Here is a 56,123-nt window from a genome sequence, read left to right on the forward strand (position 1 = left end):
CGCCTATCCCGAGCTGTTGCAGAATACGCGCATCGATCTGGTGACAAGTGCCGCCGCCAATGGCGACGGCACGACGGGACTGGCGGTCAGCGCGCAAGGCAGGGCAGGCGGCTCGGCGTTTTCAGCATCGCTGTCCGGCAAAGGACTGGCCGATCGGCTTCTCGAGGCGCCGGTGTCGGTGACCTTCAACGCCAGGAATACCGACGCCACCGCGCTTCTGGCGCTTTACGGCCTGCCGGCGCTGCCGCTCGGCATGCTTGGCGAGGCGACTACTGATGTTTCGGCGAAAGGCACGCTTGGCGGCGGCATGGCGACGAGCTTCAACCTGACCGGCGACGATTTCAAAGCCGGTTTCGACGGAACGATCGCCAGCGCGCCACAAGGCGCCACCGCCAAGGGCAAGATCAGCCTGGAAGCCGCCGATATCGAGCCGTGGCTGATGACGACAGGCGTCGGACTGCCGGGCCTGGGGACAGGCATGTCGACTTGGCTTGCGGCCGACGCCGACTTCGGCAACGGCCGTCTGGTGCTGTCCAGCCTCAGCGGCGCCATCAACGAGGCTGCGGTTTCCGGCGACCTCAATGTCGGCGTCGCCGACGGGCTGCCGCATCTTGCCGGCGCGCTGGCGCTCGATGATCTGGATCTCGACCCGATGGCGGTGGCAGTGTTTGGCGACCAGGCCTTTCTGGGCTCCGGCAAGGCTTGGCCGGCCGCCCCATTCAGCCAGAAACCCATCCTGCCGTTCACCGCTGAACTCGAGTTGACCACGGCGTCGCTGGTCGCCGGCCCGTTGGCCACGGCCTATGACGCGGCGCTTTCGCTGAAGCTCGACCACGAAGGCATCCGCGTTTCGGACCTCAAGGCAAAGTTCGCCGGCGGCGCGCTTTCCGGACTGTTCGAGCTGAAGAACAATGACGGCACCGGGTTTTTCTCCGGCCAGCTGAAACTTGCCGGCGCCGATCTGGCCACCGTGCTGCCAGAGACCGGCATCAGCGGAACCGGCGATTTCTCGGCGGCGCTCTCGACCAGTGGCAAATCGGTCGATGCGATGGTTGCGGCGCTGTCCGGTTCCGGCACGGCGGCGCTGAAAGGCTTGACCATTGCCGGCGTCAATCCCGACGCCTTTGGCGCCTTCATCGCCAAGGCTGACGCCATTGGGCGCGATATCGACGCGGCCAAGACCGCCGGCTTCGCGCCGCAGATCGCCGCGGATGGCAGTTTTCCGGCTGGGGATGCCGACATCGCCTTCACAATCGCCGGTGGCACGCTGAGGGCACCGCCGGTCAATCTTGAAAATCCGGCGGCGACGCTGTCGGCCGACATCACGGCGGACCTGAAGGCCAGCATGGTCGCTGCCATTGGCTCGATCACTTATCGGCCCGGCGACGAAGCGCTGGTCGGCTCCGATCCGACCGTGAACTTCAGCGTTGACGGGCCGTTCGGCGCCGCGAAGCGGCGGTTCGACAGTGAGCCGCTGGCGCAGTTCCTGACCCAGCGCGCGCTGGAAAAGGAGCAGCAGCGTGTCGAGGCGATGCAGGCAGCGCTGCTTGAAAAGCAGCGGTTGCGGCGCGAGGTGCGTTACTACGCGGCCCTGCAAGCCGAGCGCGTCAGGGCAGCCGAAGAATTGCGCAAGCAGCAGGAGGCGGCGCGGCTGAAAGCTGAGGCAGATGCCAGGGCGAAAGCCGAAGCCGAGGCAAAGGCTCGAGCTGAAGCGGAGGCAAGGGCCGAAGCGGAGGCGAAGGCCAAGGCGGATGCCGAGGCCAAGGCTAAGACGGATGCCGAAGCGAGAGCCAGGGCGGTGCAACAAGCGGTGGACGAGGCAGTGAAGGCCGAAGAACAGCGACGCCGGAAAGCGGAAGAGGCGAGGCGGACGGAAGAGGCGGCGCGGATCGCCGCGGAACAAAAGGCAAAGCTCGACGCCGAGCGCAGGGCCGCCGCTGAGCAGGCGCAGAAATTCGAGCGCATGCGTCAGCCGCCGGCCAATGACAACCCGGGGCCATCAGAATCCGCGCCAAAACCCACGCTTGAACCTTCGGCGATCGACAATCTGCTGAAGTCGCTGGGCGGCGGATAGCTCTGCTTAGTGTGAGATATCCGGGCTAGACCGGTTTCATCCCTCGCTTCGCCCAATCCAGGACGTAGAGCCTGAGCGCCGAGGACAGGTTGGCATCGCGCGGCCGGGCCTCGTCGATTTCGGCGACGAGGGCGGCGAGAGTCAGTTTGCGTGCGGCGGCGATGGCGACGAGATCGTCGAAAAACGGCTTTTCGAGCGAATAGCTGGTGCGATGGCCGCGAATGGTCACCGAGCGTTTCTCGACCGGGCTCACCGGACCTGACTCATTGCACTTCAAGCATCGGACTTATCCGAAAACCCGGCCGCATTTTTCGGGTTGAAATCCGGGGAATCCGGATCGCCCAAAACTTCGCGGCGATGGCCGGCGACAAATTTTTCTGCCTTGTCGGCGATCGAACGGTCACGCTCCCGGTTGGCCCTGGAGCGGCCGTGCAGCGCCCGGTTCTGTTCGGCCAGGCGCTTCTGCTCGGCTCGTGCCTTCTGCTTGCGGGCCTGGCGGAGGTTGACGATGTCGGCCATGTCGCGCGGCCCCGTCGGATTACTTCTTGCGGAAGGCGTCGAGCGACACCACTTCGGCGCCCTTGGCGGCGGCGTCGGCCGCGGCCGGCTTCTTTTCGGCCTCAGCGGCCTTCTTCTTCTCGGGCTTCTTCTCGGCGACGACGGCCAGCGGTTCGGAATCGGGCTTGCCGGCCAATTCCGCTTCTGCCGAGGTCTCCGTCTTCACGTCGAATTCGAGCTCGAAATTGACGGACGGGTCGTAAAAGCCGCGCACGGCCGAGAACGGGATTTCCAGCTTTTCCGGCACGTCGGAGAACGACAGCCCGACCTCGAAGCCGGTGTCGGTCACCTTCAGGTCCCAATACTGGAACTGGATGACGATGGTCATCTGTTCGGGATAGCGCTCCCGCAAGCGGGAAGACACGCGCACGCCGGGGGCGCCGGTCAGGAAAGTGATGAAGAAATGATGGTTGCCGGGGAGGCCGGTGCGCGCGACTTCGGCCAGGACCTTGCGCATGACGCCGCGCAGTGCCTCCTGGGCCAGAATGTCGTAGCGAATGTGGTCGTCGGCCATGTCGCTGTCGGGTTCCGTTGAATCGTCCGCATAGCTGTAATCAAGCTTGAGCGCGGCGTAAACCGGATATAGATGCCGGCAGCACAGATGCGAGAGGGCATGCCTCAGATTTGATCGCTCAGGCGCCAGCGAGCGCGCTGTGCTTTTGCGCATCGGCCGCCGGCTGCCGCTTGGCGAAGGCGCGCAGGAAGGTGCGCACGCCATGTGTCGCGGATTGCAGCACTTCATCATCGGTCGGCGTGCCGCCGAGCATGAAGGTCGTCTGCAATTCGGCATTGGCGAGGGCCTGGAACTGGCGCGCCGCGACATCGGGGTCCTCGATGTCGAGGAAACCGGCATGGGCGAGGCGGGCGAAACGGGCGGCGATCGCCGGCCATGTCCTGCCCGGTCCCAGTTCGCGCCATTCGGCAAACAGCTCGGGATAGCGCTCGCCCTCGGTCTGGATCAGCTTGCGCAGGAACTTTCCGTCGCGGCTGCAGATACAGTTGCGGGTCATCCGCACGGCGAAGGCGATCAGATCGGCCTCGAGATCCTTCGGCTGGTCGGGAAAGGTTGAAATGGTGGCGAAGATGCCGGCATTGCAGCGCTCGGTGAGGTCACGGACGATGGCGACGAAGAGTTTCTCCTTGTCGCCATGGTGATTGTAGATCGTCTGGCGCGACACGCCGGCCTCGGCGGCAATCATGTCGATATTGGCGCCGGCGAAGCTTTCGCGGCAGAACACCGCGCCGGCAGCGTCCATGATCGAGGCGCGCTTTGCCTCATGGCCGCGTGGCGGGATGCTGTCAGGAGAAACGTCGTGCTTCATGAAAACTATATAGAGGTGATTGACGAATTAGACAAGAGTGTCTAAATTTATGGACTTAGATTTAGAGGAATTCCCCCTGCAGGAATTCCACGGGATGGGACGTCCAGGATTACACGCCGGTCGGCAAACCAGATTGAAAGAAGCCCGCTATCATGAATCCCCAATTCCTCCGCATCGCGGTTGTGCTCGGCCTGTTGTCGGCCATCGGTCCGTTCGCCATCGACATGTATCTTCCCGCACTGCCTTCGATCGGCGCAGATCTGCAGGCCAGCACCGCAGCCGTGCAGATGAGCTTGCTGATCTTCTTTCTCTCCATGGGTTTTGGCCAGATCGTCGTCGGACCGATCTCCGACATGGTCGGGCGCAAGCTGCCGCTCTATGGCGGCCTCGCCCTGTTCATGGTCGGCGGCATCGGCTCGGCGCTGGCGCCCTCGGTCGAATGGCTGATCGCCTTCCGTTTCCTGCAAGGGCTCGGCGCCAGTGCAGGCATGGCGGTGCCGCGCGCCATCGTGCGTGACCTGCACACCGGCACCAAGCTGCCAAGCTGATGTCGCTCCTGATGCTGGTGTTTTCGGTGTCGCCGATCCTGGCGCCGCTGACCGGCAGCGTCATTATCGAGAATTTCGGCTGGCGTGCGGTGTTCTGGACGGTGACCGGCGGGGCGGTGCTCGCCACCATCCTGCTGGCGACCTCGCTGAAGGAGACGCGGCCGGTCGAGGCGCGTGCAGGCAGTTCGTTCGGCACCGCGCTGTCGGCCTATCGCTTCCTGATCGGCGACCGCAACTTCCTTGGCCTGGCGGCCATCGGCGGCTTCGGGCTGGCGAGCTTCTTCGTCTATCTGTCGAGCTCCTCCTTCATCCTGATAGAACACTACGGGCTGTCGCCGTCGGTCTACAGCGTGTTCTTCTCGATCAACGCGGTCGCCTTCATCGGCATGTCGCAATTGACGGGAACGCTGTCCGAAAGGTTCGGGCTGAGGCCGGTGGTGCGGGTCGCGGTGGTCGGCTATGCGACGACGATGGTGGTGCTGTTCGCGGTGATGGCGTCCGGCGTCGATCGGCTCGACGTCATGGCGGCGCTGCTGTTCGTCGGCTACGGGTTCCTCGGCCTGGTGATCCCTGCGACTTCGGTGCTGGCCATGGAGGAGCATGGCGCGATCGCCGGCACGGCCTCGGCACTGATGGGCACCCTGCACTTCGCCATCGGCGCGGTCGCCATGGGCATCGCCGGGGTGTTCTTCGACGGCACGCCGCTGCCTATGGTGGCCGGCATCATGCTCTGCGCGGTGATCTCGTTCACGCTGGCCAAGGTGACGCTCGGCCGCGGACGGCAGGTTGTCGAAGCGCCGGCAGAATAGATGCTTTCCAGTGAGAGCAATGAAAAAGGCCGGGTCAGTCCCGGCCTTTTTCACGTCTGGGCGCGGCGGCGCGGCCAGCAAGCCTGCTGTCGTCACAGTATCGAGGTGAGATGGGGATCGGAGGGAAAGTTGGAATCGAAGCAGGAGAAGTGGAGGTTTCTGTTGCCAGGTACCTCCGAACCCCGCCTAGAAGTGCGAACCGCTAGGGCTTGATTTGAAGCTGTCGCACCGCTTACGCGGCGAGACGTGCTTCCGCATAGTTGTCGTTGGCAACTATAAGTTCAGCCCGATAACGGTGGTACAATGCCGGGCAAAAGTACGATCTTTACACCTTCGTCGATCCTATTTCGCCCCCAGCAAAAGCCGCTCTTCGCAGAGCGGTTTTTGGTGGAGGCGCCGGGTACCGCCCCCGGGTCCGAACGGCTTATTTCATCGCCTGTTTATCGCCATAGTCGGTCGAGCCGACGAAACAGATATAGGGACCGATCGTGAAAAATGAAAGGCCTCAATGATGCTTTGTCCGCTGTCTCAAACAGCATCGCCAAAGGCTTGACTTGTCAAGGCTCTCAACCGAAGCTTTGCGGCGGTGAGGAGTTACCGACTAGCGCACATTTTGCGGCAGCGCGCCACAACCCTCATCGACTGGATCCCGTGGCGCCGACGAGGGGAAAATTCGATGGCCGATTATCTCGCAGACGTGAAGAAGTACGACGCCGCGGCGGATGCCGACGCGGTCGCCAAGATCGTGAAGCATTTGGGCATTGCGCTCAGGAATCGTGATTCCTCGCTGGTCTCCTGCACGGATCCCGACGAACTCGGTCGCGTCAAGGCCAGCTGGGTTGCCAAAAAGCTCGGCGTCGACGACGGCGGCAAGGCGGACGCCGCCATCGAAAAGACCTGCAAGGCGATGGAGGCCGATAACACCAAGAGCCGGGTGACCTTTTATTACCTGGTCGCCAAGGAGTTGGGCAAGCTCGCCAGCCTCTGAGCATCGCATGTCAATTTGCGGATGCTGACGCGGGCAGCTCTTTCTCCCCGTCACTATACGGGGAGAAATGCCCGGCAGGGCAATGAGGGGCGGCGCAAACGACCGGTAAGAGAAAGCGACTCTGGTGCCGTTTTGACATATTCGGTCGGCAGCCAGTCGGTTATGATTGCCTAACCCGAATCGAGCCCCCGAATCGCCGATGCGCCAATATCTCGACCTGTTGAAGCACGTGCTGGAAAACGGCGCCGATCGCGGTGACCGCACCGGCACCGGAACGCGCTCGGTGTTCGGCTACCAGATGCGCTTCGACCTCGCGCACGGCTTCCCGGTCACCACCACCAAGAAGCTTCACCTGAAGTCGATCGTGCATGAACTTCTGTGGTTCCTGGCCGGCGACACCAATATCAAATATCTCAACGACCACGGCGTCTCGATCTGGGACGAATGGGCCGACGAGAATGGCGACCTCGGCCCGGTCTACGGCAAGCAATGGCGCTCCTGGCCGGACGGCTATGGCGGCGCCATCGACCAGATTGCCAATCTCTTGAAGGAGATACGCAAGAATCCTAATTCCCGACGGCTGATCGTTTCGGCGTGGAACCCGGCCGAAGTGGAAGCCATGGCGCTGCCACCCTGTCATTGCCTGTTCCAGTTCTATGTCTCGGAAGGCAGGCTCTCCTGCCAGCTCTACCAGCGTTCCGCCGATATCTTTCTCGGCGTGCCGTTCAACATTGCTTCCTATGCGCTGCTCACCATGATGGTGGCGCAGGTCACGGGGCTGAAGCCCGGCGATTTCGTCCATACGCTGGGCGATGCGCATCTTTATGCAAACCATTTCGAGCAGGCGCGCGAACAGTTGCAGCGCACGCCCAAGGCGCTGCCGACGCTATGGATCAATCCGGAGGTGAAGGACCTTTTTGCCTTCCGCTTCGAAGATTTCCGGCTGGAAAACTACCTCGCCGATGCGACGATCAAGGCGCCCATCGCGGTGTGAGCCGCAACATCGGGCTTTTTGCTTTGTCTCAAATTGCTCGCCGGTGCTGTGTCGTCCGCCCGCGAGCGGTGGCGGTGTCATGCAGTGCCGTCGGCGGGCTATTGGGCTAAGTCAGGCAAAGAGCCTTCCCTTGTTATATTCAGGCGGATATATCGACTGGCAGGGTCGCGCCGATCGGATTTCAAGCCCCGGGAGAGTTTCATGCTGGTGCGCAAGGGTTTCGGATTGAAGGCGGCCGCCATTGGCGGTCTTGCGATATTGATCGCCGCCATGCCGGTTGCCCATGCCGATGACAGGCTGATCGTCTTTGCCGCCGCAAGCATGAAGAACGCACTGGATGCAGTGAACACCGCCTGCGCCGCCGATGTCGGCGAGGCGGCGACCATTTCCTATGCGGCAAGCTCCGCATTGGCCAAGCAGATCGAGGGCGGCGCGCCGGCCGACGTCTTCATCTCGGCCGATCGCGACTGGATGAACTATCTGTCCGGCAAGAAGCTGACCAAGCCGGGTTCCGAGGTGAAATTGCTCGGCAACCAGATCGTGCTGGTGGCGCCGAAGGATTCGACGGTCGAAACCAGGATCGAAAAGGGTTTTGATCTTGCCGGGCTGATCGGTGACGGCAGGCTTGCCATGGGCGATTTCAAGGCGGTGCCGGCCGGCAAATATGGCAAGGCGGCGCTTGTATCGCTCGGCGTCTGGTCCTCGATTGAAGACAAGTTGGCGCAGGCCGAGAACGTGCGTGCCGCGCTCAAGCTGGTCTCCACAGGTGAGGCAGCGCTCGGCCTCGTCTACGCCACCGACGCGCATGCCGAGCCCGGCGTCAAAGTGATCGGCACCTTCCCGCAGGATTCGCACCCGCCGATCGTCTACCCGGTTGCCCAGATCGCGGATTCGAAGGACAAGCATGCGTCGGCATTCCTAAAGTGCCTGCAATCCGCCGAGGCAGGCGAGCTCTTCAAGGCGCAAGGTTTTACGGTCCTCACGCCGAGCAACTGAGGCACGCCAAAAGATGGATTGGTTGCTGGACCTCACTCCCGACGAATGGAACGCGGTCCGGCTGTCGATCAAGGTGGCGACAGTGGCGATGGTCGCCAGCCTGCCGCCCGGCATATTGATCGCGCTTGTGCTTGCCCGTGGCCAATTCTGGGGCAAGACGCTGCTCAACGGGCTGGTGCATCTGCCGTTGATCCTGCCGCCGGTGGTTATCGGCTATCTGCTGCTGCTCTCCTTCGGCAGGCGCGGCCCGGTCGGGGCGTTTCTGGCCGAGCATTTCGGCATTGTCTTCTCCTTTCGCTGGACGGGTGCCGCATTGGCCTGCGCTGTCATGGGCTTTCCCCTGATGGTGCGGGCGATCCGGTTGTCGATCGAGGCGGTCGACCGCAGAATCGAGGCGGCGGCCGGGACGCTTGGCGCCAATCCGTTGTGGGTGTTCGGGACGATCACGCTGCCGCTGATCCTGCCCGGCCTGATTACCGGCGCGATCCTGTCTTTCGCCAAGGCGATGGGCGAATTCGGCGCAACGATCACTTTCGTTTCCAACATCCCCAACCAGACGCAGACGCTGCCGTCGGCGATCTACACGTTCACGCAGGTGCCGGGCGGCGATGCCGGAGCGCTCAGGCTGACGCTGATCTCGATCGTCATCTCGATGGCAGCACTTGTCGCATCGGAGGTGCTGGCGCGGCGCGTCGGCAGGCGGATGGATATCGAATGACGGTTGTGGTCGACATCAGCCATCGGCTCGGCGACTTCGAGGTCGACGCCCGCTTCGAGAGCGCCGGGCGGCTGACCGCGCTGTTCGGGCCCTCGGGCTCCGGCAAGACGACGCTGATCAACATGATTGCCGGCCTGATCCGGCCGGACAAGGGGCGGATCGAGGCCGACGGCCGCGTGCTGGTCGATACGGATGCGGGTCGGTTCGTGCCGAAGCACAAGCGCCGCATCGGCATGGTGTTCCAGGACGCGCGGCTGTTTCCGCATATGAGCGTGGCGAGCAATCTGCGCTACGGCCGCTGGTTCACGCCGACGGCCGAACGCTATGCGGACATCAATGCTGTGGTCGACCTTCTCGGCATCGGTGGTTTGCTGGACCGGCGGCCGGCAAAGCTTTCCGGCGGCGAGAAACAGCGCGTGGCCATCGGCCGGGCGCTGCTCGCCAGCCCGAAACTGTTGCTGATGGACGAGCCGCTGGCTTCGCTCGACGAGGCCCGCAAGGCAGAAATCCTGCCTTATATCGAGCGGCTGCGCGACGAGACGAAAATCCCGATCGTCTATGTCAGCCATTCGATTTCAGAGGTCGCGCGGCTGGCAAGCAACGTCGTTGTGCTGGCGCAAGGCAAAGTCGCTGTTTGCGGCCCGACCGGGGCGATCATGCAGCGGCTCGACCTGTTGCCGGCGGAGGAGCGCGGCGAGGGCGGCGCGGTGCTGGATACCGCGGTGCTGCGCCACGACAATGTCTTTGGCATGACCGTGCTCGGCTCGGTGGCGGGCGAGATCCGCGTGCCGCTTCTGGCGGTGCCGGTCGGTGCGCCGATGCGCATTCGCATCCGTGCCCGCGATGTGATGATCGCCACCGAACAGCCGACGGGTCTCAGCGCGCTCAACATCTTGCAGGGCATGATCGTGACGATGGCGCCGGGCGAGGGTCCCGCAGTCGAGATCGGCATCGACTGCCATGGCGCAACCGTGCTTGCCCGGATCACCGAGCAATCGCGACAGACGCTGAAACTCCGGCTTGGTCGAGAGGTCTACGCGGTGGTCAAGACGGTTAGCTTCGACCCGGCGAACATGAGCGCCGGCCTGCCAGTCGAGGCGGATGGATGACCCGCGGATGATCGTCGCTATATCATTTTGGAATAGCGGTAGCGCCGGAGAGCTTCTAGGATGGATGGCGGGACTGCGGAGGAGAGAATGCCGTCGCTGAGCTTGCGGATAAACCTCGATCCAGAAGGGCGGATCGGGCCGGGCAAGATCGAGCTTCTGGAGCAGATCGCCGCCTTCGGCTCGATCTCGGCGGCGGCGCGCGGCATGGAAATGTCCTACAAACACGCCTGGGATCTGGTCGAGGACATGAACCGGGTGTTCGGCAAGCCGCTGGTCGCGGCGCAGACCGGTGGCAAAAAGGGCGGCGGCGCGCAGTTGACGCCGGCGGGGCTTGCGGTGGTCAGCCGCTTTCGCGCCATCGAACGGGCTGCGGCTTCCGCGGCGGCGGCGCATCTGGAAGCATTACAGGCGGAGATCGATGCCGGGTGAGGTCGGTGGAACCTGTATCGGCGGAGCCTACTCCTCCGGCTCGCCGGGCTTGCGCAGCAGATAAGTGTCCATGATCCAGCCTTTTTTCCGACGCGCCTCGTCGCGGGTCCTGACGATCTCGTCGCCGACGTCGCCAAGGCGGCCGGAAATGAGGATCTCGTCGGGCGTGCCGAGATAAGCGCCCCAGTGGATAAGGAGGTCGTTGTCGTCCAGCGTGTTGAAGGCGCATTTGCCGTCCAGCATGACGACGGTGCTGCCGGCATTGTCGGGCAAACCTTCCTCGGTGAGCCGGCGGCCGGTGGTGATCTGAACCGCATCGCCGATGCGGTTCAGCGCCATCTTGTGGCTGGCGGCGAGCGCCTGGACGGCAGTGATGCCGGGAATCACCTCGAGCTCGAACGTGACATTGCCTCTCATGCGCACCCGCTCCAGGATGCGCAGCGCGCTGTCGTAGAGCGAGGGATCGCCCCAGATCAGGAACGCACCGCAGCCATCTTGCGAAAGCTCGTCGCGGATCAGGCTTTCATAGATCGCGGCGATCGCCTCGTGCCAGTCATCGACGGCCGAGCGATAGGAGGGCGCTGGCTCGGCCCGCACCGGCACGTCGAATTCGACCCGGCGCGAGTTTGGATTGGTGACGAATCGATCGCAGATCTGGCGGCGCAGCTCTGCGAGATCGTTCTTTTTTGCGCCCTTGTCGGGAATGAACAGCACGTCGGCGCGGTTCAAGCCGTCGACCGCCTGCACGGTCAAGTGGTCGGGATTGCCGGCGCCGATGCCGATGACGAGAAGCTTGCGCATGGGCGAACTCCTGCCCGATCGGAGCGTCGCTGTCCAGACTGGCCCGGCAGGTCGGCATGGCATGTGCGCAAGCGCGGAAGGGCTTTGAAACTCCGCATTGAAACGTCTAGAGCGACGCGCGTCCACTTGGACGCGCAAAGTACGCTCCAGCACCTTTAATCGTCGCATCGTGCTTTCCGAAAATCGATTCCGATTTTCGGGCCGATGCGATAGAGCGACGTTCGTCCACTTGGACGCGCAAAGTACGCTCTAGCACCTTTAATCGTCGCATCGTGCTTTCCGAAAATCGATTCCGATTTTCGGGCCGATGCGATAGAGTCATAGCGGCATCTCGCCCAGGGAGCTTCCATGTTCCGTTATGTCCTGACCGCCGCGCTGGCGCTTTCGGCCACGCCCGTGTTCGCCAATGATTCGATCGCCGAATTGGGGACGGGCGGCCTGATCCTGTCGCGCAGCGACGCGGTCGCCATGGAGAGCGAGGACCTCTACATCTCACCGGAAAAGGTGACGGTCGACTATGTCTTCCGCAACATCACCGACAAGGATGTCGACGCGATCGTCGCCTTTCCGATGCCTGACATCGAAGGCGATCCGAACGAGATGCCGGCAATTCCCGACGGCCAGAGCGACAATTTCCTCGGCTTCGAGGTGACGATCGACGGCGTGGCGGCAAAGCCGCAGCTCGAGCAGAAGGCATTTGCGCTCGGCATCGACATCAGTGCCGATCTCGAGTCGCAGAACGTGCCGTTCTACCCGTTCGGCGATGCGGCCAGGGCGGCATTGGCGAAGCTGCCGCAAGCGGTTGCCGACGACTGGGTCGACCGCGGCCTCATCATCGAGGACACCGCCGACGACGGTTCGGGCATGAAAACCGTCTATGTGCCGTTCTGGCAATTGCGCTCGACCTATTGGTGGCGCTCGACCTTTCCAGCCAACAAGGCAGTTCGCGTCGCCCATCGCTACAAGCCCAGCGTCGGCGCCACCTCCTCGGTCAGCTTCTTCTATGACGGCCAGTTCCAGGGCCAATACGCCGCCTACAAGACCCGTTACTGCATGGACGGCATGTTCGAGAATGCGATTCGGAAGGCGGCGAAGCGCAATCCCGACGGCACTCTGAGATATTTCGAAAACCGCATCGCCTATGTCCTGACCACTGGCGGCAACTGGGCGACGGGCTCGATCGGCAAGTTCAAGCTGACCGTCGACAAGGGCGATCAGAAGAACCTGGTCTCGTTCTGTGGCGAAAACGTCAGGAAAGTCGGGCCGACGCGTTTCGAGATGACGGCAGAGAATTTCTACCCTGAGCACGACATCGACATATTGCTGCTGGCACCTTCGGGCGATGGCGGGAGCGGCGGCTGATGGACGTCGCGATCTATGTCGCCATCGCCGAAAACGGTGTGATCGGGCGCGATGGCGGTTTGCCGTGGCGGCTTTCCAGCGATCTCAAGCGGTTCAAGGCCGACACGATGGGCAAACCTGTCATCATGGGTCGCAAGACCTATGAAGGCATCGGCAGGCCTCTGCCTGGCAGGCTCAATATCGTGGTGACCCGCGACAAGGCCTGGCGCGCCGAGGGCGTCGAAACCGCGCATTCGCTCGACGAGGCGATCCGCCTGGCCAAGGTGCGCGGGCGCTGCATGGCCGGCGCCGACGAAATCTGCATCATCGGCGGCGGCGAGATCTATGCCCAGGCGCTGCCGCTGGCCGACCGCCTGCATGTCACCCATGTCCTTGCCGCGGTCGACGGCGACGCGCATTTCCCGCCGATCGACCCGGATTTGTGGCGCATCGGCCGCTCGCTGGGCGTTCCGGCCGGTGAAAAGGATAGTCATGCGACACGCTATTCGGTTTACGAGCGACGCCGCGACGTGCATTGAGAGACGGTAAAGGGTCGCGACGGTCCAAAACGGGCGGTGACGACGACCGATCGCGTTGAAAGCGCGCCGTCGCATCCCTATAGAAGAACAACACCGGATTTTGCGTCGTCAGGCCGGCGCATAGGGAGCGAAAGGACATTTATGCCCTGGAATGACAAAAGCGGCGGAGGCGGCGGCCCATGGGGCGGCGGCAACAATCCAGGACCCTGGGGGCAGGGACCAAAGGGGCCTAGCGGTCCGCAGGGCTCGCCTCCCGATCTCGAAGACATCATCCGGCGCGGCCAGGACAGGTTGCGGCGTGCTTTGCCGGGTGGCGCTGGCGCCAGCCCAGCCGTGTTCGGATTGATCGCGGCGGCGCTTTTAGCGCTGTGGGCGTTCAAGGCGGTCTATACCGTGCAGCCCGACGAGGTTGCGGTCGAACTCAGATTCGGCGTGCCAAAGGCAGAGTTCTCCCAGCCCGGCCTGCATTTCCATTGGTGGCCCATCGAGACGGTCGAGACGGCCGTCATTGCCGAACAACTCGTCAACATCGGCGGCGGCACGGCCTCCGGCAACGGTTCAGGGCTGATGCTTTCGGGCGACCAGAACATCGTCAACGTCCAGTTCTCGGTGGCCTATCAGGTCTCCGATCCGAGGGCCTATCTGTTCGACGTGTCCGATCCCGACGGCATGCTGCGCCAGGTCGCCGAAAGCGCCATGCGCGAAGCGGTCGGCCGGCGGCCGGCGCAGGACATCTTCCGCGACGATCGCGAGGGCATTGCAGCGTCCGTGCGCGAAATCATCCAGACGACGCTGGACGGCTACAAGGCCGGCCTGAACGTCAACGCGATTTCGATCGAGGATGCCGCACCGCCGCGCGAAGTGGCCGACGCCTTTGACGAGGTGCAGCGCGCCGAACAGGACGAGGACAAGTTCGTCGAGCAGGCCAACCAGTACTCCAACCAGAAGCTCGGCCAGGCGCGCGGCGAGGCCGCACAGATCCGCGAGGAGGCGGCCGGCTACAAGAACCGGGTCGTGCAGGAGGCCGAAGGCGAGGCGCAGCGCTTCATCTCGGTCTATGACGAATACGCCAAGGCGCCGGATGTGACGCGCCAGCGGCTTTATCTGGAAACGATGGAGAGGGTTCTGAAGGATTCCAGCAAGGTCATCATCGAGCAAGGCAGCGGACCAGGGGTCGTTCCCTATCTGCCGCTGCCGGCATTGCAGCAGAAGGCGCCGGCGCCGGCGCCGGTGCTGGGAGGAAACCAGTGATGGCCAACCGTCTTCCCATCATCGCCGTCATCGCCGCGGTCGTCCTGTTCCTGCTCTATTCGTCGGTCTTCGTTGTCAATGCGCGCCAGCAGGCACTGGTGCTTAGGTTCGGCGAGATCGTCGACGTCAAGAGCCAGCCGGGCATCTATTTCAAGGCGCCGTTCGCCTTCTTCGATGCCGACAGCGTGCAGCTGATCGAAAACAGGGTGCTGCGCTTCGACCTCGACAACATCCGCGTCCAGGTTTCGGGCGGCAAGTTTTATGAGGTCGACGCCTTCATCGCCTATCGGATCTCGGATCCGCGCGTGTTTCGCTCCGCGGTGTCCGGCCAGATCGAGCTGGCCGAGGCACGCTTGAGGACGCGTCTCGACGCCGCCTTGCGCCGTGTCTACGGTCTGCGCGACTTCGAGGCGGCGCTCTCGGAAGAGCGAGCCGTGATGATGCGCGAAGTGCGCGATCAGCTGAGGCCCGACGCCACGTCGCTCGGCCTGCAGATCGAGGATGTCCGCATTCGCCGGACCGATTTGACGGCGGAAGTCTCGCAACAGACATATGACCGCATGAAGGCTGAGCGTCTGGCCGAAGCCGAGCGGCTGCGGGCGCGCGGCAACGAGGCGGCGCAGCGCATCAGGGCGCGCGCCGACCGCGAAGTGGTGGAGATCGTCGCCGAGGCACGGAGAGAGTCTGAAATCCTGCGCGGTGAAGGTGAAGCTCAACGCAGCGCCACCTTCGCGAACGCCTACCAGCGCGATCCAGCCTTCTTCGACTTTTACCGGTCGATGAATGCCTACGGCACGGCGCTGAACAGTACCGGGACGACGATGGTGCTGTCGCCGAATTCGGACTTCTTCCGTTTCTTCCGCAATCCCGCCGGCGCGGACACGCCGGCAGCGCCGGCTGCACCGGCAGCGCCTGGGCCAGCAGCTGTGCCCCGTGCACCCGCTGCACCGACAGCGCAGCCAGGCACCGGTCAGTAACGGCCGTTGCAGGACTTTCTGGCGGCAATAGGCCTGGTTCTCGCGCATGACCCCGAAAATCGGAATCGATTTTCGGAAAGGATCATGCGCCAAATCAAAGTGCTACAGCGTCCTTTGCGCGTCCAAAAGGACGTGCGGCGCTGTAGTGTCGAGGGCCTGGTCTATGGCGGCTTTCCCGGTCTCGCCAAGAAACTTGCCGGCGAGGTTCTGTCGATGCCGGAAAATACGCTGCGGGTCGCCGGGCTGATTGCAATCGCCGTTGGTGTCGGGCTCGTCTGGCTGGTGCGTGGTGGATGACGATGATTTCGGGATAACGGAGGATTTATCCTCCGCCGATAGCCATAGCCGCAAACGTGCCGTATTTCTTGCCAACATGGCTCGACGCAGCGTTTTCGGCGAGCGCTTTTCTTCTCAGAGACACCGGGAGACTTCTCGATGACATCCAACAGCTTTTTGCGCGCGGCGAGGCGGACGTTGACCGCGGGTGCTGCAGCACTTCTTATCGGCGTCGCTACCGTCCCGTCGCTGGTGACGCCCGCGGCCGCCGACGACGGCCCGGCTTCGGTCGCCGATCTCGCGCAGGGCCTGCTCGGCGCCGTGGTCAATATATCGACCTCGCAGAGAGTGAAGGGCACGGAAGGCCCGGGCGCGGTGCCGATGCCGCAGCTTCCAGAGGGCTCGCCCTTCCAGGACTTCTTCGACGATTTCTTCAAGAACCGTCCCGGCGAACAGGGCAACCCCTCGCAAAAGGTGCAGTCGCTGGGCTCAGGCTTCGTGGTCGACGCCGAGCAAGGCATCGTGGTGACGAATAACCACGTGATCGCCGATGCCGACGACATCGAGGTGAATTTCTCCGACGGCGTGACGCTGAAGGCGACGCTGGTCGGCACCGACACCAAGACCGACGTGGCGGTGCTGAAGGTCGATCCGAAAGGGCACAAGCTGACGGCGGTGAAATTCGGCGATTCCAGCAAGATGCGCGTCGGTGACTGGGTGATGGCTATCGGCAATCCGTTCGGCCTCGGCGGCACCGTGACGGTCGGCATCGTCTCGGCCCGCAACCGCGACATCAATTCCGGCCCCTATGACGATTTCATCCAGACCGATGCCGCGATCAACCGCGGCAATTCCGGCGGGCCGCTGTTCAACAGCGCCGGCGAGGTGATCGGCATCAACACGGCGATCATCTCGCCGTCCGGCGGCTCGATCGGCATCGGCTTTTCCATTCCCTCGCAGCTGGCGTTGGGCGTCGTCGACCAACTCCGCCAGTTCGGCGAGACGCGGCGCGGCTGGCTCGGTGTGCGCATCCAGCCGGTGACGGACGACATTGCCGAGAGCCTCGGCATGGCGACCGCCAAGGGAGCACTGGTCGCCGGCGTCATCAAGGGCGGGCCTGTCGACAACGGCACCATCCTGGCGGGCGACGTCATCATCAAGTTCGACGGCAGGGACGTCAATGAAATGCGCGACCTGCCGCGCGTCGTCGCCGAGAGCACGGTCGGCAAGGCTGTCGACGTGGTCATCGTGCGCAAGGGCGTCGAGCAGACCGTGAAGGTGACGCTTGGCCGGCTCGAAGATGGCGAAAAGCTTGCCAGCGGCGAGAACGGCAATACCGACAAGGACACCGGCGACGAGGCGCCTGCCGTTTCGACGGCGTCCGTGCTCGGCATGACCGTTGGCGACCTCAACGACGAGACGCGGACGAAATTCGGTATTGCCGCCGAAGTCTCCGGCGTCGTCATCACTGAAGTCGCCAAGGATTCAGCCGCTGCCGAACGCGGCATCCAGGCCGGCGAGGTGATCACCGAGATCGCGCAGGAATCGGTCGCCACGCCCAAGGATGTCATGGACCGGATTGCTGCGTTGAAGGAGCAGGGACGCAAGAATGCGCTGCTGATGCTGGCGTCGAAGAGCGGCGAATTGCGGTTTGTGACGATCCGGATGGACTGAGTCCCGGAGGCGCGTGCTGATGGTGTGTCGCTGAACCAGTGGATCGCGTCGGCCGTGTCGCAAAAGGTTGGAGCTCCATGGAGAAAGCGGCCGATTTCCTGCGTCGACGGGCGGGTGATGCATCGGGCGACGATTTCGCGAAAGTGCTCGATCGGGTCGGCGCAAAACCGCCGCAGCCCGGCGACGAGCTTCCGTTTGACAAGCGCTGATCAGGGTCGGCGCTGATCAGCGCCGGTTTTTCTGCCAATCCTTGGCTGTCAGCCTGTAGAACACATGCCGCTTGAGCCTGGCGTGGCTGTCCGGAATGCCGGGGTGGTCGAAATCGCTGGTCGGGTCGGCGGTCATGCCCAGGCGTTCCATGACGGCAGTGGACCGGCTGTTATCCCTGACGGCGAAAGAAACGATTTCCTCGAGGCCAAGCGTTTCGAAGCCATAGGCGAGCCAGGCTTCGGCTGCCTCGGTGACATAGCCATGGCCCCAGAATTCGGGCGCCAGCCGCCAGCCGATCTCGACGGTGCCGGCCGGCAGGAACGGCAAATGATCAGTGTCGAGGAGGCCGACGAAGCCGATGCATTGGCGCGTTTCAATTATCTCGGCGGCAGCGAAACCGTAGCCATCCTCGGCAATCCATGCGCGGAACTCGTCCATCTTGGCGTCGGCCTGCGCGCGGTCGCGGCGAAACGGAAAGAACTCCATGACGCGCTCGTCGGAGTTGATGCGGTAGAAGAGGTCGCGGTCGCGACCCTCCCAGTTGCGCAGGATCAGGCGCTCGGTGCGGATTGGCGTCACTCCACAAACTCCTCCCGCCGGTAGCCCTGCAGATAGAGAAGCGCGGTCAGGTCGCCATGGTCGATGCGGAATTTTGCCTCCGCCGCCACGACATGCTTGGCATGAAGCGCCACACCGGTGCCGGCAAGGCGGATCATGTCGAGGTCGTTGGCGCCATCGCCGACAGCAATGGCGTCGGCGGTCGTCAGCCCGAGGCGCGCCGAAATCTCGAGCAGCGCATCGGCCTTGGCGGCGCGCCCCAGGATCGGCTCGGCGACCAGCCCGGTGAAGCGGCCATCCTGCTCGATCAGGCGGTTGGCGCGATTCTCCTGAAAGCCGAGCATGGCGCCGATGCGTGCGGTGAAGACGTTGAAGCCACCCGACACGAGTGCAGTCCAAGCGCCGTTGGCCCGCATGGTCTGGACAAGCGCGCGGCCACCGGAAGCCAGGGTCAGGCGATTGGCGATGATGCGGTCGACCACGGCAGTGTCGAGGCCTTTCAGCAGCGCCACCCGCTCGCGCAAGGCCGGCTCGAAAGCGATCTCGCCATTCATCGATCGCGCCGTGATGGCGGCGACGTAATCCTTGACGCCGATCTCGTCGGCGAGTTCGTCGATGCACTCCTGGTCGATAACAGTCGAATCCATATCGGCGATAAGGATTTTCTTTCGCCTGCCCTCGGGCCGCTGAACGATCACGTCAACCAGTTCGGGTGCAAGCACGGCGCGCAGGCTGGCGGTCGTTTCAGCGGCTTCGGCCGGATCGGGCAGGGTGAATTCACAGGCGATGCCTTCGGCCAGCCAGCGAACAGTGCTTGCGCCGACCGACCGCGACGCCATATTCGCAAGCGCCGGCGACAATGCGCGACCGGCGGGATGGGATACAAGCGTGGCGATCAGCGGCATCGAAAATTCCGACGGGCAGGCGGGCGAGGGCCGCGTTAAGAACGCGATCCTGATAGCCGGGCCGACCGCCAGCGGCAAGTCCGCCCTTGCGCTCGCCCTCGCCGAGCGCAACGGCGGCGTCATCGTCAACACCGATTCGATGCAGGTCTATTCGGTGCTCGACGTGCTGACGGCGCGGCCGACTGCTGCCGAACTCGCTCGCGTCCCGCATTTCCTTTACGGGCATGTCCATCCCTCCACCGCCTATTCCACCGGCGCCTGGCTGCGCGACGTGATGAAGCTCATCGACGACGGTACGCTCTTCGAACGGCCGGTCGGCACGTTCTTCGAACGGCCGGTGATTTTCGTCGGCGGTACCGGGCTCTACTTCCGCGCGCTTGCGGAAGGCATTTCGGAAATGCCTGACATTCCGCAGCCGATCCGTGATCGCTGGCGCTACGAGCTCCAGGAGCAGGGCGCAGCCAAGCTGCACCGCATCCTGCTGCGCGAGGATTCCGCGGCCGGCATGATGCTGAAGCCGACCGACGGCCAGCGCATCGTGCGGGCGCTGGAGGTGCTCGATGCATCGGGCCGTTCCATCCTGGAATGGCAGGCGGCGCGCGGCCGTCCACTGATCGACAGAGCCAGCACGCGCTTCCTTGTGATCGAGCCGGACCGAGCGGAGCTGGTGGAGCGGATCGAGGCGCGGTTCGATCGCATGCTGGAGAAGGGCGCCCTCGACGAGGTCAGGCAGATCACCGACCTTGGCCTCGATCCCGACTTGCCGGCGATGAAAGCCATCGGCGTTCGCGAACTCCAGGCCGCAATGGCCGGCGAGCTGAGCTTTCCCGAAGCGATCGAGCGCGCGAAGATCGCGACGCGACAGTATGCCAAGCGCCAGACGACCTGGTTCAGGCATCAGTTGGGTCCGGAATGGCTGAGATTGCGCCTTGGTGATCGTGTGGTATCCACGATCTTGGACGCCTTTTCGAGTGCAACCTGAAAAGTTGACTTTAAGGGAAGACCTCCCGTTGAAGTTGTCCTGGTTAACCCTCCGTAAGGCCGTCGATGCCATAACGTCTTTGGGGTTTTGCAACGGGGAGCAGATGCGTTTTCACAAGGCGGAATCAGCCTTTTTCGTCTTCATCTTCGTGATCCTGGCCGCCGGCCTGGTGACGCTTCACGCCTATGGGCTTCTGCAGGCGCTCGCGGCGGAGATCACTACCCCTGCCGCGATTGAGAAGACCACTTATCTCAACAAGCTGTTGTTTGGGACCGGCGTCCTTTTGGCGACTGCCCTGTTCTTCGGCATTTTCTTCATCTACCCGCTGATCCGCAAGCAGGCGACGGAAGAAGGCAAGCTGCGCGCCATGACGGTTTCGCTCAGCGCCCGTTCGGAAACGCTGGAGCATGCGGCGCTGACCGACGGCCTGACCGGCATGCAGAACCGGCGTTATTTCGACGATGCACTGAAGGAATACCTCGAGGAATTCCGTCGCATCGACAAGCCGGTCGGGCTGATGATCCTTGATCTCGACCATTTCAAGCAGGTCAACGACACCCACGGCCATGATGTCGGTGACCAGGTGTTGCGGGCGGTCGCCAGTTGTCTCAAGGACATGACGCGTTATCACGACGTGGCAGCGCGCCTGGGTGGCGAGGAGTTCGCGGTGGTCACGCCCAACATGGACGCCGAACTTCTGTCCAGGTTCGCCGAGCGCATCCGCAAGGCGATCGCCAACATGTCGATACTGTCGGGCAATGTCCGGCTGAAGATCACCACCAGCGTCGGCCTTGCGATCTGGGATCGCAAGGAAACCGCCGAAGAGTTCTATCGCCGCGCCGACCGCCAGCTCTACGAGGCCAAGAGGCAAGGCCGCAACCGCGTCTGCGCCTGAATCCCGGAGAAGAATTCATGAGGCCGGCCGACTGACGCAGCTTTCTCGACTTCCGGTGCTCATGGACTCAAATGTCCACTCCGCGCCGGGTTCTCGAAAGCCACGTCATTCGATCCGGCCTGATGAATTCCCTTCCGGGATTTGCGCTGGTTTCCTAGGGTGACATAGTTTTAACTTTGGAAGCGCCTTAGCCTCACAGGCTAAAGCCGCCCGGCTCAATCGTTCTGCGAGCGCAGGCCGAAGGTTGCGGGTTTCAGGCCATAACGCATGTCGAAATCGTCGTCCGGCTGGGCGCGTGCGACCGTCGGGGCGGGCGGCTTGCGGTAGTCGGGATCGCCGGCCTGCCGGCTCGAATCGACGACTTCGGCGAAGGCCATCGCCTGCTGCGGTTTTGGAACGTTGCGAAGCCTTTCGACGATCGCCACCAGATCGACATCATGGCCAAGCTCGGACGGCAAGGCTTCCTCGCGCTTGGCTGTGCCCGGGATCAGGCCATCGGACAGTTTTTCGAATTTCATTCGCATGGTCGTCGCCACGCCTTCACCAAAGGCGATGGCTTCGCGCTGGCCCATCGAAGACAGGAATGCCAGTGTCGAGGCCGAGGAATCGGCGATCGCCGAGCGGATGATCGCCTGGTCCTGCTCGTTGGCGAGCCGCATCGCAAAAAAGGTCGAGCACTGCGACAGGATGGTGGGGTCGAGTTCGCCCGGGCGCTGTGTGACGATGCCGAGATAACAACCATATTTGCGGCCTTCCTTGGCGATGCGCGACAGCGCGTGCCGGGTCGGCGCGAAACCAAGGCGCGGATCGGCCGGCATGTAGCGGTGCGCTTCCTCGCACAGCAAAAGCAGCCGCAGCCGGCCTTCGCTCCACAGCGCCAGGTCGAAGGCCAGACGCGCCAGCACCGAGCAGACGGAATTGACCACTTCCGAAGGCATGCCTGCCATCTCGAAGCAGGTCACCGGGCGCCCGTGATGCGGCACACGGAAGATGTTGCCGATCGTCTCGTGGATGGTGTCCTCGATCAGCCGCGAGTTGAACATGAAGCGGTAGCGCGGATCGGAGGCTGCCGATTCGATGCGCGTCTTCAGCGATTTGAGGGTGGGGCGGTCGTTCTTGCTTTCCAGCAGTCCCATGCGCTCGTCGATCTGCTTGATGAGATCGACAATGCGATAGGGCACCGGCGTGTCCGCGGTCAGCGCATCGCTGCCGCGCCTGAGATACGTGCCCGAATTCGGGTTGCGATAAAGGTTTTTGGCCGCGGGAATAAGATCGCGCAAGGCGTCCACCTCTTCCGGCACGATCTCTCGACCGCGAAACAGCACTTCGGCAAACTCCTCGAGCTTGAACATCCAGAAGGGCAGGTCCAGCGTCGCCGAATCGACCCTGACGCAGTGCTCTGGCAAGGACGCGGCGAACTCGTTGTGCGGATCGAGGATGAGAACGCGCAGGTCGGGTCGAGCGGCGATCGACTTGCGCAAAAGCAGCGAGACGGCGGTGGATTTGCCGACGCCGGTGGTGCCGACAATGGCGAAATGGCGCGCCAGCGTGTCGTCGATAGCGATGTTGGCGTCGATCTCCTCATCCTGTGACAGCGTGCCGATGGTGATCGAGTGACGCCCGGCCAGGTCATAGACCGCCTGCAGGTCGCGGCTGCGGATGCGGTGGGCAATGGCGCCGATATGCGGATAGGTGGTGATGCCGCGGTCGAAAACCGGTTTGGCGCCGGGCTCGGCGCCGTCGCGCACCTCGCCGATGAGCTCGATACTGACCTCGATCGGGTTCTGGCCCTCATCGTGCCAGGCGCGATCCGACTTGCCGACCGCGTAGACCAGCCCGACGGTCCGCGTGTTGCCAAGGTTGATGGAGATCATCTTGCCGACGCTCCAATGGCCGGTGACCGTGCCCAGAATATCGGCGGCATGGGCGCTGATGGTGGCGCGCGCGCCGTCGCACTGGACGACATTGCCCAGAACGCGCTTGTCGCTCTGCTCCGCCTTGCGGCGCTCCTGCAATGTCGGCTCTCCAACGGAGGCGTCGCGGTCGACGAACATGGACAGGCTGTTCCCCATTTCCCTTTTCCATTTTCCCCAAGGCGATCGACCTTACGCCGACGCGGTTAAGGGGGGGTGAGGTCGGATGGTGTAAGGACGATTAAGCCGGTCGCGAAAATTGAACCGACCGGCGCCGAGTCCCGGCGACAGCCTCGATCGTCTACCCTGTGTGATGGACCTGCTGCAGCCCGTAGACCGGCGTCGCGATGCCCTCGTGCCGCGCTTTCAACTGCAGCGACAGGAACTGCGAATAATGGCGTGACTGGTGCAGATTGCCGCCGTGGAACCAGAGCGCTTCCTGTTGCGTCGGCTTCCACATGTTGCGCTGCTCGCCCTCCCAGGGACCGGGATCCTTGGTGGTGTTCGAGCCGAGCCCCCAGCATTTCCCGACTTTGTCGGCGACCTCTTTCGAGATCAGCTCTGCCGCCCAGCCGTTCATCGAACCGTAGCCGGTGGCATAGACGACGACATCGGCCGGCAGCTCGGTGCCGTCGCTGAGCAGGACCGAATGTTCCTTGATCTCGGTCACGTCGACGCCGCTCTTCAGCTTGATGGCGCCGTCGATGATCAGCTGGGAGGCGCCGATATCGATATAGTAGCCGGAACCGCGCCTGAGATATTTCATGAACAGGCCCGAACCGTCGTCGCCCCAGTCGAGCATGAAGCCAGCTCTTTCCAGGCCCTCGTAGAAGGCGGCATCACGCTCCTTCATCTTCTCGTAGAGCGGGATCTGGAATTCGTGCAGGATCTTGTAGGGCAGCGAGGCGAAGATGAGATCGGCCTTGGCCGTGGTCATGCCGTTTTGCACGGCCTGCTCCGAATAGAGGGCTCCGAGCCCGATATCCATCAGCGTGTCGGATCTGACGATGTGCGTGGTCGATCGCTGCACCATGGTGACGTCGACGCCGGCTTCCCACAGTGCGGCGCAGATATCATGCGCGGAATTGTTCGACCCGATGACGACGACTTTCTTGCCAGCGTAGCTGTCTGGACCGGGATGTTTCGAGGAATGGTGCTGATCGCCCTTGAAATTCTCCATGCCTTTGAACTGCGGGATGTTGGGCCGGCCCGACATGCCGGTGGCCAGCACCAGCTGCTTCGGCTTCAGCGTGATGTCCTTGCTGTCGCGACGGACGACGACCGTCCATTCCTTCTTCTGATCGTCATAGGTGGCGCTCTTGGCCTCAGTGGAGGACCAATAGTTCAGCTCCATGACCTTGGTGTACATTTCCAGCCAGTCGCCGATCTTGTCCTTGGGCGAGAAGACCGGCCAGTTCCGAGGAAAGTCGATATAGGGCAGATGGTCGTACCAGACCGGATCGTGCAGGCAGAGCGACTTGTAACGCTTGCGCCATGAATCGCCGGCACGCTCGTTCTTCTCGACGATAATGGTCGGCACGCCGAGCTGCCTCAGCCGGGCACCGAGCGCGATGCCGCCCTGGCCGCCGCCGATGATCAGCGTGTTGGGCTGATTGACAAAGCCGAGTTCGGCGGCTTCCTTCTCGCGCTCCTCCTTCCAGGTTGGCCGGTTCTTGCCGTGACCGTGCTTGGCACCCATCGGCCGGGCGAAGCCGGCGGGTTCCTCATGGCTCTTCAGCTCGACCATGGTGGTGAGCAGTGTCCAGATCTTGCTGTTCTTCAGCCGGATATGGCCGAAGCCGCGCGCAACCTCCGTTTCGAAACTGATCCAGCCTTCGAGCAGCCCGTCGCTCTCCGTGGCGTCTTCGCCTTTCGCAAGCGCCCAGTTCGATGGCTTTATCGTCGCCAACTGGCTCATCAGCATATCGCGCACCTGGTCGCGACCTTCCATGGTCTTGATGTTCCAGGTGAAGGTCACCAGGTCGCGCCAGTAGCAGTCTTCCTGAAAGCACCCGACCGCTCCGTCGATGTCGCCGGCGGCGAGCGCTGCGCTGAATTGGTCGAGCACGTCGGATAGTTTCTTGGCTGGGGCCTTGTCGAGCATCGAATTTCCTCCCGTGAAGTGCTGGTCGTCGTCGCGGCGTGCCGGACCCTCCCAGGCCGGTCGACCGGAGTATCGCGGCAAACTGCGTGCCGCGTCACGTCGTCAAATAGTTTGGCGCGGTTTCGCGATGATCGCGGACACCGATCCTGCCGGTGGTCGTACGGAACGGTGGTTCGACGCGATGGGCGCAACCGGGCCTGCCGGATACGGTCAATTGGCTCGAACCGCCCGGCATCGTGCATATTCGCCGTTGACAGCGGCGCAAAACCAATTCTATTGTCCGCCACCATGAAAACGGCACTCATTCTCGTAGTAGGAAAGCGTATGGGCAAGGCGGTGTAACCGCCGGGCGAAAACCCCCCATGCGCAGACACAGGCTCCCTCGGGGGCCTTTTTTATTGCCCGAAACACGACTAAACGACCAGCAATCGCCCGATGGCGGACAATACGGGACCAGACCGATGAGCAGTGGACAGAACGAGCGGCGCGAAATGACCGGTGCCGAAATGGTGGTGCAGGCGCTGAAGGACAATGGCGTCAAGCATGTTTTCGGCTATCCGGGCGGCGCGGTTCTCCCGATCTATGATGAAATCTTCCAGCAGGACGAGGTCGAGCACATCCTCGTCCGTCACGAGCAGGGTGCCGGTCATGCGGCGGAAGGCTATGCGCGCTCGACCGGCAAGGCCGGCGTCATGCTGGTGACATCGGGGCCGGGCGCCACCAACGCGGTCACGCCGCTGCAGGATGCGCTGATGGACTCGATCCCGCTGGTCTGCCTGACCGGTCAGGTGCCGACCTCGCTGATCGGCTCGGATGCGTTCCAGGAGTGCGACACGATCGGCATCACGCGGCCCTGCACCAAGCACAATTGGCTGGTGAAGGACGTCAACGATCTCGCGGCGATCATCCATGAGGCCTTTCACGTCGCGACGACAGGACGCCCCGGTCCGGTCGTCGTCGATATCCCGAAGGACGTGCAGTTCGCCAAGGGCATCTATGTGCCGCCGCAGACGGCGCCGCGCACCAGCTATCAGCCCAAGGTCCAGGGCGACCTGGACAAGATCAAGGCGGCGGTCGAGCTGATGGCCAACGCGAAAAGGCCGATCCTCTATACCGGCGGCGGTGTCATCAATTCCGGCCCGGAAGCCAGCCATTTGCTGCGCGAACTGGTCGACCTGACCGGGTTCCCGATCACCTCGACGCTGATGGGCCTTGGCGCCTATCCGGCTTCGGGCAAGAACTGGATGGGCATGCTCGGCATGCACGGCACCTATGAAGCAAACATGGCGATGCATGATTGCGACGTCATGGTCTGCATCGGCGCGCGCTTCGACGACCGCATCACCGGCCGGCTCAGCGCGTTCTCGCCGAATTCGAAAAAGATCCATATCGACATCGATCCGTCGTCGATCAACAAGAACGTCCACACCGATGTGCCTGTTATCGGCGATGTCGGCCGGGTTCTGGAGGATCTGGTGCGGCTGTGGCGGGCGACCGCCAGGGCCGACAAGAAGGCGCTGCACCCGTGGTGGGAGCAGATCGCGAAATGGCGGGCGCGGGATTCGCTTGCCTACAAGATGAACCACGACGTCATCATGCCGCAATATGCCGTCCAACGGCTCTATGCGCTGACCAAGGACATTGACACCTACATCACCACCGAGGTCGGCCAGCACCAGATGTGGGCGGCGCAGCACTATCATTTCGAGAAGCCGAACCGCTGGATGACCTCCGGCGGGCTCGGCACGATGGGCTACGGCCTGCCGGCGGCGCTCGGCGTGCAGATTGCGCACCCGGATGCGCTGGTCATCGACATTGCCGGCGACGCCTCGGTGCAGATGACGATGCAGGAGATGAGCGCCGCGGTGCAGCACGAGGCGCCGATCAAGATCTTCATCCTCAACAATCAGTATATGGGCATGGTGCGGCAGTGGCAGCAGCTTCTGCACGGCAACCGGCTGTCGCATTCCTACACCGAAGCGATGCCGGATTTCGTCAAGCTCGCCGAAGCCTATGGCGGCCATGGCATCCGCTGCGAGAAGCCGGACGAACTGGACGACGCCATCAAGGAGATGATCTCGGTGAAGAAGCCGGTGATCTTCGACTGCCGGGTCGCCACGCTTGCCAACTGCTTCCCGATGATCCCGTCGGGCAAGGCGCATAACGAGATGCTGCTGCCGGACGAGGCGACCGACGAGGCGGTGGCCAATGCCATCGACGCCAAGGGCAGGGAACTGGTGTAACCCCTGTCGCCCGAGCCGAGGCAGGGCTGTCGGAAGCCGTGTGGAAACAGAAAAACAGCTCAAAGTTTGAAATCGAGATTCATGTCATGAACGCACAGCACCTTCAACCCACCGGTTCCGCCTACTTCATCGCCAAGGAGACGGAAAGACCGGAAATCCACACGCTTTCCGTGCTGGTCGACAATGAGCCGGGCGTGCTTGCCCGGGTCATCGGCCTGTTTTCCGGACGCGGCTACAATATCGAGAGCCTGACCGTTTCCGAAACCGAGCACGAGAAGCATCTGTCACGCATCACCATCGTGACGCGCGGCACGCCGCATGTGCTGGAGCAGATCAAGCACCAACTCGAGCGCATCGTGCCGGTGCACCGTGTCGTCGACCTCACCGTGCGCTCGCACGAGCTCGGCCAGGAACGGCCGCTGGAGCGGGAACTCGCGCTGGTGAAAGTGGCCGGCACCGGCGAGGGCCGCGTCGAGGCGCTGAGGCTGGCCGATGCCTTCCGCGCCAGCGTCATCGACGCCAACACCGAGCATTTCATTTTCGAGATCACCGGCAAGGGCTCCAAGATCGACCAGTTCATCGCCATCATGAAGCCGCTCGGCCTGGTCGAGATCTGCCGCACCGGCGTGGCGGCGATGAATCGCGGCCCGCAAGGGATGTGATCATCCGGTTCTTTGGGTCCAGTGCTCTGGCACCGCCTGTATTTATTCTGTCGGCTTGATCCTGACCTCCTGGCCCGGCTGCCGCCGTGAGCTGGCCTTTGTGCGTCTGAGGTAAAAGGACAATATTGCTGACCTGCTTGGGAGAAGCCAATGACCCTCGATGCGTTCCTTGCTCTGCTGGTCTATGCCTTCGTGACTTCGATCACACCGGGTCCGAACAACTTCATGCTTCTGGCTTCCGGCGTGAATTTCGGTTTTGCCAAAACCATTCCGCACATGCTGGGCATCAGCATCGGCTTCCTCGTGCTGTTGCTTGCCGTCGGCTTCGGTCTTGGCGCGGTGCTGATTGCGTTTCCGGTTCTCGACACTGCATTGAAGATCGCTGGCGGCGTTTATCTGCTCTATCTCGCCTGGAAGATCGCCATGTCGCGTTCGCTCAGCAGCAAGGGCGAGGCCAAGGCGCGACCGATGCGCTTCATCGATGCGGCAGCGTTCCAGTGGGTCAATCCCAAGGCGTGGGTGATGGCAATCACCGCCATGGCCGTCTATGCCGTTCCGGAGCATCCGTTTCTGTCGGTGGCGCTGGTTTCGATAGCCTTCACCGTCGTCAACCTGCCGAGCGTTTCGGTGTGGGCAGGTTTCGGCACGGCGCTGCGGTTTTCTGTCGGACCCGGTGCGACTGAAATGGTTCAACATCGCCATGGGCGTGCTGCTGGCAGCGACACTGTGGCCGATGCTGCGGTAGCTGCCGTTTTATTGTGCACTGCACATTAAATCTTCGTAATCCCGGGTTTTGGCCCTTTTTTGCCCTCGGCGCCCTCTATCTATTTGGTGAAAGCGCGGCACGAGGCTGCGAGTTATACCCAGACATGACCACCGAACCACGGCGTGTCGATGGAAGGTCCTTGACGATGCGTGGAAAGATCGTGCTTGCGATGCTTGCGGTCGCCTGCCTTGTCACGGCTGGGCTCTATCTTTCGCCCGCGGCAACGGACAAGGTCCGGCAGATGCTGTCAGCGGGTCAGGCGCCTGACAAACCCGCGAATGCCGCACGTGCGACCGCGGTGGTTGCCGCCACCGCTTCGACGGCTGATTTCCCGATCCGGCGCTACGCCATCGGCTTTGTATCCTCGCCCGCCGTGGTCAGCGTGAATGCGCGGATCTCGAGCCAGATCACATCGATCGCCGTCAAGGACGGGCAGATGGTGAAGTCCGGCGACCTTCTGTTCTCGCTGGACGACCGCGCGCTGAAGGCGCAATTGGCCCGTGACCAGGCGACGCTCGCCAAGGACCAGGCGCTGCTTGCCAGTGCGACGGCCGATCTTGAGCGTGCCAAGGCTCTTGTCGCCAGGCAGGCCGGCACGCAACAGACATATGACCAGGCGATCGCCGCGCAGAAGTCCGCCGCGGCCACGGTCGATGCCGACAGAGCAACGATCGAAGCGGACGAGGTCCAACTCGACTTTGCCACGATCACGGCGCCGATTTCCGGCAGGCTGGGTGCGATCAGCGTCGCGATCGGCGATCTCGTCACCACCAACAGCGGCAGCAGCACGTCGGCCCCGCTGGTGACCATCACCCAGATGGACCCGCTGCGGGTGGACTTCAATCTTCCGGAAAGCGATCTTGCCCTTTTGCACAAGGCGCTGGCGGCGCCAAGGCAAGCCGCAGTCACGCTGACCAGGGACGGCGACCCGACCCCGATCGGCAAGGGGACCCTCGATTTCGTCGATTCCAGCGTCGACACCGCCTCCGGCACGATCGCAACGCGGGCCAGCGTGCCCAACCCCGATCTTTCGCTGTGGCCGGGCCAGTATGTCAATGTCGTGCTCGATGCCGGCATCATGCCGCAAATGACGTCGGTTCCCACGGTTGCGGTGCAGCCTAGCCAGAAGGGGCCGTTCGTCTATGTGATCAAGCCCGACAACACGGTGGAGGTGCGGCCCGTCCAGGTCGCACTGACCGAAGGCGACAACAGCGCTATCGGCAAGGGGCTGAAAAGCGGCGAAAATGTCGTCGTCGAAGGCCAGGCAAAGCTGAAGGACGGCGCGCCGGTCCGCGAAGGCGAGGCCGGTGATCTGGCGTCTCCCAGGGTTGCCGAGGCTGGCAAGGCGGGCGGGACGCGGCCATGATCTCCGAATTCTGCATCCGCAGGCCTGTCGCCACCCTGCTCATGTCGTTTGCGCTCGTGCTGGGCGGGCTGTTCGCTTACAAGTTCCTGCCGGTGGCCGCTCTGCCGAGCGCCGAGTTTCCGGTGGTCAACGTCTCGGCCTCGCTGCCCGGCGCCTCGCCGGAAACCATGGCGACCTCGGTGGCAACGCCGCTGATCAAGCAGTTCACCACCATCGCCGGTATCGATTCGATCTCGACCACCAACGCGCTCGGCTCGACCTCGATCGCCATCCAGTTCGTGCTCAACCGCGATATCGATGCGGCCGCCGCCGACGTGCAGGCGGCGATCGCGCGAACGCAGCGGCAATTGCCGCCCGAGATGACCAGCCCGCCGAGCTATCGCAAGGTCAATCCGGCCGATGCGCCGATCCTGCTGATGTCGCTGGTCAGCGATACGGTTCCGCTGACAGATCTCGATGCCTTTGCCGAGAATGTGATCTCGCCGTCGCTGTCGACGATCGAAGGCGTGGCGCAGGTCTCGATCTTCGGCCAGCAGAAATACGCGGTGCGCGTCCAGATCGATCCGACGGCGCTCGCTGCACGCGGTATCTCGATCGACCAGTTGCAGACGGCGATCGCCTCGGCCAACAGCAACACGCCGCTCGGCGTGCTGCAAAACGACAAGCAGCAACTGACGATCACCGCCAATACCCAACTGAACAACGCGGCGGGATTCTCCAACATCATCATTGCCACCAGGAACGGCCGCCCGGTGCGGCTCGGCGAGGTGACCCGCGTCATCGATTCGGTCGAGACCACGACGACGGCAAGCTGGTACGACGGCACCCGCGCGATCATCATGGCGGTGCAGCGCCAGCCCGATGCCAACACCGTCGACGTCGTCGACCGGGTCAAGGCGATGCTGCCGTCCTTCCAGGATCAGATGCCGGCGGCGGCCAGCATCCGGTTGCTCAATGACCGCTCGACGTCGATCCGCGAGGCGGTCGACGACGTGCAGTTCACGCTGCTGCTGACCATCGCGCTGGTGGTGATGGTGATCTTCCTGTTCCTGCGCCGGGCAACGGCGACGATCATCCCGGCGGTGGCGGTGCCGATCTCGCTGATCGCCACGCTCGGCGCCATGTTCCTGTTCGGCTTTTCCATCGACAACATCTCGCTGATGGGGCTGACGCTGGCGGTCGGCCTTGTCGTCGACGACGCGATCGTCATGCTGGAGAACATTTTTCGCCACATGGAGGAGGAGGGTCTCTCGGCCTTCGACGCGGCGCTCAAGGGGGCGCGTGAAATCGGCTTCACCATCATCTCAATCTCGATCTCGCTGGTCGCTGTGTTCATCCCCGTGCTTTTGATGGGCGGCGTGATCGGCCGCATCTTCAACGAATTCGCGGTGGTGGTGACGGTCGCCATCCTGGCCTCGATGTTCGTGTCGCTGACGCTGACGCCGATGCTGTGCTCGCGGCTCTTGTCGGTTTCGAAGGCCGAGCGCGAAGCGGCGCAGGGCGAAGGTCACAGGCATAATTTCTTCATGCTGGGTTATGACAGGCTGCTGACCTTTTGCCTGCGGCACAGTTTCCTGGTTCTTCTCGTCTTCGTTGGCACGGCCGCACTGTCGGCCTGGCTGATCCAGACCTCGCCGAAGGGCTTCTTTCCGCAGGAGGATATCGGCCAGATTTCGGTGACGACCACCGCGCGCCAGGACATCTCGTTCGACGCCATGGTGAAGCTGCAGGGGCAAGTGGCTGATGTCTTTACCCATTCACCCTATGTCTCGCATGTCGGGTGGTCGGTGGGCAGCGGCGACAACGCACTCAACCAGGGCCGGCTCTATGTGCAATTGAAGGACAAGGACCAGCGCCCCGACATCGACAAGGTGCTCTCGGATCTGCGGCGGCAGCTGGCCAATGTCCCCGGCATCGAAACCTTCATGCAGCCGGTGCAGAACCTGCGGCTCGGCGCGCGCGCTTCGGCCAGCGCCTATCAGCTCGTCGTGCAGGGCCTCGACATCGACGCGGCGGACAGCTGGGCGCAGAAGCTCACCGACGCGATGGCCGCCGACCGTAGCGCCTTCACCGACGTTACCAATGACTTGCAGAACAACGCCCTGCAGGCGTCGCTGGTGGTCGACCGCGACAAGGCGGCGACGCTCGGCGTCGACACCGATACGTTGCGCTCCAGCCTCTATGGCGGGTTCGGCACCGAGCAGGTCTCGACCATCTTCGGTTCAGCCGACAGCTACGAGGTGATCATGGAACTCGACCCGAGGATCGAGTGGTCGCCGGAAAGGATGCTGGCGATCAAGGTAAGGACGGCCAGCGGCAGCCTGGTGCCGCTCGGTGCCTTTGCCCGCGTCGATCGGACCGCCGGCGCCTTGACCGTCAATCAGCTCGGCCAGCTTCCGGCGGTGACCATTTCCTACAATCTGCCGCAGGGCGTCGCGCTCGGCGACAGCGTGAGCCGCATCGATGCGCTGAAGGAGAAGATCGGCATGCCGGCGACGATCTCGACCACTTTTTCGGGCACGGCGAAAACTTTTCAGGACTCGCTTGCGAACCTGGGCCTGCTGATCGCCGGCGCGATCCTGACCATCTATATCGTCCTCGGCATCCTCTACGAGAGTTTTATCCATCCGCTCACCATCCTGACTGGACTGCCGTCGGCGGTGCTCGGCGCGCTTGTTGCACTGCGGCTTGCGGGGATGGACCTGTCGGTGATCGCGGTCATCGGTATCCTGATGCTGATCGGCATCGTCAAGAAGAACGGCATCATGATGATCGACGTCGCGCTCGAACTCAGGCGCGAGGGGATGTCGCCGCTCGAGTCCATTCACAAGGCCTGCCTGATGCGCTTCCGGCCGATCATGATGACGACGCTGGCGGCACTGATGGGCACGATCCCGATCGCGCTCGGCACCGGCGCCAGCGCCGAACTGCGCCAGCCGCTCGGCGTGGCGGTGGTCGGCGGCCTCGTCGCTTCGCAAGCGCTGACGCTGTTCGTCACGCCGGTCATCTATGTCTACATGGAGCATTTTTCGGGCTGGCTTGTCGGGCTGTGGCCGAAGCGCCGGCACGAGCAGCCACCTGTCGAGGCCGTCGACCAGCCGTCGCTGTTCGAGAACGGAGAAGCGTTGCAGGGCGAGCCGCACAAGGCGGCGGCCGAATAGAAGGCGACGGGCTGGCCCAAGCCGTGGCGCTTGCGGTGGAACGCTTGCAGCCGTAATTTACGGCCATGTCCCACGACCACGACAACGAGCTTGATCCTTTTGCCGCCCGGGTGCGCGCACTGGAGACGATCCTCACCCAGAAAGGGCTGATCGATCCGGCCGCGATCGACGTGATCGTCGACACCTATGAGACAAAGATCGGTCCGCGCAACGGCGCCAAGGTGGTGGCGAAGGCGTGGGTCGAGCCGGACTTTGCCGTTTTGCTGAAACGCGACGCGACGGCGGCGATCGGCTCGCTCGGCTACACCGGCCGGCAGGGCGAGCACATGCAGTCCGTGTTCAACACGGCGGACACGCACAACCTCGTCGTCTGCACGCTGTGCTCCTGCTACCCGTGGTCGGTGCTCGGCCTGCCGCCGGTCTGGTACAAGGCGCCGCCCTATCGTTCGCGCGCGGTCATCGATCCGCGCAGCGTGCTCGAGGAATTCGGGCTGACCTTGCCGGCAACGACAAAGATCCGGGTGTGGGATTCGACCGCCGAGCTGCGTTACCTGGTCGTGCCGATGCGGCCGAAGGGCACCGACAGCTGGAGCGAGGAGCGGCTGGCGGATCTGGTGACGCGCGACGCGATGATCGGCACCGGACTGGCGCGGGAGCCGGCATGAACGGGCCGCAGGATCTCGGCGGGCAGATGGGGTTTGGGCCGGTCGCACCCGAAAAGGACGAGCCCTGTTTCCATGCCGCCTGGGAAAGGCGGGCGCTTGGCGTGACGTTGTGCGCGGGCGCCATGGGCGCCTGGACCATCGACGAGAGCCGGCATGCGCGGGAATTGCTGCATCCCGCCGACTATTATGGCTCCAGCTACTACGAGATCTGGATCAAGGCGCTCGAAACCTTGCTGAAGCGACATGGTTTTGTCAGCGACCGCGATCTGGCCGCGGGCAAGGCGGTCGACCCTGCCGCGACGCCAAAGCGGGTGCTGAAGGCCGAAAACGTGCCGGCAGTGTTGGCCAAGGGCGGCCCATGCGACCGGCCGATCGCCGCGCCGGCCCGGTTCAAGGCAGGCGATATAGTGCGCACGAAGAATTTCCATCCGACCGGCCACACAAGGCTGCCACGCTACGCACGCGGCAAGCAGGGAACGATCGAGGCGGTGCGCGACGGATTTGTCTTCCCCGACACCAATGCACATGGCCAGGGCGAAAACCCGCAATGGGTCTATACGGTGGTTTTTGACGGCGCCGAGATCTGGGGCGAGGGCGCCGACCCGGCGCTGAGCGTGTCGATCGACGCCTGGGAGAGCTATCTTGAGCCGGCGTGAGGCGAAGTCAGGCACCGCCACGCTGCCTGCCGGCGTCGAGGCGCCGGTATTCGCCGAACCGTGGCAGGCGGAAGCCTTCGCCATGACGGTTGCGCTGCACGACAAGGGCCTGTTTTCCTGGAGCGAATGGGCGGACGCCCTGTCCGCCGAGGTCAAGCAGCCTGATGCCGCCAGCGATGGCCACGATTATTACGAGCACTGGCTGGCGGCGCTGGAAAATTTGCTGTCGGCCAAAGGAGTTGCCGGCAAGCGCGACATCGATGCGCTCGCTGCCGCCTGGGAACGCGCAGCGCATGGGACGCCGCATGGCAAGCCGATCCTGCTCGAGAACGATCCCAGCCCGACCGAAGGTCGTGGCGGCCCGACCGGCTAGTGGTATCGGCCTAACATAAGAGTCCGGCTTGGATTCCCTTTGGCGAAAGCGCATGCGAGTCTGGCGCATGCGCACAGGAATATCCTTCACCGTTTCGCCGACCGATCGCTAGCGACTGATGGCTGTCGTCAAAGACCGCAATGCGCCGCAGAAGCACGTCTGGCGCGCCGAGATCATGCTACTGAGTGCCGACAGCGCCGGTACCGTCGAGATCATGCGCCAGACCGGCAAGTCGAAGACCTGCGTGTGGCGCTGGCAGGAGCGCTTCGCCGCGGCAGGCTTCGAAGGACTGTTGCGCGACAAGACGCGGCCATCGCGCATTCCGCCTCTCAGTCCCGAAGTGGCGGAGCGCGTGGCGGCGCTGACGTTGCAGGACCCACTTGGCGAAACCACGCACTGGACCGCCGATATGATGGCCGAAGCCGCCGGCATCAGCGCCAGCGCGGTACGCCGCATCTGGAAGGCGCACGGCCTTCAGCCGCACCGCTGGCGGCAGTTCAAGCTGTCCAACGATCCACAGTTCGTCGACAAGCTGCGTGACGTCGTCGGCCTCTATGTCGACCCGCCAGCCCACGCCATCGTGCTGTCTGTCGACGAGAAGAGCCAGATCCAGGCACTCTACCGTACGCAGCCCGCCCTGCCCATGAAGAAGGAAGGCTCGGCACCATGACCCACGACAACCACTCTGTTGCCGCCCTCAACGTGCTCGACGGCACAGTCATCGGCAGGAACATGCAGCGACATCGTCGCCAGGAGTTCATCCGCTTCCTCAACGCCATCGATGCCGGCCAGCAAGGCCATCCACGTCGTCATCGACAACTACGCCGCCCACAAGCATCCTAAGGTGCGTGCCTGGCTCGACCGCCATCTGCGTTTCACCTACCACTTCACGCCAACCTCGTGCTCGTGGCTCAACGCGGTCGAGGGCTTCTTCGCTAAACTGTCGAAGCGGCGCCTCAAGCGCGGCGTCTTCCACTCTGTCGTCGACCTCCGGGCTGCCATCAACCGCTACCTCGCAGAACACAATCAGCAACCCAAACCGTTCACTTGGACCGCCGACCCCGACAAAATCATCGCCGCCGTCAAACGTGGGCATCAAGTGTTAGATTCCATCCACGTGGTGAAAATCTGACGCTTGGCACCGGAGCCGAAATTCCGGTTTCGACCCCTCATAACAGGTTTGAGCCCGATGCGGGCATTTAGTCAGTTTGCCTCCACCCCTAGTGACATCGAGCTGACTTGAGTCACCTCAGGGTGTCGAGAAACGCCTTGGCTTCTCTCAGGTCGGGGGTCTCGAAGCCCTCGGAGAACCACTCATTCACGGGCACGAGCAGGGTGTGGGCATCGGCAGGCTTGCCTTGGTCGCGCCACAGCCGGGCAAGACCGGTGGCCGCACGCAACTCCCAGGACTTCGCGGATTGACGCCGGGCGATTTCGATCGCGTGCTCAAATGCGGCGCTCGCCTCATCTGGTCTTCCGTCCGGTAGGGCTGCCAGAAGCTGCCCGCGCAAGCAATACAGTTCGGCCTCCGGCCAACGCTCCCCTGTCCCCTCGACCACTGCCAGAGCCTCATCCAGTGCACCGAGCCCCCGTTGCATGTCCCCCGAGAGGGCACAAGCCTCGGCCAGCAGGCCCAGGAAGAACGGACGCATCCACGCCGCGCCGCTCTTCCCCCAATCCGCAAGCCCGCGCTGGATCGCTTCTATCCCGGCGGCCTCCTGACCGTGACGAGCCATGGCCCAGCCCTGGACCACCGTCGCGCTGGCGGCCCATAGATCCAACTTGTGTTCCCGGGCCAGCTCCAGCAACGCCGCCGCATGCCCCGCGGCCGCGCTGTCGTCGCGGCCGAAAGCCCCCACCAGCGCGCTGTACATCAGGGCAAACCCGAGGGTGTTCTTATGGCCGACCCGGTGGGCTACGGCCAATCCCTCGGCTTGTCGGCGGGATGCCTGATCCGGGTAGCCCAGCAGCCACAGCACCCAGGTCAGGTGGGCGAGCGCGGACACGCCAAGGTCCTGGCCAAAAACAAAGGCCGTCGAACCATGCCGTTCCGGGTGGTACAGCGCAACGGCACACTCGAGGTGCTCGCGGGCGGCGAGCAACTCGCCCCCCACCTCATCTGTCGCGCCGCACATTCGGTGCGCCAAGCACAGCCGCTCCGGGTCTGGGTGCAGCTCGGCCAAGGCGAGAATTTGCCTGGCCAGCTTCTGCTGCTCGGGAAGCGCCATGCGTACGAATTGGACAGCCCAGAACCCATACAGCACAGGAAACTGTTGTGATGCGTCGCCTACGGCCTCTACCAATTCCTGCGCCCGGGCGAAAGCGGAGGCGGTCTCAGGTGCTGCGTGGCCGTACCGGGCAATGCACGCCTGACCAAGCATAGTCTGAAGATGAAGTTCGCGCTCTGCCCGGGCGCGGCTCTCGGGCAAGGTCCGCACGAGGTCAATGCTCCGGGTGAGATGGCCGATGGCTTCCGCAACGGCCGAGCGCCGGAAGGTGCGTTCCCCGGCCCGCTGCCAGTAGTCCGCAGCCCGCTCGGTCAGTTCCGCCTGGGTAAAGTGATGGGCCAGCAGCTCAGGTTGGGTTTCGACCACCTCCGGCCAGCGCTCTTCCAGTACCTGGGCGATCCGGGCGTGCAACTTCTGGCGTGTGCCACGCAGGAGGCTCACGTAGGCGGTGTCCTGCACGAGCGCGTGCTTGAACGTGTAGGTCGCCTCGGGCGGCGTGCCGCGCCGGAACGCGAGACCAGAATTGACGAGCTCGTCCAGTCCCTGCGCCAACGCTGCCTCGGGTAGTCCCGCCACGGCGGCCAGCAGCTCATGGTTGAACTCCCGGCCGAGTGCCGCGCCGATCTGCGCCACCTGCTTGGCGGCCGGCAGCCGATCCAGCCGAGCGGTCAGTGAAGCCTGCAAAGTGCTCGGGATCGGAAGCGCCGAGACAGCAGCATCGGGCTGGCTGGCACTCTCCAGCACGGCTTTGGTCAATTCCTCGATGAACAGGGGCACACCGTCGGTCTGCGCCACGATCCGATCCAGCATTCCGGCCGGTAATGCTTGGCCCACGACCACCTGAGAGGCGAGCGTCGCGGCTTGACGCGGACTGAGACGGCTCAGCGCCATCAAGGTCACGCCCGCCAGACCGACCCAGGGCGCCTCAAACTCCGGCCGGAAGGAGATGACCACCAGCACTGGCAGCGAGGCCAAGCGCATGATCAACCTGTCCAACAGCTCCAGCGAGCTTGGATCGGCCCAATGCACGTCCTCGAACAGCATCAGCACGGGGGATCGGCGGGCCCGTTCATCGAGGATGTGAAGCAGTGCCCCGAAGGTCTGCTCCTTCTTGCGCTCCGGGCTGAGAGCCAGTGGCGGGTACCGCTCGCCACCCGGCACGCCGAGCATCTCGGCAATGAGCGCCAGCTCATGCGAGGCGGCGAGTGGGTGTAGCAGGGTTTCCAGCTTGACGAGCCGAGCCTCCGCAGGCTCGCCGTCCACGAAGCCTACCTCGTTCTTCCAGCGTGCGATGATCGGTTGGAGGGCGCTCTCACGGTGATGGGGCGAGCAGAAGTACTTGAGTTTGAGATGCACCTTTCCAGCTACGTGCTCCTCAAGCGCAGCGATCAGGCGGGACTTGCCGATGCCGGGCTCGCCGGCGATGAGCACGACCTGCCCTTCGCCGCCCTTCGCCTGCCGCCAGCGGCGCAGCAGCAGATCGAGCTCGTCATCGCGCCCGACCAGCGGCGTGAGGGCGGCCGGATGCATCGCGTCGAAGCGGCTCTGAACCATGGCCTCGCCAAGCACCTGCCAGGTGCGGACAGGGCCGGTTAGCCCTTTGAGGTGAACCGAACCAAGCTCGCGGCACTCGAACAGGCCGCCGATGCGCCGCCGTGTTTCTGCGTCGATCACTGCGCATCCAGGATCAGCAAGGGATTGTAGCCGCGCGGCAACGTTCGGGGTCTCACCGATTACAGCCTGCTCCTGTGCGGCCCCGGCCCCCAGCAGGTCGCCCACGACGGCGAGGCCACTGGCGATGCCGACGCGTGCGGACAACCGCTCATCGGCGGGCGCAATCTGGCCAACCGCTTCCAGCGTGGCCAAGGCGGCGCGTACTGCGCGCTCGGCATCGGCCTCGTCGGCCTGGGGCCAGCCGAAATAGACCAGGACTCCATCGCCCATGTACTTCGCGACGAAGCCGCCGAAGCGACCAACCGTCTCGGCAATGCGGCGGTGGTAGGTCCCGATCACCTCGCGCATGTCCTCGGGGTCCAGGTGCGCGGCGAGCGCCGTGGAGCCGACGAGGTCGACGAACATCACACTAAGTTGGCGCCGCTCCGCCTCAGGGGACGGCAGGGCCACTGTCCCGGAGATCGTGCTCTGTGGCTGGATGGATGGGGACATGGCTGGAGGCGAGCCCGCGCGCACGGCGGCGATGGCGGCGAGCAACTTGCGGCGGTGGCCGATCGAGACGACGCCAAGTCCGCTCAGATCATCGGCGGTGAGGTCGGCTAGGACGTCGCCATCGATGTCGTTCTCGCGGAACGCCTGTTCGTACTGTCCCAGCCCCAGATCGCGCAGCCACGCGCCAATGTCCATGGCCCTCTCCCGGGTTCGTGGCGACCAGAACGCTAAGGTCTTCAATCTACCCCAAAATCGCGGAGAGGGCATGATGAAACGTCACGAGCTACCTTCGGATTAAGGGCAGCTCGTGGCAGCACCAAGCAGACTTTCGCCGCTCTGTCGGCCAGCTTCCGCTTCCACCTAAAACCGAAGTCTGTATCGGGTACTAAGCGTCAGGTTTTCACCACAAGGTCGTGGCGGCTCGACTTCGTTCTCTTTAGGTTCCGTCTTCTGCCTGATAACTTGCGCCATTGGAAGCGGTGCGGCCCGCCGCCGATGATCGTTGCGCCTTGTCTTTCCCTCGCGAATCCGGTCTCTCGCGCTGATGGAATTCTCTCCTCAACAGGACGATGCGCTGAAGGCGGTCGCCACCTGGCTCAAGACCGGAAAGCCGCAGCTGTTCCGGCTGTTCGGCTATGCCGGCACCGGCAAGACGACGCTGGCGCGCTATTTCGCCGAGCATGTCGACGGCCAGGTGCAGTTCGCCGCCTTCACCGGCAAGGCGGCGCAGGTGCTGCGTTCCAAGGGCGCGGTCAATGCCCGCACCATCCATTCGCTGATCTATCGGCCGAAGGGCGAGGAGACGGTTTCGGACGAGGTGACCGGCAAGACTTCGATGTCGCCGACCTTTTCGCTCAACCGGCAAAGCCCGATCTCGCGGGCCAAGCTCGTCGTCATCGACGAATGCTCGATGGTCGACGAGCAGCTTGGCCGCGACCTGTTGAGTTTCGGCACGCCAATCCTGGTTCTCGGCGATCCCGGCCAGTTGCCGCCGATCTCGGGCGGCGGCTTCTTCACCGAGCATGAACCGGATATTCTGCTCACCGAGATCCACCGGCAGGCGCGCGACAACCCGATCATCCGGCTGGCGCTCGACGTGCGCGAGGGTCGCGAATTCATGCGCGGCGACTATGGCGCGGCGCAGGTGATCGGCAAGGAAGACGTCACCCAGGAGCTGGTGCTGAAGGCGGACCAGGTGCTGGTCGGCACCAACAGGACGCGGCGCCGCTACAATCAGCGGTTGCGCGAGCTGAAGGGGTTCAATGCCGACTATCCACAGGCCGGCGACAAGCTCGTCTGCCTGCGCAACGACCCGGCCAAGGGACTGCTCAACGGTTCGCTGTGGAAGGTGATGACCTCGTCGCGCGAGACGGTGAAACCCGGCATCAATCTGCTGGTCTCCCCGGAAGAGGACGATCCGGACCGCGGCGTCGCCAAGATCAAGCTGCTCAAAGCGGCGTTCGAGGACCCGGACGCCGACATTCCCTGGCAGCAGAAAAAACGCTTCGACGATTTCGACTATGGCTACGCGCTGACCGTGCACAAGGCGCAAGGCTCTCAGTGGAACGAGATCGTGCTGTTCGACGAAAGCTGGGCGTTCAAGGAAACCCGCCAGCGCTGGCTCTACACGGCAATCACGCGCGCGGCGGAACGGCTAACGATCGTCAGATAGGCCGGTCGAGCAGCCCCCATGGACCAGGAATCCGGGACTGGCACGGGGTCGACCTGCGTCAGCGTGGGGCCAGCGGTGTGGCGTCGAGCCATTCCCAGGCGGATGCTTCGTCCTTTGCCTCGAAATGCCTGAGCTCGACAGGCGAGGAGGCAGGCAGCAAGCTCTGCGCGCTGGGTACCCAGTTCGGCTCGCCGACCGCAGCGCAGCGGCCGACATGCTCCACGGCATGGGCCGTGCCCTGTTCAAGCGTTTCGTCCGACACATCGGCCCAATCGACGCCTTCATGGTCGATCAGGCGCACAAGCACATCGATTTTCGGGTGCAGCGCGTAGGCCGCCTCCAGCAATCCGAACAGGTTTTCCGCATCGGCCGCCGTGACATGGCCGACGACGTCGATGGCGAACAGGTCGTCGCGGTCGGTGTCGATGCGGCGAACCGCCGGCACGTCTTCAAGATAATTCACGGGTCTTCCTCTTGCTGGATATTATACGTCCCTCTGGAACACCGCAAACCCCCTGTCTGTTCCCGCCAAAGGCGGTATAGATGGCCGCGATTTAATCCGGACCCGAGAAGCCATGCCTGCAAAACTCTCCGTCAATCTCAATGCCATCGCCATGCTGCGCAACCGGCGCGACCTGCCGTGGCCAAGCCTCATCGGGCTCGGGCGCCTGGCGCTGGCCGCGGGCGCGCATGGCCTGACCGTGCATCCGCGGCCCGACGAGCGGCACACCAGGCATTCCGACCTGCCGCAGATCAGGGCGCTGATCGACGACGAATTCCCCAAGGCGGAGTTCAACATTGAGGGCTATCCGAGCGAGGATTTCCTGGCGCTCGTGGAAAAGCACCAGCCGGAGCAGGTGACGCTGGTGCCCGACGACCCTGCCCAGGCCACCTCCGACCATGGCTGGAACTTTGCCGCCGAGGCGGCGTTCCTGACACCGATCGTCAAACGGCTGAAAAAGGGAGGCTTTCGCGTGTCGTTGTTTTCCGACCCGGATCCGTCAGGCATGAACGCCGCGCGCGACACCGGCGCCGACCGGATCGAGCTCTACACGGGGCCGTATGGCAGCTTTCATTCCGATTCGGCCAAAGCGGCGAATGAGCTGGAAAGATTGGGAAAAACCGCGGATGCAGCACTTGCCGCCGGGCTTCAGGTCAATGCCGGCCACGATTTGGTGGTGAGCAACCTGCCGGCGTTGGCAAAGCGCATCCCGGCATTGGCTGAAGTGTCGATCGGACATGGGTTGACAGCCGATGCGTTGGAGTATGGCATGGCCAATACGGTCAAAAGATTTCTGAAGGCCTGTGGGTGGTAGAGATGGAAGCCTCGCTTTGCGGACATGGCAGCCATCACGTAGGGGCACTTGATATTGCATCGCAGCAAGCGTAGAGCACCGCGCGCTTATCGGAGTGTCGTCCATGGCCCTTACCAACAGTGGTAGTGAGGCAGAACCAGTCGAACAGTCCAGCCATCCTGAGGTCGAAAAGCACAGCACCAAGGTCTTGATGCTGGGCGCCCTCGGCGTGGTCTATGGCGATATCGGCACCAGCCCTATCTATGCGCTTCGCGAAGCACTGCATGCTTCGTCGGGCACCGATCCGCGCAGTGCCGTTCTGGGCATTCTGTCGCTGATCGTCTGGGCACTGACGATTATCGTGACCATAAAGTATGTCGCCTTCGTGCTTCGGGCGGATAACAAGGGTGAAGGCGGTACCCTGTCGCTTATGGCGCTGGCCCGGAAAGCCTATCCGGCTGGTTCCGGCATCATTCTTGTCATCGGTCTGTGCGGAGCCGCACTGTTTTTCGGCGACGCGATCATAACGCCGGCCATTTCGGTGCTTTCAGCGGTGGAAGGGCTGAGCGTCGTGACCCCGGCGTTCGATCCATATGTGGTTCCCATTACATTGGTGATTCTTGCCGTCCTGTTTGCCGTGCAGCGCTTCGGGACCGGCAGAGTGGCCTCGGTTTTCGGGCCGGTGACAGCGCTCTGGTTTCTGGCGATCGGCATTGCCGGATTGGTGCACATTAGCGACGATCCGTCGGTGCTTTTGGCAATCAACCCCTACTATGCCGTCGCCTACCTTGCCGAGGCCAAAGCGGGCGCGTTTCTCACCGTCGGCGCGGTTTTTCTGGCGGTTACCGGTGCCGAAGCGCTTTACGTCGACCTCGGACATTTCGGTCGCCGTCCAATCGTGCTGGCCTGGTTCTGGATCGTCTTTCCCTGCCTGCTGCTCAGCTATTTTGGGCAAGGCGCGTTCGTTCTTGCCCATGGCGGCGTGCCCGACAATCCGTTTTTCCAGATGCTGCCGGATTGGGCACTGATACCGATGGTCGGGCTCGCAACAGCAGCGACTGTCATCGCCAGTCAAGCCGTTATCTCCGGGGCGTTTTCGCTGACCCGGCAAGCGGTGCAGCTCAATCTTCTGCCCAGAATCGAAGTTCAGCATACTTCCGAGATGCAACTCGGCCAGATTTACATGCCGCGCGTGAACCTCCTTCTCGCGCTCGGCGTGATGCTGCTGGTCGTCGGCTTTGGCAGTTCGAGTTCGCTCGCTTCCGCCTATGGAATTTCGGTGACAGGCGAGATGCTGATGACGACGATCTTGCTGTTCGTGGTGATGCGGTGGCAATGGAAATGGCAGACCGCGTTGGCTGCGGCGCTGGCGCTGCTGTTTGGCACGATAGACACCGGCTTCTTCCTGGCGAATATCGTGAAATTCTTGGAAGGCGGATGGGTTTCAATCGCCGTGGCCTGCATCATGGGGTTGATCATGGGGACCTGGATACGCGGCAGCCGCTATCTGTTCGACAAGACGCGCAGGAACGAGATTCCGCTCGATTTCCTTGCCGCCAATTTGTTGAAGAAGAAACCGCAGCTGGTGTCCGGCACGGCCGTGTTCCTGACCAGCGATCCGGTCAGCGCGCCGACCGCGCTGATGCACAGCCTGAAGCACTACAAGGTGCTGCACGAACAGAACGTCATCCTCTCGGTGGTGACGGCGCAGCAGCCTGTCGTGCCCGACAGTGACCGGGTCAAGATGGAAGCGATCAACGATCTGTTCATGCGGGTGACACTGACCTTCGGCTACATGGAACAGCCCAACATTCCGCGTGCGCTGGCGATCTGCCGCAAGCAGGGCTGGAAGTTCGACATCATGACGACCTCCTTCTTCCTGTCGCGGCGCTCGCTCAAGGCGTCACCCAACTCCGGCATGCCGGTGTGGCAGGACAAGCTGTTCATCGGCTTGGCGCGCACGGCAGCCGATGCGACGGAGTATTTCCAGATCCCGACCGGACGTGTGGTCGAGATCGGAACGCAGGTGGCGATTTAGGGGCGGCGCGAATACTGAGCCGTTGCGATCCTTCGCGCCCCCCTCTGTCCTGCCGGACATCTCCCCCACAAGGGGGGAGATCGGCAGCTTCGGCCTTACAGCCATCCTGCGACGCTTGAAGATTGGCGAAAACCTCGGTGGCGGCCAATCTCCCCCCGTGTGGGGGAGATGTCCGGCAGGACAGAGGGGGGCGCTGTCCCGCCGGCTTCGGAAGTCCGGCACTCTATTCTGGCTCAGCTGGCCAGCGCTGCCTTGTTCGCTTCAAGAAACTGCTTCAGCGATTGCGGCTTCCTGCCCGACAGTGTCTCGATCGCGTCGGTCACCATGCCGATGCGGCCGGAGCGCGTGTTGGTGTCGAAGGACGTGACGATTGGGGCAAAGCCCTCGGGAACGCCGGCAGCCTTCAGGCCCTCGGTCAACGCCTCGTCCGAAAGCTGGACGACCTCGATCGGCTTGCCGGTGACGTCGGTCACCAGGGCCGCGATCTCGGCGACGGTATGGGCCTGCGGACCGGTCAGCGTGTATGTCGTGCTTTCGCTGGCGCCCGAGGCAAGGCCGGCAGCGATCGCCGCGGCCATGTCGTCGCGGGCGCCATGGGCGATGCGGCCGTCGGCCGCGGATGTATACCAGTGTCCCGAGGCAATGGCGTGCGGCAGCGACATGAACAGGTTCTCCTGATACCAGCCGTTGCGGAAAATCGTGTAGGGGATGCCGCTCGCCTTGATCGCCTGCTCGGTACCGTAGTGATCGCCCGCAAACAGCACTGGCGATCCCGGCTCAGGATTGGGCATCGAGGTGTAGAGCAGATGCGAAACGCCGGCCTGCCGCGCGGCTGCGACGGCATTTTCGTGCTGCTTGAGGCGCTTGCCCCCAAGGTCGAGCTCGCCGGTCGAGACGATCAGGATCCTGTCGGCGCCCTTGAATGCTTCGACAAGCGATGCCGTGTCATCGAAATCGGCTTGCCTGATGATGACGCCGCGCGCTGCCAGCTCGGCGAGGTTTTCCGGATTGCGGGTGGCGGCGATGATCCGTGCGTGCGGAACCTTGAGCGTGTCCAGCAGATGATGGATGACGCCGCGGCCAAGCTGGCCGGAGGCGCCGGTGACGAGAAGGGTTTCGGTCATGGGAAGTCCTGTCGTTGCGCCGGAGCGGCGGGTGCTTATATAAGTCTCAAAAAGAGACCAGCACTAAAATAGGAATTGACCGACCCTCGTAAAGAAGGCAGTTTTGCGGGAGGTAGGCAGGCGCAGGGAACCAGCGATGGACAGCAAGATCATCAGTCTGAGATCGAAACTCGAGATTTACAAAGCGGGCAGCGGCGGCGGCAACATTGCCGACTGTCCGGTGCGCGACGTGATCCAGGGCATCAGCAACAAATGGAGTTCGCTGCTGATGATGGCGCTGGCCGAGAAGCCGTACCGGTTCGGCGAATTGCGGCGGCTGGTGCCCGACATTTCCCAGCGCATGCTCACCCAGACGCTGCACGATCTGCAGCGCGACGGTTATGTCCATCGCGAGGTCTTCCCGACCAAGCCGCCGAGCGTCGAATACAGTCTGACCGATCTCGGACGCTCGATGTTCGGGCCCCTGCATCAGCTGCTCCAATGGGCCGAGCTCAATCATGGCGCGGTGCGCGCTGCGCGGAACGCTTTCGACGCTGCCGAGACCTGACTCATCGATACCAGGAGCGACGGCTTGATTTGCCGATAGCGCTGAAGGACTGTCCGGCTTGGGCGAGACGATTCGGCGGCAATGGGCATTTCTCTGGACATCGCGATTGCCGGCGCCGGGCCGGCCGGGCTGGCCGCGGCGCTCTATCTGAAGCGTGCCGGACATCGGGTCACCATCTTCGAGCGCTTCGACGAGCCAAAGCCGGTCGGGTCCGGGCTGATCCTGCAGCCGACCGGGCTGACGGTGCTTGCCGATCTTGGTGTGCTCGACGACATCCTGGCGCTGGGCAGCCGCATCGACCGCCTGCATGGCGCCGACGCGAAAACCGGCCGCAACGTGCTCGACGTCCGCTATGCTGCGCAGCGCCGAAGTCGTTTCGGGCTGGCGGTGCACCGGGCGGCCTTGTTCGGCGTGCTTTTCGGCGCCGTCCGGCGCGAGGCGATCACCATCGAAACCGGCGTCGAGCTCGAGACGCTGGAAACCGGCGAACGGTTTCGACGAGCACGCGCTGCTGCAGCGCTACGACAGGGCGAGCGTGATGATCGGCGTGCTGCCGATCGGCAGGCCGGAACCGGGCGCCGAGAAGATGGCGGCATTCTTCTGGAGCCTGAAGCCGGCGGACGCAGAGCAGGTCAGGGCGACAGGCCTCGACGCCTGGAAGGCGAGGCTGGTTCGACTGTGGCCCGAATGCGAGGCGTTCACGCGTCAGATCGACAGTTTCGATCAGCTTTCGCTGGCGCGCTACGGCCACCACACGCTCAAGGTGCCGGCCGGACGGCGATGGGCGGTCATCGGCGACGCGGCGCACTCGACCAGCCGCAGCTCGGGCAAGGGGCGAACATGGCGCTGCTCGACGCGGCGGCGCTCAACTATGCGCTCATAGGAACGGCTCGTGTCGATACGGCGCTGGAGGTCTATGTCCGGGCGCGGCGATGGCATGTCCGGGTCTTTCAGGCGCTGTCGCTGATGCTGACGCCGTTCTACCAGTCGGATTCGACCGTGATGCCGTTCGTCCGCGACAGGCTGGTGGCGTCGGTGGCAAAAATCCCGCCGGCGCCAAACATCCTTGCCGCGATGGTGGCTGGAACCGTGGTCGATCCGTTCAGGCGGATCGGTATCAAGGAAGCGCAGTGGCCGCCTCGCGGTGGCGGATGAGTTTCGAAAGGTGCGAACCCTTCGCTTGCAGGAATGCATGAAGGCGCTGTGGATAGTCCGGGGTGACGGCGTCCTTCACCGACTTGCGTTCGTGCAATCGCTTTCGCCAGGCCTCGACACGCGGCTTTCCGCTCAGGATGCCGAACGCGCCGATCCGATCGAAGGCGTCGAAATAGCGGAAGACTGGCCCATAGACTGCATCGACCAGTGAAAAGCGCTCGCCAGCAAACCATGGCCCAGCCCGGCCAGCCGCCAGTTCTATTTCGAGACGATCGAACATTGCCGACAGAGCTTCGTTTTCGGCAAGGAAGGCGGCCTCTGTCGGAGCGGAATAGAACCGACCAATGGCGTTGAGAATGGCCGAGCCGAACTCGATCCAGGCGCGATGCCGGGCGCGGGCCAGCGGGTCGGCAGGATGCAGCGGGTTGGCCAGCGTTTCCTCGAGAAATTCGAGGATGACCGCCGATTCGAAGATCACGGTTGCCTCGCCGTCCTGCTGCACGCGCAGCAGCGGTACCTTGCCGAGCGGCGATATCGCCTTGAACCAGGCCGGTTTTTTGGCGAGATCGATGGTGAGGCGTTCGAACGGCACGTCCTTTTCGCAGAGCGAGATCGCCGCGCGCTGCACATAGGGACAAAGGTGGTGGCTGACGAGAACGAGCTTGTCGGTCACCAGGCCGCCCGTCTCCGGAATGTCGACGATCTCGCAGATTTCATGTTTCATGGCAGTGCCTTCCGATATAAATGCAGTTGCATCTATATAGATGCATTTGCATCCATTGGCAAGCTTGATGCAATTGCATCTATCGCCTATGCTGCATTATGACGGAGAATCCCTCGCCGGCGGCCATCAAAGCCTGGGCGCGCCTGATGCGCGTCTCGCGCCAGCTGCTGGAACGAGCCGAAGACGCGCTGAAGGACGCCGGCTTGCCGCCGCTTGCCTGGTACGACGTGCTGCATGAGCTTGCCGAAGCCGGCGAGGGCGGCTTGCGGCCGTTCCAGCTGATCGAGCGCACCCTGTTTGCGCAGTACAACGTCTCGCGGCTGCTGGCGCGGCTCGAAGCGGACGGGCTGGTCGAGAAGCTCAGGGTTGCCGATGACGGTCGCGGACAGACGGTCCGCATCACCGGCAAGGGGCGCGAGATGCGCCGCCGGATGTGGGCCGTCTACGGGCGATCGATCGCCGAGCTGGTCGGCGCCAGGCTCTCCGATGACGACCTGGAAACCTTGTCGGCTCTGCTCGGGCGGCTGCGTCATCCGGCGATGCCGGAGTGATGTGGTCCGGCTGGCGCCGAAGATCGTTGCAGCGACGTCAGACACTTCCCCGGAGGAATGCCAGTGCCGCCAGCACGCCAAGCATGACGCGAACCAGATGCAGATTGCCCCATTTGACGATCAGCGCCCGCGCCTGCGGATTGACGGCGGCCGCGTCCATCGCCTCCAGCAACCGGTTTTTCGGCATCATTACGATCAGCGTCCATGGCCATGGCAGGATGATCAGCACCGCCCCCGTGAGATAGGCGAGACTGCCGGTCTGCCACCAGGCAACGACACCAAGAACACAGGCGACGACGGCAATCGACGCCTGCATGGCGGCGCCGCGCTTGTAGGAAGGCTGCCATTCCTGCAGCAGTGCACGGTCGTCGAGGCGAAGCCGCGCCGGTTGCTCGGCAACGCTGATATAGATGGCGGCGCCCGCGAAAGCGGCGGCAACAGTCAATGCAAGCAGGCCGACGAGCATTTTTCTCTCCGCGATAAGCCGTACGAGCGGTGGCCGTACGAGCGGTGGCCGTTCCGGCCTGGAAGTGTCAAAAAGCGGAGATAGGGCTTGCCCCGGGTCCGACAATACGTCATAGACGCGCCGAACCGTAACGTACGGTACGGCACCGGCCGCCGCCGTCATCGAGCAGGAAAAGAGTTTGTTTCAGGCAAGCGTCGACATCGACACCAGCGAAGCGCTGACCGAGCGGCAGAAAGCCGTGCTCGACGCCGCACTTCGGCTGCTGGTCGAGGAGGGCGATCAGTTGACCATGACCGCGGTGGCGCGGCGGGCAAGCTGTTCCAAGGAAACGCTCTACAAATGGTTCGGCGATCGCGACGGGCTGTTGACGGCAATTGTTCAATGGCAGGCCTCCAAGGTGCGGGTGGTGCCGGTCGACGGCAAGGGGCTTAACCTTGCTTCGCTGACGGTGAGCCTCGCACGTTTCGCTTCGGACTGGCTCAAGGTGATTTCGAGCGACACATCGATCGCGCTGAACCGCGTCGCCATTGGCCGTGCCGGGTCGGGGAACGACGATCTTGGCGCCATCGTGCTGGAGAACGGGCGATTCGCGCTGGCCCGGCGCCTGAAGCCGGTGCTGGAGGCCGGTCGGCAGGCCGGGCTTCTCGAGTTCTCGGATGCCGAAGAGGCATTCCGAACCTTTTTCGGGCTGGTCGCCCGCGACGTGCAGATCCGCCTGCTGCTCGGCGACCAGCTAAAATTGACTGATGCAGCGATCGGCGGCGATGCCGTCCGGGCGACGCAGCAGTTTCTCGCTCTTTACGGAGCAAAAACCGGGCCGCAAGGCCCCTAGAGCCGGATGATTTCAGGTCAAGTCGAACTGAAATCTGAATCCGGCTCTAAATCAAAGAGATAGAGCATGATGTCGTCCGAAAACCGCTTCACACTTTTCGGCATTATGCTCTGAATTCAAAAACGGGAAGGAAGAAAAATGCGTGTCTATTACGATCGCGACGCCGATCTCAACCTGATCAAGGGCAAGAAGGTCGCCATCATCGGCTATGGCAGCCAGGGCCGGGCGCATGCGCTCAATCTCAAGGATTCTGGCGTTGGGGAAATCGCCATCGGTCTCAAGGCCGGCTCGGCGACCGCCCAAAAAGTCGAGGCCGATGGGCTCAAGGTGATGAGCGTGGCGGACGCCGCCAAATGGGCCGACCTGATGATGATGGCGACGCCGGACGAGCTGCAGGCCGACATCTATAAATCCGAGATCGCGCCGAACATTCGCGATGGCGCGGCGATCGCCTTCGCCCACGGCCTCAACGTGCACTTTGGCCTGATCGAGCCGAAGGCCTCGGTCGACGTCGTCATGATCGCGCCGAAGGGACCCGGCCACACGGTGCGCGGCGAATACCAGAAGGGCGGCGGCGTGCCGTGCCTGGTCGCGGTCAACCAGGACGCTTCGGGCAATGCGCTTGATCTCGCTCTGTCCTATGCCTGCGGCGTCGGCGGCGGCCGTTCGGGCATCATCGAGACCAATTTCCGCGAGGAATGCGAGACCGACCTGTTTGGCGAGCAGGTGGTGCTGTGCGGCGGTCTGGTCGAGCTGATCCGCGCTGGCTTCGAGACGCTGGTGGAAGCCGGCTACGCGCCGGAAATGGCCTATTTCGAGTGCCTGCACGAGGTCAAGCTGATCGTCGACCTGATCTATGAAGGCGGCATCGCCAACATGAACTACTCGATCTCGAACACCGCCGAATGGGGCGAATATGTTTCGGGCCCGCGCATCATCACCGCCGAGACCAAGGCCGAGATGAAGCGCGTGCTGAAGGATATCCAGACCGGCAAGTTCACCTCGGAATGGATGCAGGAGTATCGCGCCGGCATGTCGCGCTTCAAGGGCATCCGCCGCAACAACGACAGCCATCAGATCGAGGAAGTCGGCGCCAAGCTGCGCGCGATGATGCCGTGGATTTCGAAGAACAAGCTGGTCGACAAGGCCAAGAACTGACCGAAATCCGCACTTTATCATTGCACAAAAAAGCCGGCGGAGCGCTCCGCCGGCTTTTTTTATACAAAGGCCGTGTGGAGAATGCCGTTCAGGGGATCTAGCCGTAGTGCCAGTGGGGCTTTGGCTCGGTGCCGGTGAACATCACGCCGATGCGGTCCTCGCGGCGCCAGCGGACCACTGCCTTGTAGGCGATGCCGTCGGTCGGCACATAGAGCAGGAACTCGTCGGGCACGCGAGCGTCGATCGAGACCTTCAGTTCGGCGCCGCCGTCATGCATGTTGCGGACCGTGCACGTGACCTCGGAATTGGTCATGCCGGTCAGGATCGTCGCGCCCTTGAAGACGCGCTGCCTGTGTTTGTCCCTGTGTTCGTCTTCAGCCATCGCGCATAATCCCTGGTGCGATCGGCAGGATAATTAGGCCCGCCTGATAAACATAGCGTTATCGTCGCGCAGAAAAGGACGCAAAGGGCTTCAGAAGAAGTCAGATGAAAAACGGCGCCGCGAGCGAGCGGCGCCGTTGGAGTTCATCAGTCGCACCACTCAGCTATAGGGCGACCAGCACTGCTGGCGCGGACCGCCATAGGGCTGGAACGTGTTGTCCCAGGCGCGATAGGACCGGTAGCGGTCGTAGCACCAGCGGACATGGGCACTGGAAAGCCGCTCCGTGCGATACTGATGCCGAGGCGGGTAGTAGCGCGGCTCATAATAGCTCGGCCCACTATAATAGTTGTAGGCGGGCAGCCCGAGACCCAGGCCGAAATAGATCGCGGAATCATTGAAGTGACGGCGGTGATGACGACGGTGGCGCCAGCGCCGGTCGTCGTGATCACGCCATCTCCAGGCTTCGTCGCGACCGCGCCATCTCCGTTCATTGCCACCGCGCCACTCCCGGCCGCCGTGCCGATTGCGCCAGCGCCATTCGCTCCGCCTGTCGTTGCCGCCGGCCCAGCTTTCGCGGACAGGCACAATCTCGGGGGCGACGGCGTTGGCCGGCATCGGCAGCACGGGTTTGGCAATCGGCCCGGCGAACGCGGGGGCCGACAGGCCGGCCATCAGACCCAGAGCCAGCAGCCCGGATCTGACAGAAAAAGAAAAGAGCGGGTTCATTGCACTCTCCAAGAGATCTCAGGCCCCACGCCCGGCGATGAAGAATGTCATTCATGCAGCTTCGCGCCTGAACGGAGGATGAACGGAAAGGTTTCGTCAACCATGACCGGCAGGGCGGGCCCTTGTTTTCGGCCGCGCTTGTGGGCAAAGGTCACCGCCATGTCGCTGCGCCTCGCCACCTTCAATGTCGAAAACCTGATGAACAGGTTCGATTTTTCCGGATACCGCAACCAGCTCAACGAGGATCGCACGCTGGCGCTGTTCGACATCCAGAGCGAGGCCGAATACAAGATGCTGGAGCAGGCGCGGGCGATCGCGCAATCCGACGATACGCGGCAGCTGACGGCATTGGCCATCGCCGCCAGCCGCGCCGACATCATCTGCATGCAGGAGGTCGACAATATCGAGGCGCTGAAGGCTTTCGAACACGGCTATCTGTTCAGGATGGTCGGGCATGGCTACCGCCAGAAATACACCACCGCCGGCAATGATTCGCGCGGCATCGACGTCGCCGTGATGATGCGCAACGAGACCGCGCAGGGCCAGCCGATCGAATTCGTGCGCATGACAAGCCACGCCTATGTCACGTTCGAGCAGTTCGGCCTGCACACGCCGGAGCTGGCAGCGTTCGGGCATCAGGCCAACCAGCGCATCTTCCGGCGCGACTGCCTGGAAATCGACCTGACCGTCGGTGGCGTGCCGCTGACGCTCTATCTGGTGCATTTCAAGTCGATGGGCGCGCCCCGCAACGGTCTCGACGGGCGCCAGGCGACGATGCCGCTGCGCATCGCCGAGGCGCAAGCGGTGCGCCGGATCATCGAGGAGCGTTTCGGTGGGGACCACGCCGCCGACAAATACTGGGCGATCTGCGGCGACATGAACGACTATCGGCAGCGCGTGAAGATCTCCGGCGACGCCTTTGACGGCTACCGCTTCGAGGTGATCGACGAGAGCCAGTCCTGCCTCAACGTGCTCACCGCCGGCGGCTTTTGCGAGAATGCGGTCGAGCGGCGCCCGGAGATGGATCGCTGGACCTTGTACCATACGCGCGGGCCGCAGGAGCGGCATCTGTGCCAGCTCGACTACATCCTGTTGTCGAAGGCACTGGCAGCCAGGAACGCGACCGCCGTTCCCGACATCATCCGCAACGGCCAGCCCTGGCGCACGATCTTTCCGGCAGGCCAGGAGGTGGACCGGTTTCCGCGTTGCGGCTGGGACCGGCCGAAGGCGTCGGACCACTGTCCTGTGGCGATCACCCTTGAAATGACCTGAGGATCGTTTTCGTTGAGCTTCGACCTGCCGCGCAACATCATCCTTCCGGTCGACGCCGTCGACGTCAGGCTCGACCCCGGCCCGCATCCGTTCGAACGCGACAATGCGCAAGCGATCGCCGAGAATTGGCGGCGCGAGACCGCGGCCAACCCGGCGCTGTTCGACGGCACCGTGGTGCTGCTTTCGGCGCTCCGCTATCGCGACAGCAGCCTCGTCGGCCGCTGCCATGCGGTGCGCTACTCGACCTTCATGCTTTGGCGCGGCAATCGCCAGGTGGCGGGGGCCGAGCACGCCTATGCCCATGCCATGCTGGTCGCCGGCGACAATGCGCTGGTGGCGATCCGCATGGCGTCGCACACCGTCAATGCCGGTCGCGTCTACTTCGCCGCCGGCTCGTTCGAGCCAACCGATTTCCGCGACGGCCTTGTCGATGTCGACTTCAACATGATCCGCGAGGTGCGGGAAGAAACCGGCCTCGACCTTGCCGGCGCGGCGCGCGGCAGGCGCTACTATGCCCTGTCGACGGCAACCGGCACGGTGATCTTTCGCCGCTATCGCGAGACTGCATCCGCCGACGAGATCGTGCAGCGCATCAGTGCCTTTGTCGCCACCGAGGCAGAGCCGGAAATCGACGGGCCTGTCATCATCCGCAGTGCCGATGACCTGCCGGACGGGCTGATGCCGCACATGAAGCCACTGATCGAGTGGCATTTTGCCGGCAAGGGATAGTTTGTCGACAGGAGTTTGCCGACAGGGGTTAACGACGCATTTTGTTCTCGATGGTTTTGCGGTCGTTGCGGGCGGCGACGAAAAACAGCATGACGCCGATACCCAGCAGCGCACCCATCGCAGTTCCGATCGTCTGACCGACAACCTGCTGGAAGTCGGCGGTGACATGATCGGGGTTGGCCATGCCATAGCTGGCCAAATACCACCAAAAGCCCGCCAATGCGGCCTCGATGATCACCGTCACCAAAGCCACTCGCTCTTTCTTGCTCATCCCACTATTCCCCCATATCCCCAAGGCGATTGCTAGCACCGCGGGCTGTTCCGCGACAGGGGCAGGGCGACGGCCGCGCCAAAATTTTGGGGACATCTGAAGGCGACGCACGCTGCGCCGCGCTATTCATGCCTCAGCGCGTCGATCGGATCGAGCCGCGCGCCGCGCAGCGCCGGGAAGAAGCCGAACACCATGCCGATCAGCGCCGAGAACCCGACGGCGAGCAGGATCACCGCCGGGCTTGGCGCAAACGGGATCGCCAGCGTCAGCGAGGCGAGGCCGGCCAGCGCCAGGCCGATCAGGATGCCGATGATGCCGCCGAGCAGCGACAGCACGGTCGCCTCGACCAGGAACTGGATGAGGATGTGCTTTTCATGCGCGCCGATGGCCAGCCTTATGCCGATCTCGCGGGTGCGCTCGGTGACCGACACCAGCATGATGTTCATGATGCCGATGCCGCCGACCAACAGGCTGACGCCGGCGACCGCGCCCAGCATGCCGGTCATCGTCGTGGTGGCGCTCGCCATGGCGTCGGCGATCTGGGTCATGTCGCGTATCGAGAAGTCGTCTTCGCGGTCCGGCGGGATGCGGCGTGCATCGCGCAAGATGTCCTCGACCCGCGGCAGCAGCTCGGTGGTCGCCGTCCTGTCGTCGGCGGCGACGTAGATCGAGTCGATGTCGCGGTTGCCGGCGATGCGGCGCTGGTAGGCGGCGAGCGGCATCAGCACGACATTGTCCTGGTCCTGGCCGAAGCCGGTATAGCCTTTTGGCTCGAGCAGGCCGATGATCTTGCACGAGGTGCGGTTGACGCGAATGATCTCGCCTTCGGGGTCGCCGGCGCCGAAGAACTGCTGGCGCACGGTTTCGCCGATCAGGCAGACGCCGGTGCCCGAGCGGATTTCCGAATCGCTGAACGGTCGGCCCGAGATCAGCTTCCAGTCGCGCGCATCGAGATAGGCGCTGTCGGTGCCGGTGACACCCGACGTCAGGCTTTCGGTGCCGAAGATGACGCGGACCTGCTTTTGCGAGGCGGGCGAGATGGCGCGGGCGCCGCTCAAATGTGCGACAAGCGCGGCAAGTTCCTTGCTGCCGAGCGGACGTGTGGCCTGGTCGAGCCCTCCCGGTCCGCCGGGCCCGGCCGGGCGGCCGGGGCGGACAACGAGCAAATTGCTGCCGAGCTTGGAAATGTCGGCCTTTACCTTTTCGGTGGTGCCCGAGCCGATGGTGAGCATGGCGATGACGGCGGCAACGCCGATGACGATGCCGAGCAGCGTCAGAAACGAGCGCAGCACGTTGCGGCGCACTGAAAGCAGCGAGAGGCGGACGGTTTCCCAGATCATGGTTACACCACCTCAAGGTTCATGGCATCGGAGGCGACGTGGCCGTCGAGGAAGCGAATTGTGCGCTCGGCATAAGCAGCGACATCGGCCTCGTGGGTGACCATGGCGATGGTCAGGCCAAGCTCGGTGTTCAGCCGCGTCAGCAGCTCCATGATCTCGTGCGTACGTGCGGTGTCGAGATTGCCGGTCGGCTCGTCGGCGACGAGCAGCGTCGGCCTGGTGACGATGGCGCGTGCGATCGCCACGCGCTGCTGCTGGCCGCCGGAGAGCTCGGCCGGCGTGTGGTGCTCGCGGCCGACAAGGCCGACCTCGGCCAGCGCCTTCATGGCGAGGTCGTGACGCTCGCGGGCGGCGACGCCGCGATAGATCAGCGGCAGTTCGACATTCTCTACCGCGGTGGTGCGCGGCAGGAGATTGTAGCCCTGGAAAACGAAGCCGACATAGAGATTGCGCAGCATGGCGCGGCGGTTGCGGTCGAGACGGCCGGCGTCGATGCCCATGAAGCTGTAGGTTCCGGCCGTCGGTGTGTCGAGGCAGCCGATGATGTTCATCGCCGTCGACTTGCCCGAGCCGGACGGGCCCAT

General features: G+C 63.4%; 51 protein-coding genes, 1 other RNA gene and 4 pseudogenes (2 of these 56 only partly in view). 36 read left to right on the forward strand and 20 right to left on the reverse strand.

Features of this window, described 5'->3' with window-relative positions; genetic code table 11:
• Positions 1-2,074 carry the 3' portion of an AsmA family protein gene (locus AC0L2B_RS13895; protein WP_473745725.1) on the forward strand. 1,883 nt of this gene lie to the left of the window's left edge, so the window shows 2,074 of its 3,957 coding nt (coding positions 1,884-3,957); the start codon falls outside the window, past its left edge; it ends in the stop codon at positions 2,072-2,074.
• Positions 2,075-2,099: 25 nt separating this feature from the next.
• Here AC0L2B_RS13895 and AC0L2B_RS13900 read toward each other — a convergent pair whose 3' ends face one another.
• The 4 genes from AC0L2B_RS13900 to AC0L2B_RS13915 all read right to left on the reverse strand — a co-directional run bounded on the left by AC0L2B_RS13900 (position 2,100) and on the right by AC0L2B_RS13915 (position 3,954).
• On the reverse strand, positions 2,100-2,327 hold the full coding sequence (locus AC0L2B_RS13900; protein ID WP_023798778.1) for a ribbon-helix-helix domain-containing protein: 228 nt from the start codon (positions 2,325-2,327) through the stop codon (positions 2,100-2,102).
• Positions 2,328-2,347: 20 nt separating this feature from the next.
• Positions 2,348-2,593, reverse strand: a complete 246-nt coding sequence (locus AC0L2B_RS13905; protein ID WP_473745727.1) for a DUF4169 family protein — start codon at positions 2,591-2,593, stop codon at positions 2,348-2,350.
• 19 nt (positions 2,594-2,612) lie between these two features.
• On the reverse strand, positions 2,613-3,146 hold the full coding sequence (locus AC0L2B_RS13910) for an SspB family protein (RefSeq protein WP_473745728.1): 534 nt from the start codon (positions 3,144-3,146) through the stop codon (positions 2,613-2,615).
• Positions 3,147-3,264: 118 nt separating this feature from the next.
• Positions 3,265-3,954, reverse strand: coding sequence for a TetR/AcrR family transcriptional regulator (locus AC0L2B_RS13915; RefSeq protein WP_091594214.1), 690 nt, complete (start codon positions 3,952-3,954; stop codon positions 3,265-3,267).
• A 152-nt stretch (positions 3,955-4,106) separates the two neighbouring features.
• Here AC0L2B_RS13915 and AC0L2B_RS13920 point away from each other — a divergent pair.
• A pseudogene (locus AC0L2B_RS13920) lies at positions 4,107-5,311 on the forward strand (multidrug effflux MFS transporter).
• A gap of 148 nt (positions 5,312-5,459) precedes the next feature.
• Here AC0L2B_RS13920 and ssrA read toward each other — a convergent pair.
• Positions 5,460-5,816, reverse strand: a transfer-messenger RNA (tmRNA) gene (gene ssrA / locus AC0L2B_RS13925).
• A gap of 171 nt (positions 5,817-5,987) precedes the next feature.
• Here ssrA and AC0L2B_RS13930 point away from each other — a divergent pair.
• The 6 genes from AC0L2B_RS13930 (at position 5,988) to AC0L2B_RS13955 (ending at position 10,545) form a co-directional block, all read left to right on the forward strand.
• Complete coding sequence (locus AC0L2B_RS13930; RefSeq protein ID WP_292484188.1) at positions 5,988-6,299, forward strand: DUF2853 family protein; 312 nt, start codon at positions 5,988-5,990, stop codon at positions 6,297-6,299.
• A 199-nt stretch (positions 6,300-6,498) separates the two neighbouring features.
• A complete protein-coding gene (locus AC0L2B_RS13935; RefSeq protein WP_473745729.1) occupies positions 6,499-7,293 on the forward strand; it encodes a thymidylate synthase in 795 nt (264 codons plus the stop codon).
• A gap of 201 nt (positions 7,294-7,494) precedes the next feature.
• Positions 7,495-8,289 carry a molybdate ABC transporter substrate-binding protein gene (gene modA, locus AC0L2B_RS13940; RefSeq protein ID WP_473745730.1) on the forward strand — a complete coding sequence of 265 codons (795 nt, stop codon included), beginning with the start codon at positions 7,495-7,497 and terminating at the stop codon, positions 8,287-8,289.
• Positions 8,290-8,302: 13 nt separating this feature from the next.
• Entirely contained in the window at positions 8,303-9,007 is a 705-nt protein-coding gene (gene modB / locus AC0L2B_RS13945; RefSeq protein WP_027153742.1) for a molybdate ABC transporter permease subunit, read from the forward strand.
• Entirely contained in the window at positions 9,004-10,116 is a 1,113-nt protein-coding gene (gene modC / locus AC0L2B_RS13950; protein WP_473745731.1) for a molybdenum ABC transporter ATP-binding protein, read from the forward strand. Before modB ends, modC begins: the two co-directional genes overlap by 4 nt.
• Positions 10,117-10,203: 87 nt before the next feature.
• Entirely contained in the window at positions 10,204-10,545 is a 342-nt protein-coding gene (locus AC0L2B_RS13955; RefSeq protein ID WP_023798788.1) for a winged helix-turn-helix domain-containing protein, read from the forward strand.
• 27 nt (positions 10,546-10,572) lie between these two features.
• Here AC0L2B_RS13955 and cobF read toward each other — a convergent pair whose 3' ends face one another.
• Positions 10,573-11,346, reverse strand: coding sequence for a precorrin-6A synthase (deacetylating) (gene cobF / locus AC0L2B_RS13960; protein ID WP_473745732.1), 774 nt, complete (start codon positions 11,344-11,346; stop codon positions 10,573-10,575).
• 348 nt (positions 11,347-11,694) lie between these two features.
• Between cobF and AC0L2B_RS13965 the strand changes: the two genes are divergently transcribed.
• The 7 genes from AC0L2B_RS13965 to AC0L2B_RS13995 all read left to right on the forward strand — a co-directional run bounded on the left by AC0L2B_RS13965 (position 11,695) and on the right by AC0L2B_RS13995 (position 17,613).
• Positions 11,695-12,708: a DUF4424 domain-containing protein gene (locus AC0L2B_RS13965; protein WP_473745734.1), complete on the forward strand. Its 1,014-nt coding sequence runs from the start codon at positions 11,695-11,697 to the stop codon at positions 12,706-12,708.
• A complete protein-coding gene (locus tag AC0L2B_RS13970; protein WP_473745735.1) occupies positions 12,708-13,226 on the forward strand; it encodes a dihydrofolate reductase in 519 nt (172 codons plus the stop codon). Before AC0L2B_RS13965 ends, AC0L2B_RS13970 begins: the two co-directional genes overlap by 1 nt.
• Before the next feature lie 141 nt (positions 13,227-13,367).
• On the forward strand, positions 13,368-14,477 hold the full coding sequence (hflK, locus tag AC0L2B_RS13975) for an FtsH protease activity modulator HflK (RefSeq protein WP_091594230.1): 1,110 nt from the start codon (positions 13,368-13,370) through the stop codon (positions 14,475-14,477).
• The gene (hflC, locus tag AC0L2B_RS13980) at positions 14,477-15,454 is read left to right on the forward strand and encodes a protease modulator HflC (RefSeq protein ID WP_023798793.1); all 978 of its coding nucleotides are present in this window, start codon (positions 14,477-14,479) and stop codon (positions 15,452-15,454) included. Before hflK ends, hflC begins: the two co-directional genes overlap by 1 nt.
• Before the next feature lie 84 nt (positions 15,455-15,538).
• The gene (locus AC0L2B_RS13985; protein WP_473745736.1) at positions 15,539-15,751 is read left to right on the forward strand and encodes a DUF2065 domain-containing protein; all 213 of its coding nucleotides are present in this window, start codon (positions 15,539-15,541) and stop codon (positions 15,749-15,751) included.
• A gap of 138 nt (positions 15,752-15,889) precedes the next feature.
• Positions 15,890-17,404, forward strand: a complete 1,515-nt coding sequence (locus AC0L2B_RS13990) for a DegQ family serine endoprotease (protein WP_128180498.1) — start codon at positions 15,890-15,892, stop codon at positions 17,402-17,404.
• Positions 17,405-17,481: 77 nt separating this feature from the next.
• Entirely contained in the window at positions 17,482-17,613 is a 132-nt protein-coding gene (locus AC0L2B_RS13995) for a hypothetical protein (protein WP_287192524.1), read from the forward strand.
• A gap of 16 nt (positions 17,614-17,629) precedes the next feature.
• On the opposite strand, the gene AC0L2B_RS14000 is transcribed toward AC0L2B_RS13995, so the two are convergent.
• Both AC0L2B_RS14000 and serB read right to left on the reverse strand, forming a co-directional pair.
• Entirely contained in the window at positions 17,630-18,193 is a 564-nt protein-coding gene (locus AC0L2B_RS14000) for a GNAT family N-acetyltransferase (protein WP_473745737.1), read from the reverse strand.
• Positions 18,190-19,077, reverse strand: a complete 888-nt coding sequence (gene serB / locus AC0L2B_RS14005) for a phosphoserine phosphatase SerB (RefSeq protein ID WP_473745738.1) — start codon at positions 19,075-19,077, stop codon at positions 18,190-18,192. Before serB ends, AC0L2B_RS14000 begins: the two co-directional genes overlap by 4 nt.
• Here serB and miaA point away from each other — a divergent pair.
• Positions 19,067-20,059, forward strand: a complete 993-nt coding sequence (gene miaA / locus AC0L2B_RS14010) for a tRNA (adenosine(37)-N6)-dimethylallyltransferase MiaA (protein WP_473745794.1) — start codon at positions 19,067-19,069, stop codon at positions 20,057-20,059. The two genes, serB and miaA, sit on opposite strands and share 11 nt — an antisense overlap.
• A gap of 103 nt (positions 20,060-20,162) precedes the next feature.
• Positions 20,163-20,954, forward strand: a complete 792-nt coding sequence (locus AC0L2B_RS14015) for a GGDEF domain-containing protein (RefSeq protein WP_287219123.1) — start codon at positions 20,163-20,165, stop codon at positions 20,952-20,954.
• A gap of 215 nt (positions 20,955-21,169) precedes the next feature.
• Here the strand turns inward: AC0L2B_RS14015 and AC0L2B_RS14020 are convergent, their stop codons facing one another.
• Positions 21,170-23,008 (reverse strand): ATP-binding protein, encoded by a 1,839-nt coding sequence (locus AC0L2B_RS14020; protein WP_236377169.1) that lies wholly within the window; start codon positions 23,006-23,008, stop codon positions 21,170-21,172.
• Between the two features lie 160 nt (positions 23,009-23,168).
• Entirely contained in the window at positions 23,169-24,971 is a 1,803-nt protein-coding gene (locus AC0L2B_RS14025; RefSeq protein WP_473745739.1) for an NAD(P)-binding domain-containing protein, read from the reverse strand.
• A gap of 461 nt (positions 24,972-25,432) precedes the next feature.
• On the opposite strand from AC0L2B_RS14025, the gene AC0L2B_RS14030 reads away from it, so the two are divergent.
• The 9 genes and pseudogenes from AC0L2B_RS14030 (at position 25,433) to AC0L2B_RS14070 (ending at position 35,995) form a co-directional block, all read left to right on the forward strand.
• The gene (locus AC0L2B_RS14030; protein WP_473745740.1) at positions 25,433-27,214 is read left to right on the forward strand and encodes an acetolactate synthase 3 large subunit; all 1,782 of its coding nucleotides are present in this window, start codon (positions 25,433-25,435) and stop codon (positions 27,212-27,214) included.
• Positions 27,215-27,300: 86 nt separating this feature from the next.
• Positions 27,301-27,876, forward strand: a complete 576-nt coding sequence (gene ilvN, locus AC0L2B_RS14035; protein WP_091594244.1) for an acetolactate synthase small subunit — start codon at positions 27,301-27,303, stop codon at positions 27,874-27,876.
• 150 nt (positions 27,877-28,026) lie between these two features.
• Positions 28,027-28,621 (forward strand): annotated as a pseudogene (locus tag AC0L2B_RS14040) (LysE family translocator).
• A 166-nt stretch (positions 28,622-28,787) separates the two neighbouring features.
• Positions 28,788-30,008, forward strand: coding sequence for an efflux RND transporter periplasmic adaptor subunit (locus AC0L2B_RS14045; RefSeq protein ID WP_473745742.1), 1,221 nt, complete (start codon positions 28,788-28,790; stop codon positions 30,006-30,008).
• Entirely contained in the window at positions 30,005-33,169 is a 3,165-nt protein-coding gene (locus AC0L2B_RS14050) for an efflux RND transporter permease subunit (protein ID WP_473745743.1), read from the forward strand. The genes AC0L2B_RS14045 and AC0L2B_RS14050 overlap by 4 nt, the downstream gene beginning before the upstream one ends.
• Positions 33,170-33,234: 65 nt before the next feature.
• Positions 33,235-33,834, forward strand: coding sequence for a nitrile hydratase subunit alpha (gene nthA, locus AC0L2B_RS14055; protein ID WP_473745744.1), 600 nt, complete (start codon positions 33,235-33,237; stop codon positions 33,832-33,834).
• Positions 33,831-34,490 carry a nitrile hydratase subunit beta gene (nthB, locus tag AC0L2B_RS14060; protein WP_473745745.1) on the forward strand — a complete coding sequence of 220 codons (660 nt, stop codon included), beginning with the start codon at positions 33,831-33,833 and terminating at the stop codon, positions 34,488-34,490. The genes nthA and nthB overlap by 4 nt, the downstream gene beginning before the upstream one ends.
• A complete protein-coding gene (locus tag AC0L2B_RS14065; protein WP_473745746.1) occupies positions 34,477-34,863 on the forward strand; it encodes a nitrile hydratase accessory protein in 387 nt (128 codons plus the stop codon). The genes nthB and AC0L2B_RS14065 overlap by 14 nt, the downstream gene beginning before the upstream one ends.
• A 118-nt stretch (positions 34,864-34,981) precedes the next feature.
• Positions 34,982-35,995: pseudogene (locus AC0L2B_RS14070) on the forward strand (IS630 family transposase).
• 112 nt (positions 35,996-36,107) lie between these two features.
• On the opposite strand, the gene AC0L2B_RS14075 reads toward AC0L2B_RS14070, so the two are convergent.
• Positions 36,108-39,452, reverse strand: coding sequence for an AAA family ATPase (locus AC0L2B_RS14075; protein WP_473745747.1), 3,345 nt, complete (start codon positions 39,450-39,452; stop codon positions 36,108-36,110).
• Between the two features lie 349 nt (positions 39,453-39,801).
• Between AC0L2B_RS14075 and AC0L2B_RS14080 the strand changes: the two genes are divergently transcribed.
• Positions 39,802-40,929, forward strand: a complete 1,128-nt coding sequence (locus AC0L2B_RS14080) for an ATP-dependent DNA helicase (protein ID WP_473491388.1) — start codon at positions 39,802-39,804, stop codon at positions 40,927-40,929.
• Between the two features lie 58 nt (positions 40,930-40,987).
• Here the strand turns inward: AC0L2B_RS14080 and AC0L2B_RS14085 are convergent, their stop codons facing one another.
• Entirely contained in the window at positions 40,988-41,392 is a 405-nt protein-coding gene (locus tag AC0L2B_RS14085; protein ID WP_473745748.1) for a SpoIIAA family protein, read from the reverse strand.
• Between the two features lie 112 nt (positions 41,393-41,504).
• Here AC0L2B_RS14085 and AC0L2B_RS14090 point away from each other — a divergent pair, with 112 nt between their 5' ends.
• Both AC0L2B_RS14090 and AC0L2B_RS14095 read left to right on the forward strand, forming a co-directional pair.
• Positions 41,505-42,245: a pyridoxine 5'-phosphate synthase gene (locus AC0L2B_RS14090; protein WP_473745749.1), complete on the forward strand. Its 741-nt coding sequence runs from the start codon at positions 41,505-41,507 to the stop codon at positions 42,243-42,245.
• A gap of 103 nt (positions 42,246-42,348) precedes the next feature.
• Positions 42,349-44,262, forward strand: coding sequence for a potassium transporter Kup (locus AC0L2B_RS14095; protein ID WP_473745751.1), 1,914 nt, complete (start codon positions 42,349-42,351; stop codon positions 44,260-44,262).
• A gap of 233 nt (positions 44,263-44,495) precedes the next feature.
• Here the strand turns inward: AC0L2B_RS14095 and AC0L2B_RS14100 are convergent, their stop codons facing one another.
• The gene (locus AC0L2B_RS14100) at positions 44,496-45,386 is read right to left on the reverse strand and encodes an SDR family oxidoreductase (protein ID WP_473745752.1); all 891 of its coding nucleotides are present in this window, start codon (positions 45,384-45,386) and stop codon (positions 44,496-44,498) included.
• Positions 45,387-45,522: 136 nt separating this feature from the next.
• On the opposite strand from AC0L2B_RS14100, the gene AC0L2B_RS14105 reads away from it, so the two are divergent.
• Together AC0L2B_RS14105 and AC0L2B_RS14110 are read left to right on the forward strand one after the other, a co-directional pair.
• On the forward strand, positions 45,523-45,933 hold the full coding sequence (locus AC0L2B_RS14105; RefSeq protein ID WP_473745753.1) for a winged helix-turn-helix transcriptional regulator: 411 nt from the start codon (positions 45,523-45,525) through the stop codon (positions 45,931-45,933).
• Positions 45,934-46,014: 81 nt separating this feature from the next.
• Positions 46,015-47,088: pseudogene (locus tag AC0L2B_RS14110) on the forward strand (FAD-dependent oxidoreductase).
• On the opposite strand, the gene AC0L2B_RS14115 reads toward AC0L2B_RS14110, so the two are convergent.
• The gene (locus AC0L2B_RS14115) at positions 47,051-47,812 is read right to left on the reverse strand and encodes a glutathione S-transferase family protein (protein WP_473745754.1); all 762 of its coding nucleotides are present in this window, start codon (positions 47,810-47,812) and stop codon (positions 47,051-47,053) included. The pseudogene AC0L2B_RS14110 and the gene AC0L2B_RS14115 overlap by 38 nt on opposite strands.
• A gap of 98 nt (positions 47,813-47,910) precedes the next feature.
• Here AC0L2B_RS14115 and AC0L2B_RS14120 point away from each other — a divergent pair, with 98 nt between their 5' ends.
• A complete protein-coding gene (locus AC0L2B_RS14120) occupies positions 47,911-48,363 on the forward strand; it encodes a MarR family winged helix-turn-helix transcriptional regulator (protein ID WP_473745755.1) in 453 nt (150 codons plus the stop codon).
• A 37-nt stretch (positions 48,364-48,400) separates the two neighbouring features.
• On the opposite strand, the gene AC0L2B_RS14125 is transcribed toward AC0L2B_RS14120, so the two are convergent.
• A complete protein-coding gene (locus tag AC0L2B_RS14125) occupies positions 48,401-48,829 on the reverse strand; it encodes an anthrone oxygenase family protein (RefSeq protein ID WP_473745757.1) in 429 nt (142 codons plus the stop codon).
• A 178-nt stretch (positions 48,830-49,007) separates the two neighbouring features.
• Here AC0L2B_RS14125 and AC0L2B_RS14130 point away from each other — a divergent pair, with 178 nt between their 5' ends.
• Positions 49,008-49,661, forward strand: a complete 654-nt coding sequence (locus AC0L2B_RS14130) for a TetR/AcrR family transcriptional regulator (protein ID WP_473745758.1) — start codon at positions 49,008-49,010, stop codon at positions 49,659-49,661.
• Between the two features lie 138 nt (positions 49,662-49,799).
• Positions 49,800-50,819: a ketol-acid reductoisomerase gene (gene ilvC / locus AC0L2B_RS14135; RefSeq protein ID WP_023798824.1), complete on the forward strand. Its 1,020-nt coding sequence runs from the start codon at positions 49,800-49,802 to the stop codon at positions 50,817-50,819.
• 97 nt (positions 50,820-50,916) lie between these two features.
• On the opposite strand, the gene AC0L2B_RS14140 is transcribed toward ilvC, so the two are convergent.
• Both AC0L2B_RS14140 and AC0L2B_RS14145 read right to left on the reverse strand, forming a co-directional pair.
• Positions 50,917-51,201, reverse strand: a complete 285-nt coding sequence (locus tag AC0L2B_RS14140) for a PilZ domain-containing protein (RefSeq protein WP_473745760.1) — start codon at positions 51,199-51,201, stop codon at positions 50,917-50,919.
• A gap of 159 nt (positions 51,202-51,360) precedes the next feature.
• Positions 51,361-51,927 carry a BA14K family protein gene (locus tag AC0L2B_RS14145; protein ID WP_473745761.1) on the reverse strand — a complete coding sequence of 189 codons (567 nt, stop codon included), beginning with the start codon at positions 51,925-51,927 and terminating at the stop codon, positions 51,361-51,363.
• Between the two features lie 159 nt (positions 51,928-52,086).
• Here AC0L2B_RS14145 and AC0L2B_RS14150 point away from each other — a divergent pair, with 159 nt between their 5' ends.
• Both AC0L2B_RS14150 and AC0L2B_RS14155 read left to right on the forward strand, forming a co-directional pair.
• Positions 52,087-53,199: an endonuclease/exonuclease/phosphatase family protein gene (locus AC0L2B_RS14150; protein ID WP_473745762.1), complete on the forward strand. Its 1,113-nt coding sequence runs from the start codon at positions 52,087-52,089 to the stop codon at positions 53,197-53,199.
• Between the two features lie 12 nt (positions 53,200-53,211).
• A complete protein-coding gene (locus tag AC0L2B_RS14155) occupies positions 53,212-53,928 on the forward strand; it encodes a hypothetical protein (RefSeq protein WP_473745763.1) in 717 nt (238 codons plus the stop codon).
• A gap of 28 nt (positions 53,929-53,956) precedes the next feature.
• Here AC0L2B_RS14155 and AC0L2B_RS14160 read toward each other — a convergent pair whose 3' ends face one another.
• From AC0L2B_RS14160 to AC0L2B_RS14170, 3 genes are all read right to left on the reverse strand, one after another.
• Complete coding sequence (locus tag AC0L2B_RS14160) at positions 53,957-54,199, reverse strand: hypothetical protein (protein WP_473745764.1); 243 nt, start codon at positions 54,197-54,199, stop codon at positions 53,957-53,959.
• Between the two features lie 122 nt (positions 54,200-54,321).
• On the reverse strand, positions 54,322-55,539 hold the full coding sequence (locus AC0L2B_RS14165) for an ABC transporter permease (protein WP_473745765.1): 1,218 nt from the start codon (positions 55,537-55,539) through the stop codon (positions 54,322-54,324).
• A gap of 2 nt (positions 55,540-55,541) precedes the next feature.
• Positions 55,542-56,123: the 3' portion of an ABC transporter ATP-binding protein gene (locus AC0L2B_RS14170; protein ID WP_287138178.1), read on the reverse strand. Its footprint extends 123 nt past the window's final position; only the last 582 of its 705 coding nucleotides appear in the window; its start codon lies off the right edge, out of view — the gene reads right to left on this strand; it ends in the stop codon at positions 55,542-55,544.

Source organism: Mesorhizobium sp. WSM4815, assembly GCF_055811575.1.

What these genes read in the sequence shown, in the direction of transcription:
- AC0L2B_RS13905 (WP_473745727.1), bottom strand. Translation starts at nt 2,593, where the DNA reads ATGGCCGACATCGTCAACCTCCGCCAGGCCCGCAAGCAGAAGGCACGA.
- AC0L2B_RS13910 (WP_473745728.1), bottom strand. Translation starts at nt 3,146, where the DNA reads ATGGCCGACGACCACATTCGCTACGACATTCTGGCCCAGGAGGCACTG.
- AC0L2B_RS13915 (WP_091594214.1), bottom strand. Translation starts at nt 3,954, where the DNA reads ATGAAGCACGACGTTTCTCCTGACAGCATCCCGCCACGCGGCCATGAG.
- AC0L2B_RS13930 (WP_292484188.1), top strand. Translation starts at nt 5,988, where the DNA reads ATGGCCGATTATCTCGCAGACGTGAAGAAGTACGACGCCGCGGCGGAT.
- AC0L2B_RS13935 (WP_473745729.1), top strand. Translation starts at nt 6,499, where the DNA reads ATGCGCCAATATCTCGACCTGTTGAAGCACGTGCTGGAAAACGGCGCC.
- modA (WP_473745730.1), top strand. Translation starts at nt 7,495, where the DNA reads ATGCTGGTGCGCAAGGGTTTCGGATTGAAGGCGGCCGCCATTGGCGGT.
- modB (WP_027153742.1), top strand. Translation starts at nt 8,303, where the DNA reads ATGGATTGGTTGCTGGACCTCACTCCCGACGAATGGAACGCGGTCCGG.
- modC (WP_473745731.1), top strand. Translation starts at nt 9,004, where the DNA reads ATGACGGTTGTGGTCGACATCAGCCATCGGCTCGGCGACTTCGAGGTC.
- AC0L2B_RS13955 (WP_023798788.1), top strand. Translation starts at nt 10,204, where the DNA reads ATGCCGTCGCTGAGCTTGCGGATAAACCTCGATCCAGAAGGGCGGATC.
- cobF (WP_473745732.1), bottom strand. Translation starts at nt 11,346, where the DNA reads ATGCGCAAGCTTCTCGTCATCGGCATCGGCGCCGGCAATCCCGACCAC.
- AC0L2B_RS13965 (WP_473745734.1), top strand. Translation starts at nt 11,695, where the DNA reads ATGTTCCGTTATGTCCTGACCGCCGCGCTGGCGCTTTCGGCCACGCCC.
- AC0L2B_RS13970 (WP_473745735.1), top strand. Translation starts at nt 12,708, where the DNA reads ATGGACGTCGCGATCTATGTCGCCATCGCCGAAAACGGTGTGATCGGG.
- hflK (WP_091594230.1), top strand. Translation starts at nt 13,368, where the DNA reads ATGCCCTGGAATGACAAAAGCGGCGGAGGCGGCGGCCCATGGGGCGGC.
- hflC (WP_023798793.1), top strand. Translation starts at nt 14,477, where the DNA reads ATGGCCAACCGTCTTCCCATCATCGCCGTCATCGCCGCGGTCGTCCTG.
- AC0L2B_RS13985 (WP_473745736.1), top strand. Translation starts at nt 15,539, where the DNA reads ATGCGCCAAATCAAAGTGCTACAGCGTCCTTTGCGCGTCCAAAAGGAC.
- AC0L2B_RS13990 (WP_128180498.1), top strand. Translation starts at nt 15,890, where the DNA reads ATGACATCCAACAGCTTTTTGCGCGCGGCGAGGCGGACGTTGACCGCG.
- AC0L2B_RS13995 (WP_287192524.1), top strand. Translation starts at nt 17,482, where the DNA reads ATGGAGAAAGCGGCCGATTTCCTGCGTCGACGGGCGGGTGATGCATCG.
- serB (WP_473745738.1), bottom strand. Translation starts at nt 19,077, where the DNA reads ATGCCGCTGATCGCCACGCTTGTATCCCATCCCGCCGGTCGCGCATTG.
- AC0L2B_RS14015 (WP_287219123.1), top strand. Translation starts at nt 20,163, where the DNA reads ATGCGTTTTCACAAGGCGGAATCAGCCTTTTTCGTCTTCATCTTCGTG.
- AC0L2B_RS14020 (WP_236377169.1), bottom strand. Translation starts at nt 23,008, where the DNA reads ATGTTCGTCGACCGCGACGCCTCCGTTGGAGAGCCGACATTGCAGGAG.
- AC0L2B_RS14025 (WP_473745739.1), bottom strand. Translation starts at nt 24,971, where the DNA reads ATGCTCGACAAGGCCCCAGCCAAGAAACTATCCGACGTGCTCGACCAA.
- AC0L2B_RS14030 (WP_473745740.1), top strand. Translation starts at nt 25,433, where the DNA reads ATGAGCAGTGGACAGAACGAGCGGCGCGAAATGACCGGTGCCGAAATG.
- ilvN (WP_091594244.1), top strand. Translation starts at nt 27,301, where the DNA reads ATGAACGCACAGCACCTTCAACCCACCGGTTCCGCCTACTTCATCGCC.
- AC0L2B_RS14045 (WP_473745742.1), top strand. Translation starts at nt 28,788, where the DNA reads ATGCGTGGAAAGATCGTGCTTGCGATGCTTGCGGTCGCCTGCCTTGTC.
- AC0L2B_RS14050 (WP_473745743.1), top strand. Translation starts at nt 30,005, where the DNA reads ATGATCTCCGAATTCTGCATCCGCAGGCCTGTCGCCACCCTGCTCATG.
- nthA (WP_473745744.1), top strand. Translation starts at nt 33,235, where the DNA reads ATGTCCCACGACCACGACAACGAGCTTGATCCTTTTGCCGCCCGGGTG.
- nthB (WP_473745745.1), top strand. Translation starts at nt 33,831, where the DNA reads ATGAACGGGCCGCAGGATCTCGGCGGGCAGATGGGGTTTGGGCCGGTC.
- AC0L2B_RS14075 (WP_473745747.1), bottom strand. Translation starts at nt 39,452, where the DNA reads ATGGACATTGGCGCGTGGCTGCGCGATCTGGGGCTGGGACAGTACGAA.
- AC0L2B_RS14080 (WP_473491388.1), top strand. Translation starts at nt 39,802, where the DNA reads ATGGAATTCTCTCCTCAACAGGACGATGCGCTGAAGGCGGTCGCCACC.
- AC0L2B_RS14090 (WP_473745749.1), top strand. Translation starts at nt 41,505, where the DNA reads ATGCCTGCAAAACTCTCCGTCAATCTCAATGCCATCGCCATGCTGCGC.
- AC0L2B_RS14095 (WP_473745751.1), top strand. Translation starts at nt 42,349, where the DNA reads ATGGCCCTTACCAACAGTGGTAGTGAGGCAGAACCAGTCGAACAGTCC.
- AC0L2B_RS14100 (WP_473745752.1), bottom strand. Translation starts at nt 45,386, where the DNA reads ATGACCGAAACCCTTCTCGTCACCGGCGCCTCCGGCCAGCTTGGCCGC.
- AC0L2B_RS14105 (WP_473745753.1), top strand. Translation starts at nt 45,523, where the DNA reads ATGGACAGCAAGATCATCAGTCTGAGATCGAAACTCGAGATTTACAAA.
- AC0L2B_RS14115 (WP_473745754.1), bottom strand. Translation starts at nt 47,812, where the DNA reads ATGAAACATGAAATCTGCGAGATCGTCGACATTCCGGAGACGGGCGGC.
- AC0L2B_RS14120 (WP_473745755.1), top strand. Translation starts at nt 47,911, where the DNA reads ATGACGGAGAATCCCTCGCCGGCGGCCATCAAAGCCTGGGCGCGCCTG.
- AC0L2B_RS14125 (WP_473745757.1), bottom strand. Translation starts at nt 48,829, where the DNA reads ATGCTCGTCGGCCTGCTTGCATTGACTGTTGCCGCCGCTTTCGCGGGC.
- ilvC (WP_023798824.1), top strand. Translation starts at nt 49,800, where the DNA reads ATGCGTGTCTATTACGATCGCGACGCCGATCTCAACCTGATCAAGGGC.
- AC0L2B_RS14140 (WP_473745760.1), bottom strand. Translation starts at nt 51,201, where the DNA reads ATGGCTGAAGACGAACACAGGGACAAACACAGGCAGCGCGTCTTCAAG.
- AC0L2B_RS14145 (WP_473745761.1), bottom strand. Translation starts at nt 51,927, where the DNA reads ATGAACCCGCTCTTTTCTTTTTCTGTCAGATCCGGGCTGCTGGCTCTG.
- AC0L2B_RS14150 (WP_473745762.1), top strand. Translation starts at nt 52,087, where the DNA reads ATGTCGCTGCGCCTCGCCACCTTCAATGTCGAAAACCTGATGAACAGG.
- AC0L2B_RS14160 (WP_473745764.1), bottom strand. Translation starts at nt 54,199, where the DNA reads ATGAGCAAGAAAGAGCGAGTGGCTTTGGTGACGGTGATCATCGAGGCC.
- AC0L2B_RS14165 (WP_473745765.1), bottom strand. Translation starts at nt 55,539, where the DNA reads ATGATCTGGGAAACCGTCCGCCTCTCGCTGCTTTCAGTGCGCCGCAAC.